General features: G+C 62.3%; 49 protein-coding genes and 3 pseudogenes (1 of these 52 running past the window's edge). 24 read left to right on the top strand and 28 right to left on the bottom strand.

What is annotated here, in order from left to right:
- From M3I54_RS30005 to M3I54_RS29955, 12 genes are all read right to left on the bottom strand, one after another.
- Positions 1–823, bottom strand: the 5' portion of a protein-coding gene (locus tag M3I54_RS30005) for a branched-chain amino acid ABC transporter substrate-binding protein (RefSeq protein WP_254342402.1). It extends 311 nt beyond the left edge of the window; only the first 823 of its 1,134 coding nucleotides appear in the window; it begins with the start codon at positions 821–823; its stop codon lies off the left edge, out of view.
- 315 nt (positions 824–1,138) lie between these two features.
- Positions 1,139–1,903 carry a FadR/GntR family transcriptional regulator gene (locus tag M3I54_RS30000; RefSeq protein ID WP_254342393.1) on the bottom strand — a complete coding sequence of 255 codons (765 nt, stop codon included), beginning with the start codon at positions 1,901–1,903 and terminating at the stop codon, positions 1,139–1,141.
- A gap of 17 nt (positions 1,904–1,920) precedes the next feature.
- A complete protein-coding gene (locus tag M3I54_RS29995; protein ID WP_254342391.1) occupies positions 1,921–3,432 on the bottom strand; it encodes an alpha-N-arabinofuranosidase in 1,512 nt (503 codons plus the stop codon).
- Positions 3,433–3,504: 72 nt separating this feature from the next.
- Positions 3,505–4,836: an extracellular solute-binding protein gene (locus tag M3I54_RS29990; RefSeq protein ID WP_254342389.1), complete on the bottom strand. Its 1,332-nt coding sequence runs from the start codon at positions 4,834–4,836 to the stop codon at positions 3,505–3,507.
- Between the two features lie 114 nt (positions 4,837–4,950).
- The gene (locus tag M3I54_RS29985) at positions 4,951–5,814 is read right to left on the bottom strand and encodes a carbohydrate ABC transporter permease (RefSeq protein ID WP_254342387.1); all 864 of its coding nucleotides are present in this window, start codon (positions 5,812–5,814) and stop codon (positions 4,951–4,953) included.
- A complete protein-coding gene (locus tag M3I54_RS29980; protein WP_254342385.1) occupies positions 5,811–6,737 on the bottom strand; it encodes a carbohydrate ABC transporter permease in 927 nt (308 codons plus the stop codon). The genes M3I54_RS29985 and M3I54_RS29980 overlap by 4 nt, the downstream gene beginning before the upstream one ends.
- On the bottom strand, positions 6,727–7,815 hold the full coding sequence (locus M3I54_RS29975) for a sn-glycerol-3-phosphate ABC transporter ATP-binding protein UgpC (RefSeq protein WP_254342383.1): 1,089 nt from the start codon (positions 7,813–7,815) through the stop codon (positions 6,727–6,729). Before M3I54_RS29975 ends, M3I54_RS29980 begins: the two co-directional genes overlap by 11 nt.
- Before the next feature lie 690 nt (positions 7,816–8,505).
- Positions 8,506–8,967, bottom strand: coding sequence for a YidH family protein (locus tag M3I54_RS29970; protein ID WP_254342381.1), 462 nt, complete (start codon positions 8,965–8,967; stop codon positions 8,506–8,508).
- A gap of 10 nt (positions 8,968–8,977) precedes the next feature.
- A complete protein-coding gene (locus tag M3I54_RS29965) occupies positions 8,978–9,841 on the bottom strand; it encodes a bile acid:sodium symporter family protein (protein WP_254342379.1) in 864 nt (287 codons plus the stop codon).
- A 98-nt stretch (positions 9,842–9,939) separates the two neighbouring features.
- Complete coding sequence (locus M3I54_RS45405) at positions 9,940–10,533, bottom strand: hypothetical protein (protein ID WP_375542234.1); 594 nt, start codon at positions 10,531–10,533, stop codon at positions 9,940–9,942.
- Positions 10,534–10,548: 15 nt separating this feature from the next.
- On the bottom strand, positions 10,549–11,451 hold the full coding sequence (locus M3I54_RS45400; protein WP_375542233.1) for a sulfatase-like hydrolase/transferase: 903 nt from the start codon (positions 11,449–11,451) through the stop codon (positions 10,549–10,551).
- Between the two features lie 97 nt (positions 11,452–11,548).
- On the bottom strand, positions 11,549–12,535 hold the full coding sequence (locus tag M3I54_RS29955; RefSeq protein WP_254342377.1) for a formylglycine-generating enzyme family protein: 987 nt from the start codon (positions 12,533–12,535) through the stop codon (positions 11,549–11,551).
- 886 nt (positions 12,536–13,421) lie between these two features.
- Between M3I54_RS29955 and M3I54_RS29950 the strand changes: the two genes are divergently transcribed.
- The 4 genes from M3I54_RS29950 to M3I54_RS29935 all read left to right on the top strand — a co-directional run bounded on the left by M3I54_RS29950 (position 13,422) and on the right by M3I54_RS29935 (position 16,640).
- Positions 13,422–14,006: a response regulator transcription factor gene (locus tag M3I54_RS29950; RefSeq protein ID WP_254342375.1), complete on the top strand. Its 585-nt coding sequence runs from the start codon at positions 13,422–13,424 to the stop codon at positions 14,004–14,006.
- A 326-nt stretch (positions 14,007–14,332) separates the two neighbouring features.
- Positions 14,333–14,746, top strand: a complete 414-nt coding sequence (locus M3I54_RS29945; protein WP_254342373.1) for a hypothetical protein — start codon at positions 14,333–14,335, stop codon at positions 14,744–14,746.
- The gene (locus M3I54_RS29940; RefSeq protein WP_254342371.1) at positions 14,746–15,972 is read left to right on the top strand and encodes an ATP-binding protein; all 1,227 of its coding nucleotides are present in this window, start codon (positions 14,746–14,748) and stop codon (positions 15,970–15,972) included. The genes M3I54_RS29945 and M3I54_RS29940 overlap by 1 nt, the downstream gene beginning before the upstream one ends.
- A gap of 284 nt (positions 15,973–16,256) precedes the next feature.
- Entirely contained in the window at positions 16,257–16,640 is a 384-nt protein-coding gene (locus tag M3I54_RS29935; protein ID WP_254342363.1) for a response regulator, read from the top strand.
- Positions 16,641–16,883: 243 nt separating this feature from the next.
- On the opposite strand, the gene M3I54_RS29930 is transcribed toward M3I54_RS29935, so the two are convergent.
- From M3I54_RS29930 to M3I54_RS29915, 4 genes are all read right to left on the bottom strand, one after another.
- Positions 16,884–18,263, bottom strand: a complete 1,380-nt coding sequence (locus M3I54_RS29930; RefSeq protein ID WP_254342361.1) for a glutamate decarboxylase — start codon at positions 18,261–18,263, stop codon at positions 16,884–16,886.
- A gap of 157 nt (positions 18,264–18,420) precedes the next feature.
- Positions 18,421–20,166 carry an aspartate-alanine antiporter gene (aspT, locus tag M3I54_RS29925; RefSeq protein WP_254342359.1) on the bottom strand — a complete coding sequence of 582 codons (1,746 nt, stop codon included), beginning with the start codon at positions 20,164–20,166 and terminating at the stop codon, positions 18,421–18,423.
- Positions 20,154–20,693 carry a hypothetical protein gene (locus M3I54_RS29920; protein WP_254342357.1) on the bottom strand — a complete coding sequence of 180 codons (540 nt, stop codon included), beginning with the start codon at positions 20,691–20,693 and terminating at the stop codon, positions 20,154–20,156. Before M3I54_RS29920 ends, aspT begins: the two co-directional genes overlap by 13 nt.
- A 107-nt stretch (positions 20,694–20,800) precedes the next feature.
- Positions 20,801–21,772, bottom strand: coding sequence for an AraC family transcriptional regulator (locus tag M3I54_RS29915; RefSeq protein WP_254342355.1), 972 nt, complete (start codon positions 21,770–21,772; stop codon positions 20,801–20,803).
- Positions 21,773–21,866: 94 nt separating this feature from the next.
- On the opposite strand from M3I54_RS29915, the gene M3I54_RS29910 reads away from it, so the two are divergent.
- Positions 21,867–22,700 (top strand): oxidoreductase, encoded by an 834-nt coding sequence (locus M3I54_RS29910; RefSeq protein ID WP_254342353.1) that lies wholly within the window; start codon positions 21,867–21,869, stop codon positions 22,698–22,700.
- A 66-nt stretch (positions 22,701–22,766) separates the two neighbouring features.
- Here the strand turns inward: M3I54_RS29910 and M3I54_RS29905 are convergent, their stop codons facing one another.
- A complete protein-coding gene (locus M3I54_RS29905) occupies positions 22,767–23,075 on the bottom strand; it encodes a DUF4148 domain-containing protein (RefSeq protein ID WP_254342351.1) in 309 nt (102 codons plus the stop codon).
- A gap of 244 nt (positions 23,076–23,319) precedes the next feature.
- Positions 23,320–23,607 (bottom strand): hypothetical protein, encoded by a 288-nt coding sequence (locus tag M3I54_RS29900; protein WP_254342349.1) that lies wholly within the window; start codon positions 23,605–23,607, stop codon positions 23,320–23,322.
- Here M3I54_RS29900 and M3I54_RS29895 point away from each other — a divergent pair.
- A complete protein-coding gene (locus M3I54_RS29895) occupies positions 23,587–24,150 on the top strand; it encodes a TetR/AcrR family transcriptional regulator (RefSeq protein ID WP_254342347.1) in 564 nt (187 codons plus the stop codon). The two genes, M3I54_RS29900 and M3I54_RS29895, sit on opposite strands and share 21 nt — an antisense overlap.
- Positions 24,151–24,254: 104 nt before the next feature.
- On the opposite strand, the gene M3I54_RS29890 is transcribed toward M3I54_RS29895, so the two are convergent.
- Positions 24,255–25,610 carry a metallophosphoesterase gene (locus tag M3I54_RS29890; protein WP_254342345.1) on the bottom strand — a complete coding sequence of 452 codons (1,356 nt, stop codon included), beginning with the start codon at positions 25,608–25,610 and terminating at the stop codon, positions 24,255–24,257.
- Positions 25,611–25,991: 381 nt separating this feature from the next.
- Here M3I54_RS29890 and M3I54_RS29885 point away from each other — a divergent pair, with 381 nt between their 5' ends.
- Positions 25,992–27,059, top strand: a complete 1,068-nt coding sequence (locus M3I54_RS29885; protein ID WP_254342343.1) for a purine nucleoside permease — start codon at positions 25,992–25,994, stop codon at positions 27,057–27,059.
- Between the two features lie 41 nt (positions 27,060–27,100).
- Here M3I54_RS29885 and M3I54_RS29880 read toward each other — a convergent pair whose 3' ends face one another.
- A complete protein-coding gene (locus M3I54_RS29880; protein ID WP_254342341.1) occupies positions 27,101–28,012 on the bottom strand; it encodes a LysR family transcriptional regulator in 912 nt (303 codons plus the stop codon).
- 106 nt (positions 28,013–28,118) lie between these two features.
- Here M3I54_RS29880 and M3I54_RS29875 point away from each other — a divergent pair, with 106 nt between their 5' ends.
- From M3I54_RS29875 to M3I54_RS29840, 8 genes and pseudogenes are all read left to right on the top strand, one after another.
- Positions 28,119–29,069, top strand: a complete 951-nt coding sequence (locus M3I54_RS29875; protein WP_254342338.1) for a ketopantoate reductase family protein — start codon at positions 28,119–28,121, stop codon at positions 29,067–29,069.
- A complete protein-coding gene (locus tag M3I54_RS29870; protein WP_254342336.1) occupies positions 29,066–29,458 on the top strand; it encodes a VOC family protein in 393 nt (130 codons plus the stop codon). Before M3I54_RS29875 ends, M3I54_RS29870 begins: the two co-directional genes overlap by 4 nt.
- A 2-nt stretch (positions 29,459–29,460) precedes the next feature.
- Positions 29,461–29,919 (top strand): MaoC family dehydratase, encoded by a 459-nt coding sequence (locus tag M3I54_RS29865; protein ID WP_254342334.1) that lies wholly within the window; start codon positions 29,461–29,463, stop codon positions 29,917–29,919.
- Entirely contained in the window at positions 29,919–31,130 is a 1,212-nt protein-coding gene (locus M3I54_RS29860) for a CaiB/BaiF CoA-transferase family protein (protein ID WP_254342332.1), read from the top strand. The genes M3I54_RS29865 and M3I54_RS29860 overlap by 1 nt, the downstream gene beginning before the upstream one ends.
- Before the next feature lie 6 nt (positions 31,131–31,136).
- Entirely contained in the window at positions 31,137–31,973 is an 837-nt protein-coding gene (gene aroE, locus M3I54_RS29855; RefSeq protein ID WP_254342330.1) for a shikimate dehydrogenase, read from the top strand.
- Positions 31,974–31,992: 19 nt separating this feature from the next.
- A pseudogene (locus tag M3I54_RS29850) lies at positions 31,993–32,163 on the top strand (type II 3-dehydroquinate dehydratase); the annotation flags it as partial.
- A gap of 122 nt (positions 32,164–32,285) precedes the next feature.
- Positions 32,286–32,891, top strand: coding sequence for a TetR/AcrR family transcriptional regulator (locus tag M3I54_RS29845; RefSeq protein WP_254342328.1), 606 nt, complete (start codon positions 32,286–32,288; stop codon positions 32,889–32,891).
- Positions 32,892–33,126: 235 nt separating this feature from the next.
- Positions 33,127–33,330: pseudogene (locus M3I54_RS29840) on the top strand (alcohol dehydrogenase catalytic domain-containing protein); the annotation flags it as partial.
- On the opposite strand, the gene M3I54_RS29835 reads toward M3I54_RS29840, so the two are convergent.
- Together M3I54_RS29835 and M3I54_RS29825 are read right to left on the bottom strand one after the other, a co-directional pair.
- Positions 33,256–33,849 carry a hypothetical protein gene (locus M3I54_RS29835; protein WP_254342326.1) on the bottom strand — a complete coding sequence of 198 codons (594 nt, stop codon included), beginning with the start codon at positions 33,847–33,849 and terminating at the stop codon, positions 33,256–33,258. The pseudogene M3I54_RS29840 and the gene M3I54_RS29835 overlap by 75 nt on opposite strands.
- Before the next feature lie 10 nt (positions 33,850–33,859).
- Positions 33,860–35,444 (bottom strand): annotated as a pseudogene (locus tag M3I54_RS29825) (alkyl/aryl-sulfatase).
- 811 nt (positions 35,445–36,255) lie between these two features.
- Between M3I54_RS29825 and M3I54_RS29820 the strand changes: the two are divergent.
- From M3I54_RS29820 to M3I54_RS29810, 3 genes are all read left to right on the top strand, one after another.
- Complete coding sequence (locus M3I54_RS29820) at positions 36,256–38,280, top strand: NADPH-dependent 2,4-dienoyl-CoA reductase (RefSeq protein WP_254342416.1); 2,025 nt, start codon at positions 36,256–36,258, stop codon at positions 38,278–38,280.
- Positions 38,281–38,319: 39 nt separating this feature from the next.
- A complete protein-coding gene (locus M3I54_RS29815) occupies positions 38,320–38,760 on the top strand; it encodes a nuclear transport factor 2 family protein (protein ID WP_254342324.1) in 441 nt (146 codons plus the stop codon).
- A 178-nt stretch (positions 38,761–38,938) separates the two neighbouring features.
- Entirely contained in the window at positions 38,939–40,081 is a 1,143-nt protein-coding gene (locus tag M3I54_RS29810; protein ID WP_254342322.1) for an enoyl-CoA hydratase-related protein, read from the top strand.
- 191 nt (positions 40,082–40,272) lie between these two features.
- Here the strand turns inward: M3I54_RS29810 and M3I54_RS29805 are convergent, their stop codons facing one another.
- Positions 40,273–41,259, bottom strand: a complete 987-nt coding sequence (locus M3I54_RS29805) for an aldo/keto reductase (protein WP_254342320.1) — start codon at positions 41,257–41,259, stop codon at positions 40,273–40,275.
- 115 nt (positions 41,260–41,374) lie between these two features.
- Between M3I54_RS29805 and M3I54_RS29800 the strand changes: the two genes are divergently transcribed.
- The 5 genes from M3I54_RS29800 to M3I54_RS29780 all read left to right on the top strand — a co-directional run bounded on the left by M3I54_RS29800 (position 41,375) and on the right by M3I54_RS29780 (position 45,454).
- Positions 41,375–41,617: a hypothetical protein gene (locus M3I54_RS29800; protein WP_254342318.1), complete on the top strand. Its 243-nt coding sequence runs from the start codon at positions 41,375–41,377 to the stop codon at positions 41,615–41,617.
- A gap of 217 nt (positions 41,618–41,834) precedes the next feature.
- Entirely contained in the window at positions 41,835–42,782 is a 948-nt protein-coding gene (locus M3I54_RS29795; protein WP_254342316.1) for a transporter substrate-binding domain-containing protein, read from the top strand.
- 112 nt (positions 42,783–42,894) lie between these two features.
- Positions 42,895–43,593 (top strand): YfiR family protein, encoded by a 699-nt coding sequence (locus M3I54_RS29790; protein WP_254342314.1) that lies wholly within the window; start codon positions 42,895–42,897, stop codon positions 43,591–43,593.
- Positions 43,590–44,858 carry a diguanylate cyclase domain-containing protein gene (locus tag M3I54_RS29785; RefSeq protein ID WP_254342312.1) on the top strand — a complete coding sequence of 423 codons (1,269 nt, stop codon included), beginning with the start codon at positions 43,590–43,592 and terminating at the stop codon, positions 44,856–44,858. The genes M3I54_RS29790 and M3I54_RS29785 overlap by 4 nt, the downstream gene beginning before the upstream one ends.
- An 83-nt stretch (positions 44,859–44,941) precedes the next feature.
- Complete coding sequence (locus M3I54_RS29780; RefSeq protein WP_254342303.1) at positions 44,942–45,454, top strand: OmpA family protein; 513 nt, start codon at positions 44,942–44,944, stop codon at positions 45,452–45,454.
- A 97-nt stretch (positions 45,455–45,551) separates the two neighbouring features.
- On the opposite strand, the gene M3I54_RS29775 is transcribed toward M3I54_RS29780, so the two are convergent.
- The gene (locus tag M3I54_RS29775; protein ID WP_254342301.1) at positions 45,552–45,743 is read right to left on the bottom strand and encodes a hypothetical protein; all 192 of its coding nucleotides are present in this window, start codon (positions 45,741–45,743) and stop codon (positions 45,552–45,554) included.
- A gap of 178 nt (positions 45,744–45,921) precedes the next feature.
- On the opposite strand from M3I54_RS29775, the gene M3I54_RS29770 reads away from it, so the two are divergent.
- On the top strand, positions 45,922–46,539 hold the full coding sequence (locus tag M3I54_RS29770) for a LysE family translocator (RefSeq protein ID WP_254342414.1): 618 nt from the start codon (positions 45,922–45,924) through the stop codon (positions 46,537–46,539).
- A gap of 168 nt (positions 46,540–46,707) precedes the next feature.
- Here the strand turns inward: M3I54_RS29770 and M3I54_RS29765 are convergent, their stop codons facing one another.
- The 4 genes from M3I54_RS29765 to M3I54_RS29750 form a co-directional block, all read right to left on the bottom strand.
- Entirely contained in the window at positions 46,708–47,895 is a 1,188-nt protein-coding gene (locus M3I54_RS29765; RefSeq protein ID WP_254342299.1) for a TIGR03118 family protein, read from the bottom strand.
- A 267-nt stretch (positions 47,896–48,162) separates the two neighbouring features.
- Complete coding sequence (locus M3I54_RS29760; protein ID WP_254342297.1) at positions 48,163–53,355, bottom strand: hypothetical protein; 5,193 nt, start codon at positions 53,353–53,355, stop codon at positions 48,163–48,165.
- Positions 53,356–53,367: 12 nt separating this feature from the next.
- Entirely contained in the window at positions 53,368–53,853 is a 486-nt protein-coding gene (locus M3I54_RS29755) for a hypothetical protein (protein WP_254342296.1), read from the bottom strand.
- Between the two features lie 52 nt (positions 53,854–53,905).
- Positions 53,906–57,496 (bottom strand): hypothetical protein, encoded by a 3,591-nt coding sequence (locus M3I54_RS29750; protein WP_254342294.1) that lies wholly within the window; start codon positions 57,494–57,496, stop codon positions 53,906–53,908.
- Between the last annotated feature and the right edge of the window lie 175 nt (positions 57,497–57,671).

Genomic DNA, 57,671 nt, shown 5'->3' with positions numbered 1-57,671 from the left:
CGCCCATGTACACGATCGCGCCTTCGGCTGCGCTGCCGCCGATCTTGAGGAAGGTGGGCGAGCGCGACATTTCGCCGGTCACGAACGCCGCCTTGATGCCAAGCTGGCGCATCTTGCGGATCATCGGCGACGATTGCGCGTCGCCGCCGCCGTAGAAAACGGCGTCCGGATTGAGGCCCTTCAGGTTGGTCAGGATTGCAGAGAAGTCCAGCGCCTTGTCGTTCGTGTAGTCGCGCTTGATCACCGTGCCGCCGGCGGCCTCGACAGCCTTCGCGAACTCGTCGGCAATGCCCTGACCGTATGCAGTGCGGTCGTCAATGATCGCAATGCGCTTGTAGTGCAGCGTCTTCACGACATACGAGCCGACGATGCGGCCAGCCTGCGCGTCGCTCGTCAACAGGCGAAACGTCGTCTTGTAGCCGCGCGCGGTATACACCGGCGAGGTCGCCATCGAAATTTGCGGCAGCCCGGCGCGGTTGTACAGATCCGAGGCGGGAATGCTGGTGCCCGAGTTGAAGTGGCCAATGATGCCGCTGACGCCGTCGTCGATCAGGCGTTGCGCCACCACGGTTCCCGTGTGCGGGTCAGCCTGATCGTCCTGCGAGTCGAGCTCGAACGAGACGGGCTTGCCGCCGATGGTGGGATGCGTGGCGTTGAAATCGTTGATGGCCAGTTGCACGCCTTTCTGCATGTCAGTGCCATAGTTCGACTGCGCGCCCGTCAGCGGCGCTGCAAAACCAATCTTGACGACATCGGCGTGCGCGGCGGCACATGAAAATGCCAAGGCGACTACAAGTGCGGAGTGCGTTACCTTCAATTTCACTTTTCACTTCCCCTCAGGTGCATGTTGGGCACGCCGGACGCTCCGTGCTTCAGCGCCGGCGAGTGCGATCTGGAGTTGTTGCGGAACACGCCTCTGAGTTTCGCGTTGCCGCGTAACGTGGCGGGATCGGCGGATGGAGTCTAGGTAGCGAAAATAGGCGCGTCTTGGTCGATTAGGGTGCGACTCGTGACGATTTCTGCATAGTGGCTGGAAGGGGAGGCCGACCAGGGTGCACACGGGTAGCGGCGGCGCGCAAGCCGTGCGAAGCAGAGGGTGGTGCAATCGGCACAGCGCGGGTGCGCGCGCCTGCGCTCATCAAGGCGCGATCGTATAACGCAGAATCCGGTCGCGCGACTGCTCGAGCAGGCGCGTCATCGCAGCCGCTGCGGCGTCGGCTTCGCGCGCCACGATGTGCCTGCGCACGGCATCGTGCAGTTCGAGATCTTCGCTAGGCTTCGCGGCCTGGCGCTGCATCATTTCCGACGACACGCGCAGCGCGGCCTTGATGGCGTTGCCGATCGTGATGAACATGCCGTTCTGCGAGGCCGTGATGATGGCGAGATGGAACTCGAGATTCGCGTCAGCCGCCGCGCGGATGTCTGAGGCGCCATGCTGGGCGGACTGACCGTAAGCGGTCGCCAGTTCCAGGTAGCGGCGCTCGATGATCTGGAATGTCTCTTCCTTGCCGTGGCGCGCGGCGAGAAAGCTCGCGCGCGGCTCGAAGCAGATGCGCATTTCGAATATGTCTTCGACGATCTTCGAGTCGAACTGCGCATTGAGGCGCCACGCGAGCACGTCGCGGTCGAGCAGGTTCCAGTCGGAGAAGGGCAGGACACGTGTGCCGATTTTGGGCGAAACGGCAATGAGCCGTTTGCCCGCCAACTGTTTGATGGCTTCGCGCAGCGTGGTGCGGCTCACGCCGTAGGCGCTACACAGTTCGCTTTCGACCGGCAGCGCGTCGCCAGGCGCAAACTCGCCCGAGACTACGCGCATGCCGATAATCTTGGCGATCTGCGTTGTTATATTGCCAACGATCGGTTCGCGCTCGAACATCACTTCCCCTTCATGGACGTCGTGCACAGCGTGTCCGTGCTGTGTTATCGGGCGGTCGTCACAATCACGTTCCACGAGCCCGGCTTGAGCTTCGCGCGCACGCGTTCCCCCTCGACCGACACGGCGTTGTTCACCGCCGGCGCCACCGTCGTTGGCGCTTCCACCGTGTTCACCGCTTTCATGTTGGCATGATACAACTCGAGCGCGTGATCGAGCGTACGTTCCTTGCCGAGCCCGCGCAGCTCGACATCGAGTTCCATTTCGTCGCTCAGGTGGCGGTTGAGCGCGAAGAGGGTCGTCGTGCCCGTGGTGCGATCGTCCACGACCGCAGCGCAAAGATAGGGGATCTCCGGGAAGGTTTCCGCTTCATAGGTGGGCGAATCGATTACTGGCTTGAGCACGCGGCCATGGCCGAATTTCGAGGCCTGCGCGAACGGATGGAAGATGGTCTGGCGCCACGCGCGGCCGCCAGGCTCCGTCATGATCGGCCCGATCACGTTGACGAGTTGCGCGAGACAGGCGGTTTTCACGCGGTCCGAATTGTTCATCATGGTGATGAGCGCGCCGCCCACCACGAGCGCGTCCTCGTGGTTGTAGACCTCTTCGATGAGCCGCGGCGCCTCGGGCCAGCCCGGCTTGCGCAGGTCGTTGATGGTACGCGCCTTGTACCAGACATTCCATTCGTCGAATGAAAGCATGATGCGTTTGGACGAATGCTTGCGCGCGGCCACGCTGTCCGCCACCGAGACGATCTCCTTGATGAACAGATCCATCACTTCGATGTTGCCGAAGAATTCCGCGGTCGAGTCGCGCCGGTTCTCGAAGTAAGTGTGTAGCGAAATGAAATCGACCTGCTCGAAGCAATGGTCGAGCACGCGGTCCTCCCACGCGCCATAGGTGGCCATTTCGTGCGTGGAGGAGCCGCACGCCGCGAGTTGAATGGTGGGGTCGACCGAGCGCATGAGCTTGGCCGTTTCGAGCGCGGCGCGCCCGTATTCTTCCGCGGTCTTGCGGCAGATCTGCCATGGGCCGTCCATTTCATTGCCGAGACACCAGAACTTGATGTCGTGGGGCTTTTCATAGCCATGCTCGCGGCGCAGGTCGGAGAGCGCCGTGCCGCCCGGATGATTGCAATATTCGACGAAGCGGCGCGCCTCGTTGGGGCCGCGCGTGCCGAGGTTCACGCCGTACATGGGTTCGATGTCGAGCGAGCGGCACCATTCGATGAATTCGTTCGTGCCGAACTGGTTGGTTTCGGTGGAGTACCAGGCAAGATCGAGGCGGCGCGGGCGCTTCTCGCGCGGGCCCACGCCGTCTTCCCAGTTGTAACCCGAAAGGAAATTGCCGCCTGGGTAACGCACGATCGTCGGGCCGAGTTCGCGCGTGAGCGCCATCACGTCCTTGCGGTAGCCGCGCTCGTCGGCGTCCGGGTGGCCAGGCTCGAAAATACCGGTGTACACGCAGCGGCCCATGTGCTCGACGAAGACGCCGAACAGGCGCCGGTCGAGCTCGGAAATGACGAAGTCGCGATCGACGATGAGGCGGGAAGCGATCATGGTGTTCCTCTATCCATCCTGTAGCTGTGTGAAGTGATGCGGCCGCGCCGGGCGGGCGCGGCTCCGGTGGCTTTATCGCGCGAGCAGGGCGTTGGTGCGTTGTTCGGCTTCCTTTTGCACGTCGGCCACCGGCTTGCCGGTCGAGAGCATGTTGCTGGTCTCCTCGCCCACGATCTGCTGGATCGCGAACTGGCGCGGCACTGTGTTGGGCAGCGCGTAACCGGTGGTTGAGATTTCCTTGATTTCCGAGCGATGCGGCAGCGCGTTGAACGTGGCGCTCGTGATGATCGACTGGCGTGCGGGCAGATGGCCGGTGCGCGCCCAGTCGCCGTCATGGTCGTAAAGGAACTTGAGGAATACGAGCGCGGCGTGGCGAGTCTTTTCGTCCTTCGCGCTGCCCTTGAGCATGACCCACGAGTGGCCGTCGGCCCACACCGCTTTCTTCTGATACAGATTCGGGAACGGCACCACGTCGTAGCCGTTGGCAAGCGGAGAGTCTGCCTTCTTCGCAAGATTCGTGAAGTCCTCGATCATCCACGTGCCGCACATGAGCACGCCCGCCTGGCCGTTTTCGAAGGCCTGGTTGGCCGCGCCGTAGTCGAGCCCCGGCGTGATCGCGCCCGCCTTCATGAGCTTGTCGTAGAGCGTGAGCGCATTGGTGGCGGCCGGCGTGTGCATGTCGATCTTCGTCGGGCCATTGGGGAACAGCGTGCCGTTCTGCTGATAGACCCAGGTGTCGAACGTGCGCGTTTGCGCAGCCGATTCATTGGCGATCGGCACAGCGAAGTAGGGTAGGCCCGTCTTGTCCTTGAATTGCTTCGCTTGCGCGAGCAGTTCGTCGGGCGTTTTCGGCAGGATGGGCTTGCCGCTCGCGTCGACAAGTCCCGCCTTCTTGAACAGGTTCACGTTGATGTGCCAGAGCCACGAATGCGTGTCGAACGGCAGCGCATAGGTCTTGTCGCCGAAGGTCACGGCGCGGTGGGCCTGGGTCGTGAAATCGCCCTTGTCCACGCCGACCGACTTGAAGCCGTCGTCGAGCGGTTCGACCAGATTGCGTTTCACGTAGTCGCCCAGCACGGCCTCGTGCATGACCGAGATGGTGGGCACGTCGCGGCTCAGAATGCGCGCGTCGAGTTGCGTATAGTAGGGCGCCCACTCGATGATCTGCGGCTTTACGACGATGTCTTCCTTGTTCGTCGCGTTGAACTCGTTCACGAGCGTGGTGATGATGCCGCACTCGCCCGAGGCCTGGCTCACGTCGTTGACCTTGCCGTATTCGGCGTCGCAGGCGCCGAAAAAGCGTGACAGCGTGATTTCCGTTTTGGCTTGGGCCGGAGCCGTCAAAGTCGCCGCGAGGCCGAGCGCAGCAAGCGTGAGTACGCCGCGTACCAACGATCTTCTCATGTCTCTCTCCTGTGCAAGACCCCGCTGGCACGCTGTTCACGTGCTCCCAGTGGATCGTTTTATTTGTACTGCGAATCAAAGGCGACCGGTCGATACGTGCTTTGGGGTCACCGCCTATCGAACCGCGGTGCCAGCTACGGCTGCCACGATGTACTTCTGGAAGAACAGATACAGCACGAAAATGGGCAAGCCGGCGAAAACGGCTTGTGCCATGAGGTAGCCAATGCCCTCGGATTGCGCGAAATTGCCTTGCGTGGAAGCGAGCCCGATCGTCAGCGTGTACATCTCGGGCTTCGATGCGGAGACGAGCGGCCAGAGATAGTCGTTCCACGCACTGAGAAACGTGAAGATGGCGAGCGTGGCCTGCGCCGGCAGCGACAGCGGCAGCACGACGCGCCAGAACACCTTGAAGCGCGAAGCATTGTCGAGCAAGGCGGCCTCTTCGATCTCGATGGGCACGGCCTTGAAGTACTGCGTCATGAGATACACGCCGAACGGCGAGGCGAGGCGCGGCAGGATCAGCGCGCCGTAGGTGTTGTGCCAGTCGAGCGTGGCGAAGATATGGTGCAGCGGAATGACGAGCGCCTGCTCGGGCACCGCGAGACCACAGAGGCAAAGCACATAGAGATAGCGCTTGCCGGGAAACTCGGTGCGCGCGAAGCCATAGCCCGCAAGCGAGGCGATCACGAGCGTGAGCAGCGTCTGACCGATCGAAACGATGAGGCTGTTGACGAGCCACCCGCCCACCGCCGAGGTGTTGAGGATGTTCGTGTAGTTCTGCAGCGTGAAGGGCGCCGAAAAGAGCACGTCGGTGTGCTGTTCGAGAAACGCATTCGGCTTGAACGAGAGGCACAGCACCCAGACGAGCGGGGTGATCCAAAGCAGCGCGAGCACGACCACGGCGCCCAGCATCAGGCGGTCGCCCATGCGGCCCGTTAGCGAGCCGCGCGAGCGTGTTTCAAAAGCGAGCGTGCTCATGCCTTCTCCTTCTTGCGCAGAAGCCAGGCCTGCGCAACCACGCCGATCAGCATCAGCGCGAACAGCACTTGCGCCGCTGCAGCGGAATAGCCGAACGACCATTGGCGGAAGCCGGTTTCGTAGATAAATTGCACGAGCGGGCGTGTGGAATTGTTCGGGCCGCCGTCCGTGAGCAACTGGGCCTGGCCGAACAACTGAAACTGCAGCACCGCTTCGATCACGGCCACGAGCGCAACAGTGCGCCAGATGGAAGGCAGCGTGATCTTCGTGAATGTGCGCCAGCGCGAGGCGCTGTCGAGCGCCGCGGCTTCGTAAAGCTCCTGCGGTATCTGCTGGAGCGCGGCCAGGAATAGCATCATTGGCAGGCCCATGATCCACCAGACCGTGACGACGGCGATGGCGGGCAGCGCGGTGGCCTCGTGCATCAGCGGAACGAATTCCGGAAAATTGAGCGCGTGGCTCATGTCGGCGAGCAGGCCGTTGCCGGGCATCATCACGAGTTTCCAGACCAGCGTGACGATTGTGACCGATAACACGGAAGAGCCGAAAAAGAGCGCGCGCAGCGCCGCGCCGAAGCGGCCGGGTCGGTTCAGCACCAGCGCGAGCGCGAGGCCGAGCAGCACGAAAACAGGAACCGTGAGGATGACGAAGTAGAACGTGTTGCGCAGGGCGCCGCGGAAAATCGGATCGAGGGTGAGATCGAGATAGTTGCGAATGCCGATGAACTCGCTCGTGCCGGCGAGCAGGTCCACGCGTTCAAGGCTGAGCCACCAGCCAAAGCACAACGGAACGATCAGCAACAGCACGTAGACGATGAGGAACGGCAGCACGAATAGCGCATTGGACCATGGCGCGCGCAGGTTGCGCCGCCGCCCCTCGCGCGTTTCCGGCAGCGGCATGGCGAGCGAGCGGTTAGAGGCCATGCCAGGCCTTGCCGGTTTCATCGAATACATGCAGGTGCGCCGCATCGAGACTCATGCGGATGGTGTCGCCAGTCTCGATTTCGAGCTCGCGTGCGCGCGGCAACTCGGCCACGAGCAATTGACCGTTGGGCATGCTCACATGCGCGAGCGAGCGATCGCCTAGCCGTTCGATGACTTCGGCGCGGCCGACCAGCGGCCCTTGCGGGTCGAGCAGCACGTGTTCGGCGCGCACGCCCAGCGTGAGCTTTCCCGCTGGCAAGCTCGCCGCGGCAATAGCGGTGGGCGCCTCTACGCCGTCGAACGGCAGAGCGACGACCAGCCGGCCGCCGTTGTCGCCAGTGGGCTCGACATCGAGAAAGTTCATGGCCGGCGTGCCGATGAAGCCCGCGACGAAGCGCGTGGCAGGCCGCCTGTAGATGTCGAGCGGCGCGCCGATCTGCTCGATACGCCCGCGGTTCATGACGACGATGCGCGTGGCGAGCGTCATGGCTTCCACCTGATCGTGCGTGACGAACACCATGGTGGAGTGCAGGCGCTGATGAATGCGCGCAAGCTCGAGGCGCGTGCGGGCGCGCAACGCGGCGTCGAGGTTGGAGAGCGGCTCGTCGAACAGAAATGCTTCGGGTTCCTTGACGACGGCGCGGCCGATTGCAACGCGCTGGCGCTGGCCGCCCGAAAGCTGAGCAGGGCGGCGCTGCAGCAGCGGGCTGAGTTCGAGCATGCGTGCGGCCTCGTTGATGCGCTGGTCCACTTCGCCCGCGCTCACGCCCGTATTGCGCAGGCCGAACGCCATGTTGTCGTACACGGTCATGTGCGGGTAGAGCGCGTAGTGCTGAAACACCATCGCCACGCCGCGCTTGCCAGGCGGTTGGTCGTTCACGCGCCGCTCGCCAATGCTGATCTGGCCGTCGCTCACGGTTTCGAGCCCGGCGATCATGCGCAGCAAGGTGGATTTCCCACAGCCCGAAGGGCCGAGGAAGACAAGAAACTCACCGGATTGAATGTCGAGGTCGAGGCCGGTGATCACCTCGGTTTCGCCATACCGCTTCGTTACGCCGCTCAGTCGGATGCCCGTCACGGTGCCTCCTGTGGAGTAGTCTCGTACCGCCGCTTTTAGTGCGTTGATATTATGAAAAGAGCGGCACCTTAACCCATTCGTGTAAACACTGATCATCCGGTATCCCAAATAATGGGTTTTATGCGAATTGCGTCGATGGGGAGTGCCGATTTCGCCGGGTGTTATGGAAAGGAATCCCAGGCAATTGCGTGTCGCATGCGCGTGGGCGGTGCAATCCGTTGCCAAGACAAAAAAATACCCGCACAAGGCGGGCAAGAGGTTTGAGGAGACGTGAAGAGAGGACGCGGGGGCACCCTCAATGCAAACTGTAGCGCTTATGCTGGTAACACACACCTATCAGAACGGGGAGGGCGGCGCAATGTCGGCGCGCGTAACAATGCAGTGCGGGAACACGGATCGCTTGGCAATTGATTTGGTATCCAGATTAAATGTCAGTCCGTCGTCACTAAGGGAAAACGGGTTGCCCCGAGTGCCAATAGGCGCAATATCGTGATGACCTCAGAGGCAGCGTCGGATGGATGGCTGGAAGGGCGCTTCGACTTCGCGCGGGCGGTTCGCGATTCGCTTTTCGTTGTTGACGTACCGCAGGCGCATTGCGCGTCTCTCGCGCAGATGCTCGCCAGGGCGGCTCAAGGGTCTATGTCTGAGCGTGACGAGGCGGGGCATGGGGCCGCCATGTCCCATCGAAGATCAGTCCAGCACCAGCGTACCGAGTGCAAATGCGCCGAGCGCGGCAACGGCAATCCCGACCCAGTAAGCGAGATTCCACTGCGGCAAGAGTCCCTCTCGCCGCAATGCGTTGACGCGGAGCTTATGCTGGACGACTGCGACCAGCAAGGCCACGGTCCCGATCACGACCATGGTCGTGCCGACCGCGCGTGGCGACCAGGTCGCACCGAAGTGCCCGACAATGGGCGCACCCTTCTGGCTCTCCACGTACTCGAAGAACTTCGCCAGCGTGAAGCCGAAGCCGATCATCGACAGCGCGGTTCGCAGCCACGCCATCAGCGTGCGTTCGGCGGCGAGAAACGTGCGCTCGATTGCGAGTGAGGTGCGCGCCCGCGTTTGTAGTGTGCCTTCGTCGGGCTTCAGGGGCGCCGACAAATCGGTGTCCGGTATGGAGGCAGTTTCGCGGTCGTGAGGGGTGGGCATGGCGTTTCCTTCAGGGCGAGCCGGACGAAGGGGCCGAGCGGCTGCGTTGCCATTTCACGTACGGAATGGCCAGAATCGTGCAGAGGATGAGATAGAGCGCGACCGTCGGCGCGAACTGCTCGCCGGGAAAGTTGACCGCGGAGATGGACAGCGCGATGGCGGGATGGCGCGACGCGGTGGACAGTGCAAGTACCGACGCGTGCTTTTGTTCGGGGCCGCCGAGCCAGTGGCCGACGGTCAGCCCCGCGATCACGAAGGCAACAATGGCGAGTACCGTCCAGTGGCCGGTGACTGACCAGATTGCATGCCAGGTGCCCGCCAGCAGGGCGAGTATGCCCGCGAACAGCAGCACCGTCGCCACGAGCCGCACTGGCGTGAGCAGGTGCTGCGCCGCGCCCGGGGCGAGCTTCGAGACCAGCATGCCCGCCGCGAGGGGGGCGATGATCATGGTCAGCACGATTTTCATGATCGCAACTGGCTCGACAGCTAGCGCCTCGGCAAAGAGCCATTTCAGGACCGCTACCGAGAGCGGCACCGTGACGATCGAAACCAGCGCGAGCACGACGAGCAAACCGAGGCCGTAGGGCGCGACGCCGCCTGCTTTCTTGTGTTTTCTCGGCAACAACGGCGGCACCGGGGAGATGGCGAGCGCGATCAGCACGACCGCGGTCGGCTGCGGCAACTGGAGGTAATACACGCACGCAACCACGATGAGCGGCATGATCACCAGCATGGCGATGAGCGAGCGCAGGAGTAGTCCGGGGCGGTGCGCGATGTAAAGGAGGTCGTCGCGCGTTGCCTGCAGACCGTAGGTGAAGACCGTGCCCGCAATGGCGCACTGGAGCGCGAGGAGAATCAGGGCCTTGGCGTCCATGGATATCCTGCCGATGAACCCCCGGGCGGCGCGCAGACGAACGCCACCCGGGGGCTGCACTAACGCACTAACGCATTAAAACACGTCCCGAAGGCACGCTAGCGATGGCCGCCGCCGGCGGCGTCCATCATCTTTTCGACCACCTGGTCCACGCCGAAGCTGGCCGCTTTCTGGCGTGGCGGGAATTCCTTGAACGTCTGCAGGAATTCTGCCACGCCGGCCTGCGCGGGCACGAGGATGAATACGTGATCGAGCAGCCAGTCGTAGTAGGTATTGGATGTGATGTCGGCCCGCTCGTAGGGGTCCGTGAGCAGGTTGAAGATCTTCGGCACGCGCAGGGTGACAAGCGGTTCGGCCCATATCTTCAGCGTGCCGGTCGTGCGCTGCTCCATGAAGACGACCTTCCAGTTGTCGAATCGCAGACACGCGAGGTCGCCATCGTCGGTGAAATAGAAGAAGCCCTTTCGCTGCGGCTTCTTTGCCTTGCCGGTGAAGTAGGGCAGCAGGCTGAAGCCGTCCAGATGCACCTTGAAGTCCTTGCCGTTGGCCTTGAAGCCCTTCTTTAGCTCCTCGTTGACGTCCGGATTGCCGGCTGCCTCCACGATGGTGGGCAGCCAGTCGAGATGGCTCACGATCTCGTTGCACACCGTGCCCGGCTCGATGACCCCCGGCCAGCGCACGAGGCAGGGCACGCGGTACGCGCCTTCTCAGTTGGAGTTCTTCTCGTTGCGAAACGGCGTCATGCCGGCGTCGGGCCACGAGTTCATGTGCGGACCGTTGTCGGTGCTGTACATGACCATCGTGCTGTCGGCAATGCCCAGTTCGTCGAGCAGCGCGAGCATCTCGCCGATATGCTTGTCGTGTTCGACCATGCAGTCGTGATATTCGGACTGCCAACGACCTGCCTGGCCGCGAATGTGGTCCTCGATATGCGTACGGAAATGCATGTGCGAGGTGTTGAACCAGAGGAAGAAAGGCTTGTCCTCCTTGTGCGCTTTCTGGATGAATTCCTTTGCAGCCGCTAGGAATTCGGTGTCCACGGTTTTCATCCGATCTTTGGTCAGCGGGCCCGTGGTGTCGATCTTCTGGCCGCCCTTGCCGTCGGACCAGCAGTGCAGCACGCCGCGCGGGCCATAGTTCTTGCGGAAGTTGGGAAACTCCTTGGGATCGGGATAGTCCGGCAGTTCCGGTTCTTCTTCTGCGTTGAGGTGATAGAGGTTGCCGAAGAACTCATCGAAGCCATGCATCGTTGGAAGATGCTCGTCGCGGTCGCCGAAATGGTTTTTGCCGAACTGGCCGGTGCTATAACCGAGATCCTTGAGCAGTTCGGGGATATTCGGATCCTCTGCACGCATGCCGAGCGGCGCGCCGGGCAGCCCGACCTTGGTCAGTCCCGTGCGCAGGCCGCACTGTCCCGTGATGAACGACGCGCGGCCTGCGGTGCAACTCTGTTCGCCGTAGTAGTCGGTGAACACCAACCCATCCTCGCCGATGCTGTCGATGTTGGGTGTGCGATAGCCCATTATCCCCTTCGTGAAGATGCTGAGATTGGACTGGCCGATGTCGTCGCCCCAGAGGATCAGGAAGTTAGGTTTCCTTTTGCCCGCCATGGAACACTCCTTTGCGTAGAGCTACCGTAGACGGTAGCGGATCTCCCCCGGACCCCGTCGCCGACAGGTATGCGAGAGGCCATTTCTCCTCTGGGATTCAACCGGAACCGTTGTCGCGCACGACGCAACGAAAGCCCACGTGGCACGTGGACGTATCGACGGGCTGCGCCATTCTGGCGGCGGCCCGGTAACGCCTGCAGTAGTTCGGTGCGCAAAGGTACGAGCCGCCCTTCATCACCTTGCGCGGTATCGTGAGCTGTGGCGTACGCGGATCGACGCTCGACTCGACGGTTCCGCCGCGCGGGTTGTCCAGCGTGCAGCACGCCTTGACGATCTTCCCGTGGTCCTGGTACCAGTCGCTCGTCCACTCCCACACGTTGCCGGCCATGTCGTAAAGGCCGTAGCCGTTAGGCGGATATGAACCGACCGGCGCGGTCCACTCGTAACCGTCTTCCACCAGGTTCTGCCATGGAAACTCGCCTTGCCACGTATTGGCCATTTGCCTGCCTTGCGGCGTGAACTCGTCGCCCCACACGAACTCCGCGCCGTCCAGACCGCCGCGCGCGGCGAATTCCCATTCGGCTTCGGTCGGCAGATCCTTGCCCGCCCAGCGCGCATACGCTGCCGCGTCTTCGTAAGCAACGTGTACCACGGGGTGGTCGCCAAGCCCTTCGAGCGAGCTCTCCGGGCCGCGCGGATGCCGCCAGTCCGCGCCCCGGGTGTAGGCCCACCAGTTGTAGTGATTGCGCAGGTCGACGCGGCGCGAGGGTTTGGCAAACATCACGGAAGACGGCTCCAGCATCTCGGGTAGCGCGCCCGGATAGTCGTCGGGGTTCGCCGGCCGCTCGGCGCAGGTGACGTATCCGGTGGCGTCCACGAATACCTTGAACTGGTCGTTCGTCACCGTATGGCGATCCATCCAGAAGCCGCGAACGCGCACCTTGTGCGCCGGCGCTTCTTCCGGGTAGTGATGATTCGAGCCCATCAGGAACGTGCCGCCCGCAATGCGGACCATACCCGGCGATTCAGCTGGCGAGGCAGTGTCACAGGTGGCGTGGGTCGCTTCAGGTGCGGGATGGGCCATGATGAGTCGGAACGTTGGACTGTGTCGGCAGTAAGTTCGCAAAGTGCTGAAACGGCGGGACAGTGCGGCTCGGACGCTCTGCGTGCTCGTGCGATCGCCGCGCGCCGCGCGCCACGCAAGCAACGTACCGGCGCTCAGTATCGGAGCGGCCCCGCGCTTTTGCTATCGGTAAAAAGGGCAACCGGACTGCCCCTCAGGGCAATTCAGGGTCGACACATGTGCATCGCATCATGGGCAGCCGGAGCCGAACTCTGCCCGATTGTGCAACGTCAGTTGCCCCCGTTTCCCTATGGTACCGCGCCATTGCATGCGTGAAACTCGCGGGTGGAACTTCCGTGTTTCGCATTCCGACATTCCCGGACCACTGCATGGTCGGAGTCTTTTGAGGTGTTCAGGCGTGAGGACCACGATGTCTGTGAAGTCGGGGCGCGATTCCATTTGACGTCGCTCGGTGTCGGGATCGAGATCGACACGGGTGCGGTGACAAAGCTGTTTTCGCGACTGCGGATCGTGGGTCGCTACGCGTTTGGCAAGGACATAACAGGCGCTTCGCTTGGGATCGCGCTCAGCTTCTGATGCTGACGGCCGCGCACCGCTAAATGGCCAATTCAATCGCCTCGACCGAAATGCCCGGTAAGCCACGGATTGTTGCCTTGCGCCAATACGCGCAATGCGTTGTTTATCGGAGGTTCCCATCCTGTGCGCGCGGCCAGAAAACCGATCGCCCGGTAAATTGATATAACGCATTGCATGCGCTACGGCGTGCTGCATGTCGGAGCAGCGGGAAACCACCAAATCGTGTTATTCGAATGCGGATCCATTTATCAGCAATGGAGTGATATTGTGAATAGCCAATCCGCCAGGTTGATTCATATAGTCGACGACGATGAATCTATGCGTTCGGCACCTGAAAAGACTGCTCACCAGCGCAGGTTATGCGGTCCGTGATTACGCTTCGGCCGGTGAATTTCTCGTGAGCGAACGCGACGAATGGGTCGGCTGCCTGCTGGTCGATCTGCAACTGGGCGGCCCGAGCGGCCTCGAACTGCAGCAGGCGTTGCGGCGCGAGTCGCGCGCGTTGCCTGTCGTGTTCATGAGTGCATACAGCGACGTCCCCAAGACCGTACAGGCGATGAAGGCTGGGGCGGTGGATTTCCTCGTCAAGCCGTTCGAGCGCCAGGCGTTGTTCGACGCGCTGGAGGCCGCGCTCAATTCGGGTATGGATGAAGCCCCGACGCGTCGCTCGCTAGCGCACGAAGTGAGACTCGGCGAGCGCGAGCGAACGGTATTGAGAGGCATCGTCGCGGGCCGGCGCAACATGCAGATTGCTGCGGAACTGGGGCTCTCCGAGCGCACCATCAAGAGCTGCCGCGCCGATCTCATGCATAAATTTGGTGCCGATTCGCTGGCCGAGTTACTACGGCGCGCGGACGGGTTGCCGCTAGCGGCGCAGGGCGGCATGCGGCCGTGAGCGCAGCGTGCCGAAGGCCTGAAAATCACTGTCCATTATCCGGATCGCATGTTTATGGCCTGGCAGGTTATGTGGTCGATCAATACTATTTAGGCGCCGGCACGTTTGCGTAAATCGAGTTGAACCGGCGAAGCATGTCATTGTTACTGGGGGCGACGGAAAAGTTTCTCGCCCTTTAAGGCAAACCGTGAGGCGAGCGAATCGCTGCTTGCGCGGTTTGCCAGATTCCCGAAATTGCGCTTTCGCGTATAACCCGTATTAGAGGCGAAGGGCGGGCAGGATCCAGCCGATAAATATGGGCTCAGCCTGGAAAGGAGAAAAGCGCTTTGCCACTTAGCGTGCCTGGACGCGTGTCGATGGATGTTTGCGGACATCGATTCAATGATGTGCTCGCCGTGCGTTGCATTATTTCAGCGGCGGTAATGAAGCGAGCCAGCGTTGCCGGGAAGCACTTGCACAGGCTGTGCCGGGCAATCCTTGCCGGCCTGCTCCTTGCCTCGGTGCCAGCGCTTGCAGCGGAGCCCGCACGTGTGGTGATCCTCGTCGGCGCCGACCCGATACAGCCGGCTGCACTGGTGCAGATCAAGGCCCTCAGAAACATGCTGGAAACGTCCGCGCCGCACGGTGCGGAGGTCTACCTCGACGCAATCGACGGATTTCGCTTCGGCACGGACGACCTCTCGCCCGAATTCCTTGCCCTGCTGAAAAAAAGTACGCGGCTCAGCGCATCGATCTGGTAGTGGGGCTGGGCAACCCATGCCGCCGACTTCGCGTTGCAACACCACCGATCTACGCGTGGTATTCGACCTATTTCGAGGGCGGGGTGACCGCAGGAGCCATGTATGACTTCGAAGAGAACGGGCGATTGACCGCCCAGGCAGCGCTGTCGATCCTGAACGACCAAGGCCGGATCGAAGCGCCGACGTTCGCCCCATTGCCCGCACGGTGCACGGCAAACGCGACGCAACTGGAGCGCTATGGTCTTTCGTCCGCCGCCCTGCCCACCGATTGCGGGGTGATCGATTACCCTAAATCGATTTTTCGCGTATACCGCGGCGTCGTGCTGACTGCGCTTGCCGTGCTGCTGGCACAGACCCTCACGATCGTCGCGTTGCTTGCGCAACGCCGTAGCCGCCGGCTCGCGGAAGCCGAAGTCGCAGTACGGCGCAGCGAGCTTGCGCGCGCAGCGCGATTCGCCACGGTGGGCGAGTTGAGCGCTTCGATTGCGCATGAGGTGGGGCAACCACTGGGGGCGATTCTGAGTAATGCGGACGCTGCGGAACTGCTCGTCAAGGCCTCGCACCCCGATGCCGGCGAACTCGGAGAAATCCTCTCCGACGTGGAGCGCGATGCATTGAGGGCCAGCGAGGTGGTGCAGCGTTTGCGTAGCCTGCTTCAGAAGCAGAGTGTTGCCTTCGGTTCGCTTCCCTTCGACGCCACGCTGCAATGCGCATTGAAGCTGATCGCGCCAGAGGCGAAACGGCGCAATATCAGCGTGGAGGAGAACTTCGACGCCGGCAATGCCGAGATCGTGGGTGACGCGGTGCAGATTCAGCAAGTCTTACTCAACCTCGCGATCAATGCGATGGACGCCATGCAGGATACCGGGCAATCCAGCCGTATCCTCACGCTCGGCACGAAGCGGCTTGCCAACGGCATGGAACTCACCGTCGCCGACCGCGGCTGTAGCTTCGGATCTGCTTCGGCGCCGCGCCTGTTCGAGCCGTTCTATACGACCAAGCCGCACGGCATGGGGCTGGGTCTTTCTATCGTCCGCTCGATCGTCGAGGCGCCCCACGGGTGTGTCGGCGCGGCGGCGCGCGACGGTGGCGGAACGGTGTTCACGGTCTGGCTGCCCTGCGCGAGTGAGTTGACCGATGCGGATGCGGCCGGCGCGCCACACGTACAACCGCGGGCTCCAACGGCCAGTCATCCTGGAAACACAGCCCCGAGAACCTGCTCTTGAGCTTGTCCTGGGCGCTTGCCTCCAACATTCGCAAACCGCCCTAGACCAGCGACATGGCGAGGCAAACGGCCAGCAGGGTAAAGCCGTCCGCCCGGAATTGCCCCAAAGGGAAACGGGACTGCCCAAAGTCCCTATGGCTGCGGCACATGTTCTGGACAACGATGCGCTAGTGGCCTGCAATTGCGAGCGTTGCGTCCACGCGCGTTTCCAGGAGAAGCAGCGGGGTTGCCCCAAATCCCTATGGCGCCTGGCGAAGGCCTGTACAACACTCGGTCTATGAATGTATGGGTGAACACATGGACGGGGAGCCGCACCTGATTGTGATTCTCGAGGACGACAGCGGCTTGCGCAGAGCGATTGAGCGCCTGTTCCGCTTGTCGGGGTTTAGTACGCTTTCATTTCGGAGTGCGGAGGATAGTGGAATTTCCGATTGCGCGTCGTCTGCGTGCTGCCTGATTGTCGACGTTCAGCTTCCAGGTGCATCGGGCCCGGCATTCTATGGAACGCTGCGGCAGCCACGACCGCCTGCCGTATTCATCACGGCTTATGACGGCCCCGCAACGCGCAATGCACTCAAAAGCACCGGGCAGCACGCGTTGCTGATCAAGCCGTTCCTCGGCGCTGCGCTGCTCGGCGCAGTCGACAATGCGATGCAACAAGGATACTGAGGCGCTGCGCGCATCAAGCCATTTGTCCGATTGTCACGTCGAACGCGCGCGGCGGCTTCCTGGAGCGCGTGCCGCATCAGATGCGAAAATCCGCGGCCATGTCTTCGTCGCTGTGTGCTCCCAGTTCGCCGGAGCGGCATGCACCGATGAACGCTTTCCTCACATCGTCCGTTTTCCGTTGCCGTGTCGTGCCACGCCGGTTGTCTATTTGTCCGCCCCGCGGGCTCGCAGAGCGGAAGGTCCTCAGCATTTCGACAAAGTCGTCTTTTCTGGCGCGTGGGCGTGAAGCTTCGGCGGCGTCGCGTTTCCACCGTGTTCCTCCAGGTATTTACACGCGGAGAGGATGTCTTGCCCCAAAAGCTGAGCCACGTGGTGATTGACGTGCGGGCGGACCACGACTCGCAGGCTCCTCACCTCTTCGGCGTTTGGCGGCATCGTGTATGCGGACAGTACCCAGCCCTTTTCGCGAACCTTGTTCGAGACGTCAAACTCGTTGTACCGCGTGACTTCTTTGTTGAGTGTGACCGCTACGACGGGAATGCGCTGCGCCTCGTTCATGATCGTAAAAAAGCCGCTGTCCACGAGTGTTTTGCGCAGCGCAGTTGCATTGTCCAGCGTATGTTGCATGATTCGTCTGTAGCCCTCGAAGCCATGCCGAAGGAACATGTAGTACTGCACAGCTATCTGGAAACCGTTGCGACTGAAGTTCAGTGTCGCCGTCGGCATTTCCCCGCCCAGATAATTCACGTAGAACACAAGATCCTCGTTAAAGACCTTACGCTCGCGGAAGATGACCCAACCGAGCCCAGGTGGAACGAGGCCGTACTTGTGCCCCGAGGCGTTGATCGATTGCACGCGCGGCAGCCGGAAATCCCATTTGTAGTCGGGGTACAGGAACGGATTGACAAAGCCGCCTGACGCGCCATCGATATGCATTGGAATCGAGATGCCCGTTTTCTTCTCGTAGTCATCGAGCCAGTCATGAATGGCCTCTATGTCATCGTCCTCGCCGGTGAAGGTCTGTCCGGCGATGGCCACCACTGCAATGGTGTTCTCATCCACGTACTTTTCGAGCTCGTCGGCGGTCAGCCGATAGTTGCCCGGCTTCAATGGCACGATACGCGGTTCGACGTCAAAATAGCGCAGAAATTTCTTCCACACGATCTGAACGTTACCGCCCGTCACCATGTTGGGGCGGCTTGCATCCTTGCCTTCCTTTTCCCGTTTCTGGCGCCAGTTCCACTTGTGAGCGAGACCGGCCAGCATGCAGGCCTCGGACGAACCCACCGTTGCGGTGCCGTACGGTTCCACTCCGTGAGGGCCGTTCCACAACTGGTGCAGCCACCTCACCATCCGCGTTTCCATCGCGAATAGCTGCGGATACATGTCGTGGTCGATATAGTTTTTGAAGATATTGCGCTTTGCTGCCTCTGCCGCTTCCGGTTCCGCCCATGTGGTGACGAATGACGACATATTCAGCATGGGGTTGGCATCGGTCCACTCAGCGCTGATGACAACCGCAGCTGCTGCGCGTGCCGACATGCCGTCCTTCGGGAACTCCCCCTCCGGGATCGCGTAGTTGAACTCGTCGTACGGTGTGACCTTCTCAATTGGCGTAGCCATGTGAACTCCTTAAACGTGCAAAGACGTCACCGGTTTGATCGGTCTGGTGTTGCAGCTCTTATGTTGCTTCGCGGCCTTCCTTGTTGTCAGGCGCGGCCAGGTTTGGCCCGTTCTGCGTGAGCTTCCCAGGCGACAGCGCGCGGGAAACGCGCGCCTGCTAGGCCAGAATCATGACGATGACCATGCCCCAGATGGTCAGCAGTGTGTTGCCTACTGCATAGGTCACCGTATAGCCCAGGCCGGGGATCTGACTTTTTGCAGCGTCGCAGACCATGCCTAGTGCTGCGGTCGTGGTTCTCGCGCCGGCACATACGCCGAGCAGAATGGCCGGATGAAACCGGAACACGTACTTGGCGATCAGCATCCCGAGAATCAACGGAAGGCTCGTGGCGAAGATGCCCCACAGAAAGAGGCTCACTCCCAGTTCCCGCAGCCCCGAGACGAACCCCGGCCCGGCCGTAATCCCAACGACGGCAATGAACACATTCAGCCCGACCGAGTTCATGAACCATACGGTGGGCTCGGGAATGCGGCCGAAGGTGGGGTGAATCGCGCGCAGCCAGCCGAATACAATGCCCGCAATCAGCGCACCGCCGGCGGTGGAGAGCGTGATCGGGACGCCGGCTGCCTTGATGACGACCGCACCCACCAGGGCACCTACGGTTATCGCGAGGCTCACGAAGGCGACATCCGTGACGGCCGTGGGCCGGTCGATGACGCCGAGGGCTTTCGCAGCGGCTGTCGTATCCTGCGTACGGCCTACGATCGTCACCGTGTCGCCGCGCAGCAGTTTGGTGTTCGGCAGAACTGGAATCGGCGTTTCGGTCGGGCCGCGCTTGATCTTCCTTAGGAAAACGCCACGCGCTGCGGGCAACTTCGAAAGCTCCAGTAACGTCTTGCCGTCCACCGCCTTGCTGGTCACATAAACGTCGACTCCCTCGGCAGGCACGGCCAGCAGTTCTGGGTCGTCAATCTCCTGCGCTTTCGTCGCGCGAACCGAGACGACCTGGCTGTCGCTGCTGCTGGCACCGGCTTCCTTCGCTCCGAGCAGCGACACAAGCTGGTCGCGGGGGCCGGCGACCGCAATCACGTCATCGGGCTGGAGGGCGTAGTCCAGGGTGGCCTCCTGGATGGTGCTGCCGCGCCGGATGCGCTCGATAAATAACCGTGTGCCTTCTGGCTCGAGCGCTTCCAGTTGGCTTACTGTCTTGCCAACGGCCAGACTGTCCGCGACGATGCGATATGCGCGCAACTCGTACCGGTGCCACGCCTGGCCTGCGCCGCCTAGCTCTGTTGTGCCACCGAGGCTCGCTTCGTATTCCTTGCACGCTGCGACGAGGTCGATGCGCAGCAACCTGGGCCCCAACGTGGCAAGCAGCACTGCAGAACCGACTGTGCCAAAGATGTAGGAGACGGCATACGCAGTTGGCATCGCGTCCAGCAAGGCTTTCGACTGGTCGGCCGGCAACCCCAGCCGGTTGATTGCGTCCGTGGCGAGACCCATTGAAGCCGAAATGGTTTGCGAACCAGCGAAGAGCCCAGCCGCAGTTCCGACGCTGTAGCCTGCCAGTTTTGCCGCGATGATCGGCGCGGCGAGACACAGCACACATTGCACAACCGAGAAAAGTGCTTGCGGCAGGCCATCCTTGGCGATCCCGCGCACGAACTGCGGGCCGACGCCATAGCCAACCGCGAAGAGGAACATCAAAAAGAATACCGACTTGACGTTCGGTGAGATGGTGATGTGGAGTTGCCCGATCGCGATGGCAGCTAGCAGCGTTGCTGTCACGGCGCCGAGGCTGAAACCTTTGTAGCTTTTGCCGCCAACCCAGTAGCCGATTCCAAGTGACAGGAATACGGCGATCTCGGGATAGTGCCGCAATGTGTCTGCTAACCATGACATGATCGATCCTCGTCTTTGATTGCTTCAGAATTCAGAAAACTGAGGAAATCGCCCAGGAACCCATTCACCGGAACAACGATGATGTTTTTGTGACGAAGCAACGAACTAAAAGGAATCCTATGTAGGTCCGCTTGCTGTAAGTGTTCCAATCGCACGATTCGAAGTGAGCGACGGTCCACACGCCGCCCGTCGTTGCGTCGTTGCCGGATTGATAGGTCAAACCATGGCTCAACAATATTGCCAGTTTGTTTGGCCGCGCAATGAGACTTTGGTCCCATAGGGTGGTGACGCTGCGTGGCGATATACGTCCGTGATTTGGGCGAGGTGAACGGCTTCGAACACGGAAACAATGCACGAATCTCCAACAGCGACCATCGCGTGCAGGCGTTTTCAACCAACTCGTCCACGAACGCTACACTGTTTATGCGCTCCGGTATCGCCGCAAGCATTCGCATCCGAGGCTTGTTTTGTGCGCAGCCCAGCGCGCCAACCCACGCGAGATTGCATCCCAGCGCGGCGAAGAACATCTTGTACCCCTCGGCTTCGCAATTTCCTGCTGGCAGAAAGCCGATCCGGTGGTGCTACGCGCCATGGACGCATTCTCTCGCCACGGGTAACCCGAAGTGCGCCAGACTCAGTGCGACGAAACGTAGGTCGCATCTGCAAACGGTGCCGGAATCGCAAAGCTTGCGCGCATCCGCTTCGTTTCCGCCGCAGGCGTCAGGCCAAAGAGTCTTTTGAACTCCCTGCTGAACTGGGACGCACTTGTGTAGCCCACTGCGAGGCTCGCCGCCTCCGCGGTCAGGTCCTGGCGGACCATCAACAGGCGAGCCTGATGCAAACGCGTCGACTTCACGTACTGCATCGGCGACACTTGTGTGATCGCCTTGAAGTGGCTATGGAAGCTCGGAACGCTCATCCCCGCTTCCTGCGCCAACTGCGTCACGTCCAGCGGCTGCGCGTAGCCGGCATGGATAAGGCGTAGCGATCTACCTATCCGGCCGAACTGACCTCGCATCGCCAACGCCTCGCGCATCGAGCTTCCTTGTGCTCCGGTGAGCACTCGGAAATAGAGTTCGCGCAGCAGGCACGGGCCCAATACGGCGGCTTCGAGGGGCCGATGCATCGCCTCGAGGAAGCGCAACACCGAGACCTGCATCGCGTCATCCATCGGCGTCGACATCATGCTCTGAGGCGCTTGCACGTGCTCCGTTACGCCTTCGCGATCAATCTGTACCGCCAGTTCGGCGGCCAATGTGAAATCGAGGTGCAGGTAGAGCGCAAGCAACGGACGCTCCTCGGTTGCGTCGGTTTCCATGCTGAACGGAACAGGCACGGACACGGCCAGATAGTGATGTTCATCGTACAGGTAGAGATGGTCGCCGAAATAACCTCGCTTGCGCCCCTGACAAACGATCACGATGCCGGGATCGTAGAGAACCGGCATGAGTGACAGCGGCCGGTTTGAACGCAGGATACGGACGCTCGGCAGCGCTGTGAGGTTGTAGCCCTCCTCGGGCGCCAACGCGCGAAGCAACGCAATGACGCGATTGCGGCTTCGCGATGAGAGGTCAGGGTTGTGGGTGGAGGCCCGCTTCGTGCTCATAGTTTTAGACAAGAAAAATAGCGGAATTTGGCTTGGTTCGACCCGCTCTTCAGACTAGTATGCATTCACCAGAGAACATTCGGGAGAAGCTTCAGTGGATTCCAGCAAAATTCTGCTTATCACTGGCGTGAGCAGCGGCTTTGGCCGCGCGCTCGCGCAAGAGGCGCTGGCGGCAGGTCACAAAGTCGTCGGTACCGTGCGAAGTGCGCAGGCAAGGCGCGAGTTCGAGTCTCTGTCCGCAAATGCCGTATTCGGACGAGTGCTTGACGTGACCGACTTCGATGCGATCGACGGTATCGTCGCGGAAATTGAGGCGACCGTCGGGCCGGTTGATGTGTTGGTCAACAATGCCGGCTACGGGCACGAAGGCGTCATGGAAGAATCGCCTCTATCCGAAATGCGCAGACAGTTCGATGTCAACGTGTTTGGCGCTGTCGCCATGATGAAGGCGGTTCTGCCTTTCATGCGTGCGCGCAGAAGCGGCCACATTCTGAATATCACGTCGATGGGCGGTCATATCACCATGCCAGGCATCAGCTATTACTGCGGAAGCAAGTTCGCCCTGGAGGGCATCTCTGAGGCGCTTGCTAAAGAGGTCAAGCCCTTGGGTATCGCCGTGACAGCCGTCGCGCCTGGCTCCTTCCGCACCGATTGGGCCGGCCGCTCGATGAGACGAACGTCCCGTTCGATCCCGGATTACGACGCGATCTTCGACCCCATCCGCAAAGCGCGCGAGGAGAAAAGCGGCAAACAACTGGGCGATCCCCAAAAGGCCGCGCGCGCAATGCTTGCCGCAATCGCCGCGGACGACCCTCCCACGCATCTTTTGCTCGGTAGCGATGCACTCGGGCTCGTGAGGGACAAACTGTCGACGCTGGAAGACGAAATCCGTGCCTGGGAGAGCGTGACGGTCTCGACTGACGGCTGAGGATCGCGGGCGCAGCGACGTGTCTTGTTCAATCGTTTCAAGAAGCCGTAGTGGCTTCGAGGCTTCTCACCCGGATCGAAACTGCTGGCACTCCGTGTCGAACCAATGGTCGACCAGGCGCTGCGCCGCCTGTAGATCGTCGGGGTAGTATGGGTCGTTCCATGGTGATGGGTCGTAGCCCGCCTTCCTCAGCGCCGCAACCTCGCTTTGGTGTTGCGCCATCGTCGGAGGCGCGTTGCTCCTGAGCGCGGTCAGGTCACGGCACTCCGTTGGGCTCAGATGTGGCCCGCTTTGCGGCACGCCGCCGGCGGCACATCCCGTCAGCAGGAGCGCCAACGCAGTCAGCGTCGGGCGGTTTTTCGGGTGGCTTTCCATAGCGCATCTCCACGCATCGGAGTGACGCAACGCATGCGGTGCGATGCCGCCCGTCGCGCGTGACTTCCGCGTGTATTTTGCCTTAGGCCCGTCACCGGAAGAGGCGTTGTCGTAAAGAACAGCTAGTTGGAAAGCCGCATGAATGGACGCTCCGTTCGGCGTTGCCGGTTGACCGCTCGCGCGCGGTGCACGTGCGCGGACATCTCGCGCAAGCGCACCTGACGAACACGCGCGAGCGCCCGGTTCACTCGATCGCCGCTTCCTGTATCGCCTCGACGAGGTCTACGTTGCTGTGGGCACGGCCCGCAATTCCCCAGGAGCCGTCCGCCGCATAGACGATGTTGGTCCAGATGTGATCCCGCGTAAGGCGCCCGCCGGCCGCCTGTTTGAGGATCGCGGTCGCCTTTTCGGTGAAAGCCTGTTTGGCCTCGGGCGTCGCAAGCGCGATCTGCGGCAGCGTGAGTTCGACGAACGCCGCGGCGGCGAGCGATCGCTCCGAATGTGAGATCCGATGCGTTACTCTGCCGAGCACAAGATCGAAACCCGCAAACGCATCGTCGATGCAGCGAGCCGCCTGTTCCGGCGCGATGGCTATGGCGGCTCCGGTATCGACGGCCTGACGAGGGAGGCGGGCGTCACCAACGGCGCGTTCTACGGGCACTTCAAATCGAAGGGCGAGGCGTTCCGCACGGTGGTCCTGGCTGGCCTGGAACAGTTGCGGCTCGCCGTCGCCGACCTGAAGACGAGCCACGGCAAACGCTGGCTCAAGACGTTCATTGGGCTCTATCTGGGCCCAAAGCGCACTTGCGACATCGGCGAAAGTTGCGCGCTGCCGAGCTTTTCTCCCGAGATGGTGCGCGCCGACGCCGAGACTCGCGAAGCCTATGAGACGGAGTTGCGCCGCCTGATCGAGTCTCGGCGGGGCTGCCCGACGAAGCCGGCGCGGCGCGCGACGACAAGGCGATCGCGCTGCTTGCGATGTTGTCGGGCGGGGTCACGCTGGCGCGGGCGGTACCGGATCCGGCGCTGTCGAAGCGGATCGCCGACGCCGTCGAGCGCTCGGCGCTCGCGTTGACGTCGGCGCCGCGCAAGCACGGCTGAGGGCACGCGCAAGAGGGGACACTTGCCCCGAGGCGGTTGCGCATCCCGGCTCTCCCATGCTGAGTGCTGACTTCCCGATCAGCGCCTGGGTTTCTCGCTTTGCGCAAACTCCCGGATGCGCGTGGCCAGCGCGGGTATGCCAGCATTGCGGGCCAGGTAATGCGAAAGCTGGCGTGTGGCCAGATCGACGGTCACCTGATCGTCGGGCGCCTTGGTATACGGTCCGTCGACGGCAGCGTGATATTCGATCCGCAACTGGGTGTCGTTCGCGACGATGCGCAAATAGCCGTAATTCTGGTCGTCGTAGTTCTCGATGACAACGGCATCGGTACTCGTCGATGCGGCCTGAATCAGTTGCGGTGCACGAAGCGGCGGTTGTCCGTTGGTGGTCAGTCGCTGTACGTTGTGTCCGCCGTTGCCGCACACAATATACGGAATGTGGGTGCCGTCTGGACGTGTGCGTGTAAAGCGCTGATAGTTGTGCGCGTGTCCCGCAAGATCGGCATGCGGCCATACGCCCACCGCTTCGCAGATCGCATCGATCTGCCGCTGCATCTCGATACTCCAGCCGTGACGTCCGCGCGCGACATACGGCGGATGATGATGCGCGAACAGTAAAGCGCCCGTGTAGCCTTCCTTTTTCACCCGCGTCAACGCGGCCTTGAGAAACTTCAGCTGGCTGTTGCCGATATCGCTGTTCGAAATCACTCCAGGATCTTCAAGCGTATTGCTATACAACGCGATGATGCGCACGAACGGGGCCTCGAATGTAAAGAAGACTCCCGGTTGAATTTGCGCAGTGCGTGAAAGATTGCCCGCATCGGGCGAGACCTGAAAGCAGTCGGCGCAGAAGTTTCGCAGATACGCCTGCAGACTCTTTTCATGCTGCAAAGGCGAGATCATCCCGTCATGATTGCCGGCGACTGCGAGGATCGGTGCGTGATAGTCGCGATAAGGCTCGTAGAACTGATCGTAGTAGTACTGCGCTTCGCCGAAGCTGTAGACGATGTCGCCCAGCAGAAAATTGAATTGCGGTACTTCGGCACGATCGGTTTCGTCGAAGTCGCTGACCATCTTGTCGGAGACTTCGTTCTGCGTTTTCGGGCCTCGGGTACTGCCGCAATCGCCCGTGGAGTGAAAAACGATCTGTCCGTTCGCGTTGATCTGGTCGAGGATGGTCTGATCGTTGTTATTCACGTCCGCGAGTGTCAGGCGGGGCTCGACGCCGCCGCGCGGCGCAGGAAACGGAAGGGCCTTGAGTTTGTGCTCGCGGTTGAGTTCGTCGATCATCCTGTAGGCCGCCACATCGGATGCGTGCCTGACGATGAAGGTTTGCGGATCTGGCGTAGGCTGCGGCTGCGAGAAAACGGGTGCGGCGAGAACGCGGCCACCGCCGCTGCTGGCTGACGTTCGAACCGAGCGCTTCTTTGGCATGTTCTATTTCCTCCGATCGCGGTTAAAAAGCGGGGCCGTGTCCGATGGGGCTTGCTACATGCAGCGCAGTCGCGGTGCATGATGAGCGTCGACGGTTGCGTGGCCCCTTGCCGAATGCTCCTGGTGAGACGGTGGCTTGAGGGAGAGGTTCAGTCGCAGTCGTTGCAGGTCGTAACAGGCGACTTGATCCCATTCACCCACGCCTGGATCAGCCAGCGCTTCGTTCGGCTTTATTTTCTCCGTTTATACTCACTGTCGCCTGATTGGCTCACGCCCAGGTCCCACGCTGCACGCCGAGAAAAAACCACGATATCAGTCGACAACACGGCACGCGATTCACGTTTCGCAACTGCGGTTCTTACATAACGGGTGGGACCTATTATGCTAAATCGTGCTTTTGGCGCAGTGATTTCATCGTTGCTCGTGGCCGGCGCTGCCGCTGCACCCGCCCTCGCGCATGCTGACGACAGCTTCGCGCAGGACGACGGCGCGTCGCATGGCCGTGCGGTCAAAGTGATGATCATTTCGATGTTCGGTCCGGAAGGCCAGGTGTGGCTGGATCATCTCGGACCGTGGCAGGACATCACCGTCGCGGGTCTGTCCCCTGATTACCCGGCCGTGCACTGCAACCGGCAGGATGTCTGTGTGATGACGACAGGCATGGGGCACGCGAATGCGGCCGCGTCGATCATGGCGTTGACGTTCTCGCCGCGTTTCGATTTGCGTCATACATACTTCATGGTGGCGGGCATCGCCGGGATCGATCCGCTGCAGGGCACCGTCGGTTCGGCTGCCTGGGCGAACTGGCTCGTCGACTTCGGCATTCAGTGGGAGATCGACGGACGCGAAATTCCGCCGGGCTGGAACACCGGCTATCTTGGCATCAACACGACGGGCCCGACGCAGAAGCCGCCGCTCGACTATCGCACCGAGGTGTTCCAGCTCAATCCGGCGCTCTCGAACGCGGCATTCGCGCTGTCTCGCAACGTGACGCTCACCGACGACGCACAGGCGCAGGCCGCCCGCGCCAAGTACAGCTATGCACCCGCAAACCGTCCACCGACCGTGATCCAGTGCGACACCCTGGCGGGCGATACCTGGTGGTCGGGCACCGACCTCGGCGAGCGAGCGCGGCAATGGACGAAGATCCTGACCGACGGGAAGGGCACCTATTGCACGACGCAGCAGGAAGACAATGCCACCTTCGAGGCGCTGACGCGCGCGGCGAACGTGCATCGCGTCGACCTGAACCGTGTGGCGGTGCTGCGCGCCGGTTCGGACTTCGACCGGCCGTACGCGGGCCAATCGAGCGCGGACAATCTGCTCAATTACTCGTCGCAAGGCGGCTTCTCGATCGCGATCGACAATCTGTTCCTCGCGGGCAATCCGCTCGTGCAGGACATCGTCACGCATTGGGGTGAGTGGCGCAACGGCGTACCGCAGCGGTAGCGCATTTGCGGAGCGGTGACGCGTAACGCGGCGCCCTGGCGTCATTTTCTCGGTGGGACGCCGAACAACTGAACGACCACGCCACGCAACCAGCGATTCCCGGCCTCATGGTGGTATTTCGCATGCCAGTGTTGTCGGACGGAAAACCCGTCCACGGGAATCGGGCACGAATGGACGGCCAGATCGTTGGCTTGCGCGAGCGTTTCGCCGATGTGGCGCGGCAGTGTAGCGACCAGATCGGTGGTCTGGACGATCGTCCCCAGCCCGAGGAAACCGGGCAACTGCAGCACCACGTCGCGCTCGACGCGCTCGCGCGCCAGCGCCTGTTCGAGAAGCTGCGCGCCCGTGCCCGACTCGATAACGACATGCCCCTCCGAGCGGTACTGCTTCAGGCCAAGCCTCGCGCGAACTCGCGGGTGATGCCGGTTGGTCAGGCACACCCAGTCCTGTTGGTAGAGCTGCTGCTGGTAGATGCCGCCGCTTAGCCAGGGCACATAGCCGATGGCAAGATCGGCCTCCCCCGACTCCAGCGCACGTTCCGTGTGGCCGTCGATTCTCGCCGCTTCTAGCCGGATGCCGGGCGCCTGCGCGCGCACATGCGCGAGTAGTCTCGGCAGCAGCGTAATGTGGCTCGCGTCCGTCATGCAGATGCGAAAGCGCCGCTGCGCGGTCGCGGGATCGAACGCGATCTCCCACGCGACGAAGCGCCTGAGCGATTCGAGAATCTCGCGGCAAGGCCCGATCAACGCATCGGCCTGCGGCGTCGGCGCCATGCCGCCAGGGGTGCGGATGAAAAGCGGATCCTGCAAATACTCGCGCAGCCGCCCGAGCCAGATGCTGATGGTGGGCTGGCTTTGCCCCAATTGCTCGGCAACGCGCGTGACGCTGCGCGTGTCATAGAGCAGGTCGAATAGCTGCAGCAGTTTCAGGTCGGGTAAATCGGACGGCATCATGGCGTGACGGGCATTATTGTCTGTCGCAATGACGTCATTGTAGTCATTGCATTGCCGATATGAGCGGCGACTCCTATCGTGTGGCTACACGTCAAGGAGAAGCCCTGTGAAGATTGCGATTCTCGGTGCCGGCGCACTAGGCTGCGCCATCGGCGCCACCCTCACGGAAGGCGGCCACGAAACCTGGCTGCTGGACCGTTCGCCCGTCCATGTCGAAACGATGCGCCGCGACGGCCTGCTGGTCGACGACGCCAATGGCTCGCGGCGCGTCGCGGTGCGCGCGGCAACGCAGGCGAGCGAAGTCGGCGTGGCCGACGTGGTCGTCGTGCTAGTCAAGTCCTTTCATACCGACGCCGCCATGCGCGGCGCACTCGCGCTGGTCGGGCCGCACACGCTCGTGCTTTCGCTGCAGAACGGCCTCGGGCACGAAGACGTGCTCGCCGATATCGTGGGCCGCGAGCGTGTGCTGGCGGGCAAGACGTATGTCGGCGGCGTGTTGCGCGCTCCAGGGCATATCCAGTCGGGTGTCACCGGCAAGGCGACCTATATCGGCGAACTGGATGGCCGGCTCACGCCCCGTGTGCAGGCGATCGCCGAGGCCTTCGACGCTGGCGGGCTGCTGACCACGGTCAGCGACAACATCATGGGCACGATGTGGGACAAGCTGCTCGTCAACGTCGCTACGGGCGCGATTACGGGCATTACGCGTCTCACTTACGGCCAGCTCTATGACGAGCCGTTGTTGAAGGCTACGGCGCTCGCGGCCGTATCCGAGGCAATCGCGGCGGCACAGGCGGCCGGCGTCATGCTCTCGATGACGGACCCCGAACAGGCCTGGACACTCGCGGCCGAAGGTCTTTCTCCCGCGTTCAAGACGTCGATGCTGCAAAGCCTCGAAAAAGGCTCGGTCACGGAGATCGATTTCATCAACGGTTCGGTCGTGCGCTGGGGCCAACGGCTCGGCGTGCCGACGCCCGTCAACGCGACGCTGGTGGCGTGTATCAAGGGCATCGAACGCGCGATGGCCGATGAAGCGCGCGAGGAGGCAACGGCATGAGCGGCTCGAAGGCTTATCTGGAGCATGTCGCGATCTGGGTGAAGGACATCCGCTGGCATATCCGTTTCTTCGAAGACGTGCTAGGCATGACCATGCGCGAAGTCGACGGCACCGTCGACGCGCCGCGCCAGTACTGGACGCTAGGCGGTTTGCAATTCATTCATGCGCCGCAACGCGAAGGCCCCGAAGGGCGCCTCGCGCATCTGGGCGTCATGTGCGAAGACCTCGAAGCCGCTTTAGCTGCGGCCCACGCCTATGGCGTCAGCGAAATGCCGCAAGGGCGCAACTGGCTGCGTCTGCCCGACGGTCTTGCCGTCGAACTGATTCAGGCCAAACCCGCGTTCTGTGTCGCGCAGGCGCTGAACATCAACCCGCGCGCGGAGGCGTGAGCATGACGATCATCGAGAAGTACTGGGACGACGCCCGCGAAGGCGACGCGTGCGTGAGCCCGAGCTACACCGTGACGAAGGAGCGCATCCTCGCCTACGCCGACCTCACGGGCGACCATACGCCCGTCCACGTGGACGAGGCATACGCCAACGCGAGCCACTTCGGCTGCCTCGTTGCGCATGGCCTGTTTGGGCTGTCGATCGCCGACGGCCTCAAGACCCAGAGCGACTATCGCTTCGTGCCCGGCATGTCGCTCGGCTGGACGTGGGATTTTCTGCTGCCTATCAAGGTGGGCGACGTGCTGCACGTGAGAATTCGCGTCGGCGCAATGCGACCGAGCAATAGCCGTCCGGGCTGGGGCATCGTCGTGCTGCCCTCCGAACTGATCAATCAGGATAACCAGGTGGTTCAACGTGGCGAGCATCGTCTGATGGTGCCGCGCCGGCCGGGAGCGTACTGATGCAGGCCCGTCCTCTCGAAGGCATTCGCGTTGTCGACTATAGCCACTTCCTTGCCGGTCCGTACGTGGGCCGCTGCCTTGCGGCGCTCGGCGCCGAAGTCATCAAGGTCGAGCGGCCTGGCAGCGGCGACGCCGGGCGCCAGCACGCGACCGTGCTCGACGACCAGCAAAGCGGCTATTTCCTGCAACTGAACATGGGCAAGCGCGGCGTCAGCGTCGACATGAAAGCCCCGCGCGGCAAGGAATTCATGCGCCGCCTGTGCGACTCGGCGGATGTGTTCGTCGAGAACTACCGTCCCGGCGCGCTGGACAAGCTCGGACTGGGCTATGCCGAGTTATCCGCGCGCAATCCGGGCCTCGTCTACTGTTCGATTTCGGCATACGGCCACACGGGCCCCGACGCGCATCGCGCCGGCTTCGGCCTGATTGCGGAGGCGAAGAGCGGCATCATGCAGATGGTGGGCACGCCGGGCGAGCCGCCGCCGCTGCTGCGCATTTCGCTCGGCGACATGTACACGGGCATTCACGCGGTGGCGGCGATCAACGCGGCGCTGCTCGGTCGCGTGAAGAGCGGCCGCGGTCAGCACATCGACATGGCGCTGTACGACACGCTCGTGTCGATGCACGAATACGCGGTGCAGTGCTACACGCTGCGAGGCGTGCTGCCGGAGCAGACGGGCCACGATATGCCGACCTCGACACTCTATGGCGTGTTTCGCGCCGCCGACGGCGACCTCGTGATCGCGGCGCAAGTGGACGACGCATGGAAGCGCCTGGCCGCGCTGATCGAAACGCACGGCGGGCCCGCCGGATTCGGCCGCGATACGCGCTTTCACGATAGCGTAGGCCGCAATACGCACCGGCAGGCGATTCTGTCCGTCGTTGAGCCGTGGGTAGCCGCGCGGCCCGTCGCGCAGGTGCTCGAACTTCTGGATGGCATCGACGTGCCTTGCGCAAAGGTGCAGCGCATCGACGAAGTGCTCGACGATCCGCAGATCCGGGCGCGCGGCATGGTGGTCGAGCAGCACCATCCGCGCTACGGAACGCTGCGTTTGCCCAACCTGCCTTTCCGCTTTTCCCATTGCGACACGACCATTCGCGACGTCGCGCCGGATCTCGGGCAGCACAACACGGAGGTCGCGCAATCGCTCGGCTTTTCCGCCGCCGAGATCGACGCGATGCAAAGCGAAGGCGTTCTCTACTCGAAGTGAGACACCATGAATGACCAGTATGCGGTGATCGGCCACCCGATCGGACACACGAAGTCTCCGTTGATTCACGGCATGTTTGCCGAAGCGACGCAACAGGCGATGTCCTACGTCGCAATCGAAGGTCCGCTCGATCCTGACGATGGCTTCGCGAAGGTCGTGCGCCAGTTCGTTGCGGGAGGCGGCAAGGGCATGAACGTCACCGCGCCCTTCAAGCTCAAGGCCTTCGCGCTCGCCGACGAGCGCAGCGAGCGCGCGACACTGGCAGGTGCCGCCAATGCGCTCAAGTTCGAGGGCGGCCAGATCATTGCCGAGAATTTCGACGGTATTGGCTTGTTGCGCGATATCGAAGTCAATCTCGGCGTTCCGCTCGCCGGCAAACGCGTATTGATGCTCGGCGCAGGCGGCGCAGCGCGCGGCGCGCTGCTGCCGTTTCTCGCCGCGGGTCCCGCGGAACTGGTCATCGCCAATCGCGACGTGTCCAAAGGGGAAGCGCTGGCGGCCCGGGTCGGCGCGCACGGCGCGACGTTGCGTGCCTGTGGCTACGGCGATCTCGCGGCGCGAGGCCGCTTCGACCTTGTGGTCAACGCGACCTCGGCAAGCCTGACAGGTGAACTGCCGCCCGTCCCCCCGAGCGCATTCAGCCCGGATGGCACAGCCTACGAACTGGCGTATGGCAAGCGACTCACGCCGTTCCTGCGGCTCGCGCGCAACGCCGGCGTACATGGAGTTGCTGACGGCGTGGGCATGCTGGTCGAGCAGGCGGCGGAAGCCTTTGCATGGTGGCGCGGTTTGCGTCCGGAGACGGCCGCGGTCATCGACCGTCTCACCGTGCCGCTCGACTGAGCGCGCAAAGGAGAAACCAATGAAGAACGTCTTGATGCTTCATGGCATCAATCACAACATGTTTGGCAAACGCGACCTTGCGCAATACGGAAGGGTCACGCTCGCCGATATCGATGCCAGGCTGCAGGCTTTGGGCGAGGAGCTGGGTGTGCAGGTCGAATCGTTCCAGACGAACAGTGAAGCGGCGATGTGAAACACCGATCCCGAGCTCTGTGTCTTGAAGAGAGTTGCGAACGCTGGCGCTGCCTGGTGGAAGCCTTGAAACCAATCGAGATTGCTTCGAGCAGCAAATTGTGCCGATGTGGTATATGCATGATCATCATGCAGAAGCCATCATCCAATCGAAAACCGGCCAGCCGCAAGGAAATCACGCACGAGCGCATCGTCGAGGTTGCCGCCCGCGCGATTCGGCGCAGTGGCTACGACGGGACGGGAGTGGCCGACATCATGAAGGAGGCTGGCCTGACACATGGCGGCTTCTACGCTCACTTTCCATCGCGGGAAGTGCTGCTTGCCGAAGCGGCCGACCGCGCCGGTGCTGAGGCCGTGGCGTTGTCGGAGCAAATCGCCGCTTCCGTGCCGCAGGAGCAGGCATTGCCGTCGATGGTGCGCGCCTATCTGTCGAAGGAGCACCGTGACGCCGTAGAGACGGGCTGCCCGGTCTCTGCCCTTGGCTCGGAGATGCCGCGCCAGGCGCCGGTCGTGCGCCGCGCGGCCACCCGCCGCATCAAGGAAATGATCGATGTCGTCGCTCGGCAATTGCCCGATTGGGGGCAGCCGGGCGCACATGAGCAGGCACTTCTGACCGTTGCCACCATGGTCGGCACCATGGTGCTGGCGCGCGCCGTCGACGACCCCAAACTATCGGACAGTCTTCTCGAAGCCGCACTGAATACATTCGCACCCGCTGATGAGTAATCCGCTTGCCCGGCGGCCGCTTTCGTTGGATCAAAAAATATGACGATCATCATATTATGGCGCTCGCCTAACCATGCAAACACACACTTCTCACTACCGGAAAGACATGATGAAAAGCGAAATAGCCCTCGTTACGGGCGCTTCATCCTGGCGAGTACGATCTTCGATACGAGCTTCTTCGGGACTATCTGGTAGTACTTCGCGCAACGAGAAACTGGCAAGGAACAACGACATGATGAAGGCATTCGTCGTAGATCGATATGGGCGCAAGAATGGCATACGAGCCGGCGATATGCCGGTTCCGGAACTGCGTGAGGACGACGTATTGATCCAGATTCACGCTGCTGGCGTGAACCCGCTCGATTCAAAGATCAGGGACGGGGAGTTCAAGCTGATTTTGCCCTACCGCTTGCCGCTGATTCTGGGCAACGACCTGGCTGACCGTGGCTACTGAATCGGCAGTGGAGAGCATCCGCTTGAGGAGCGCCACTGCTGCATCGGGTGCATCGATCAGAATGAGCGATGCGTCGAAGGCACGCGACATGTCGAAGCGACCGGACAGCCAGGCGCGCAACGCTGCTTCCGACGTAATGACGACGTTGCTGCGCCTCGCTTCGTCTGTCGTGGTGACGTCGGGCATCTCCGGCACGATGTCCGGATCGAAGCCCTCGGTCGTCGCGTGGAAGAAGCCCCACGTGTCGTTCTCGATCAGCAGGACGTAGAAGTCCGGCAGCGCGAGAAGATCATCCACCGCGTGTCCGGATTCGATACGGGCCTGCGGCAGGTTGAGCGCGTCGACCGCGGACATGCGCTTGCGGGCCGCGGAGAGCGCACCCTCCGCGGTGTCGATCGGCTCGATCAGCCCGGCTTCGATCGCATGCCGGGACGCCACCGCAACGCTGAGAGCGAACGGGTGGCCGATACCGAATTCAAGCTTGAAATTGCAGATTGCGCACATCGCGCTCACCTCATGGCGTGACGATGTTGAACCAGAAATCGAAGGTGTCGAGCCAGGATACAAACTCGCCGAGCTTCTGGCTGTCGCCCTCGATTTTCACGCTGCCCGCCATCACGAGTTTTTGCATGTTGGTATTGCCCAGCATGATGTCGTTCAGGTCGGCACGTCATGGTCAGCGTAGCGTCTGCCACGTTTGACGTTTTGTTCGGGGAGTAATGCAGCGCGCAGTTTTCGACTCCTAGAGCGTAATTCTGTTTGGTGTCGGTCAGTACGAGGTCAAAGGTCACTGCCTTCCCGGTCGCGCGCTCCGCGTTGAGACGGATGCCGAGGTAGTCGAGAAACATGTCTAGCGGCATCGCACGAATCGTGTCGGGGCTTTGTGTGTTGGGCGCGGGCAGTTCTCTGACGCCATCGCGCAGTTCCATCGCACCGGTCAGGTAGAAGTTGCGCCACGGTCCAGATTCCGCCTGATAACCCAGTTGCTCGTAGGTATCGGCGAGCAGATGCTTCGCCGCCGTATTGTTCGGGTCGGCGAATACGATGTGGTTGACGACTTCCGCGACCCAGCGGTACTCACCCTTGTCGTAGGATGCGCGTGCCTTTTGCAGCACAGCGGCGGCGCCACCCATGTATTCCACATATTGCTTGCCCGCTTCAGTAGGGGTGAGCCGGTGCAGGTTCGCAGGGTTGCCGTCGAAGAATCCGAGCCGCAGGTTGTACTGCGCGACGGCGTCATGGTAGACAGTTCCGTAGTAGCTTCGGCAATACCAGTGCTTCGCTATGCTGTCCGGCAGTCGCATGACTTCGCCGATTTCCAGCGGCGTATAGCCCGAGTTGGAAAGCCGCATGGTCTGATCGTGCAGATAGCGGTACATGTCACGTTGCGCGCGCAGGAACGAGACAATGCGTTCGTTGCCCCATGTGGGCCAGAAGTGCGAGGCGAAAAGTACGTCCACGTTTTCGCCGAACATGTCGATGGCCGACTGGAGATACTTGGACCAGCGCAGGCCGTCACGCATCTTCGCGCCGCGCAGTGTGTAGAGATTGTGCAGCGTGTGCGTCGCATCTTCGGACGAGCAGAACGCCTTGTAACCGGGCAGGTAGAACATAAATTCGGAGGGCGCTTCCGACTCCGGCGCCATCAGCACCTCGATTTCCACGCCATCGAGGGTCAGCTTCTGCCCTGTCTTTTCGACATACATGGTCGGCTCGAACAATGTGCAGGGTCCGACCGATGTGCCTTTGCCAAGGCCGGCGTCCACGTTGCCTGTCGCGTTGCGGGGAAGGAGCGAGCCATACATGTAGCTCGCGCGCCGACTCATGGCGTTGCCGGCGATGACGTTCTCGCTGACAGCGGCCTCGGTGAAGCCGGCAGGCGCGACAATCTTGACCTTACCCGATAGCACGTCTTCTTCGTTCACGATCCCGCGGACACCGCCATAGTGATCCACGTGACTGTGCGTGTAGATTACGTGCGTGATGGGTCTGTCGCCGAGATGCGGGATGACAAGGTTCTTCCAGACATAGGATGAGGTGGCGCTCGTGAGCAGCGGGTCGACAACGATCCAGCCCGAGTCTCCGCGAATGATGCTCATCACTGAGAGATCGTAGCCGCGCACCTGCCAGATGCCGTCGACGACCACGAAAAGACCATGATTCATGTTCAGCTTGGCGTTGCGCCAGAGGCTTGGATTGACCGTCGGAGGCGCGTTGTTTTCAGGGCCGCCGGTGAGGAATGCGAATTGTGCGAGATCCCAGGCGGGAGTGCCGTCGGGCCCAGGTATGACGCCGGAACCCGGAAGCGTGGCGACCAGGCCTCGTTTGGCATCCTCAAAGTCCTGGGCGTCCGAAAAGGACAGGAAGTCCGCATACTGCTTGTTCACGGCCAGCGTTGCGGCTGTTGCCGGCTTGGCTACTTCATCGGGTTGAGACATCGCGATCTCCGGATGTTGGGCGATAGGACGTTTTCAATGGCCGGCGGGAGTTCGATTGCTGCGGGAAAATCTTTTCGCACAATATCGACGGCCAAACTATGGGTAGCTCGGGCAATGCCTTTGCACTGACGGCATATTTGAAAACATACGGTGCTCCTCGAAACCACAGCGCGGTCACCGCTGCATGCGACCTTACATACCCGAAACGCATTAAGTCTTCGTAGAAGGCAGTAGGGGTTGCTGGATCTGCTCGGTCAACTTTTGCTCGTGCAGGATATAAGGAAATTTCGCACGCTGTTCCACAGGTGCGCCTGGGTCGCCTCACCGGCGAGTGCGCGGGAGTAACGTCAGATCAAAGACATGATGGACAGGCCGGTTGTAGAGGAGGTTTTCGAATTTGTCGCATCCGCTTGATTCTCTATGCAACTGGTTGCATCATCGAACTCGCCGCCATACAACCAGTTGCATGAACATGACAAATCGCTATCCCCACTTTCTGCGCCCACTCGATCTGGGCTTCACGACCTTGAAGAACCGCGTGCTTATGGGCTCCATGCACGTCGGTCTGGAGGAAGTGCCGAATGGCTTCGAACGTATGGCCGCGTTCTATGCGGAGCGCGCACGTGGCGAAGTCGGGTTGATCGTGACCGGCGGCATAGCGCCGAACGAACGCGCACGCCCCATGGCTGGCGGGGCGATGTTGACCACGGAGGAGGAAGCCGGGCAGCACCGTGCGATTACGCGCGCCGTCCACGCGGAAGGTGGCAAGATCGCCATGCAGATCCTGCATTTCGGCCGCTATTCGTATCAGCCGATGCTGGTCGCGCCCAGTGCGCTGCAAGCGCCGATCAATCCGTTCACGCCCCACGAACTGAGTGACGACGAGGTTGAAGAGACCATCGACGATTTCGTCCGCTGCGCAGCCCTTGCGCAACATGCCGGATACGACGGCGTGGAAATCATGGGCTCCGAGGGGTATCTCATCAACGAGTTCATTGCGATGCGTACCAATCATCGTACTGACCGATGGGGCGGTAGTTACGAGAACCGGATACGGTTCGCGGTGGAGATCCTGCGCCGCGTGCGGGAGCGCGTCGGCCGCGATTTCATCATCATCTACCGGCTCTCGATGCTCGATCTGGTTGAGGGCGGCTCGACACTCGAGGAAGTCATCCAGCTCGCACAGGCTGTCGAGCAGGCGGGCGCCACCATCATCAATACGGGCATTGGCTGGCACGAGGCGCGGATTCCCACCATCGCCACCAAGGTGCCGCGCGGCGCCTGGGCCTGGGTCACGCAGCAACTGATGGGTAAGGTCTCGGTGCCGCTCGTCGCCACCAATCGCATCAACACGCCCGAGCTCGCCGAACAGTTGTTGGCTAACGGTGTGTGCGACATGGTCTCGATGGCCCGGCCGTTCCTTGCCGATGCCGAATTCGTGCGCAAGGCCCGCGAGGGCCGCGCCGACGAGATCAATACCTGCATCGGCTGCAATCAGGCTTGTCTCGACCATACTTTCGCAGGCAAGGTCACGTCCTGCATCGTTAATCCGCGTGCCTGTCACGAGACGGAAATCGTCATCCGGCCTGCCGCGCAGCCAAAACGCGTGGCGATCGTGGGCGCGGGGCCGGCCGGTCTCGCCTGCGCGGTGACGGCGGCCAGCCGCGGGCATGCCGTTACGCTCTTCGAGGCCAGCACCGAGATCGGCGGCCAGTTCAATATCGCCAAAAAGGTACCGGGCAAGGAGGAGTTCAATGAAACGCTGCGCTACTTCCGCCGCCAGATCGAATTGACGGGCGTCGAGCTTCGCCTCGGCACGCGCGCGAGCGCCGCAGGGTTGATGCAGGAGGGCTTCGATGAGGTGGTCGTGGCGACCGGTGTTCTGCCGCGCGAACTGCGCATCGACGGCGCGGACCATGCCAAGGTGCTCGGCTATCTGGATGTCCTGCGCGACGGCAAGCCGGTGGGATCTGACGTCGCCATTGTGGGTGCTGGCGGAATCGGCTTCGACGTGGCCGAGTACCTCGTGCATGAGGGCGCGTCCGCGAGCCTCGATCCGCAAAAATTCTTCGCCGAATGGGGCGTGGACACGTCCTATGCCGAGCGCGGCGGATTGCGTCGGGCATCGGTTGGTCCGGCGGCTCGCAGCGTGCATCTGCTGCAACGCAGGCGCTCGAAGGTTGGCGAAAGCCTCGGCAAGACGACGGGGTGGATTCACCGAACGGCCTTGAAGGCACGCGGTGTCGGCATGTCCTCTTCGGTGGAATACCAGCGCGTCGACGACGATGGGCTGCACGTGAGCATCGATGGTGTGCCGCAAACCCTCGACGTCGACAACGTCGTGGTTTGCGCCGGACAGGAGCCGCTGCGCGAACTGGCCGATCAGTTGCTGGCCGCCGGCCGCATGGTCCACGTGATCGGCGGTGCCGCCGAGGCTGCCGAACTCGACGCCAAGCGGGCCATCCACGACGGCACCACGCTTGCAGCCTCGCTATGAGCGCGCTGCGTTTTCCCTCGACTTGAAAACGGAATCGCTATGACCGACGCCATACTCAACCTGCCTCCCGCTGTTGCGCGGTCCCTCGCGATCTGGCATGAGCTCGTAGACAGCAAGGATCTCGGCCGGCTGGAGTCCATTGTGCATCCAGAGGCCGTTTTTCGCTCGCCGATGGCGTTCAAGCCCTACGGTCCCGCGCCCGCATTGCTGATGGCGCTGCGTACGGTGATCACCATTTTCGAGGGCTTTACCTATCATCGGCAGTTCGGCAGCGCCGACGGCCTGAACGTCGTGCTCGAGTTCAGCGCGACCGTGCAGGACAAGCAGCTCAAAGGCATCGACATGATCCGCTTCGACGAGGCGGGTCGCATCGTCGAATTCGAAGTGATGATCCGGCCATTCAATGCATTGCAGGTACTGGGTGCGGAGATGGGCGCGCGTCTGGCTCATTTTCTACCCGCGTATAAAACCGGGCCGTAACCGCCTGGATCGGATTGAGGGTCGCGGCTGAAGGTCTGGAGGCATCGCGCTCTGCTCTTGTTGCTTGCACCTGTGCTGCTGGCCCGGGGAAAAGCAACGATTTGGTGTGCAAAGCGATACCGCATCAACCGCTTGACACGGGCAGCCCCGTCAGAATCGTCCTTTCGTAAAGCTCCCCATGAACGATAAATACTTTCGCCTCAGTATCGAAGCAGGCATCGCGCATCTTCTATTGAACCGTCCCGATCGCCTCAATGTGATGGACCCTGCGTTTTATGCGGGCCTGCGCGAAATTGTCCAGGCGCTTGATACGAGTGGCGAGGTCCGCGTGCTCGTCATCAGTTCGACGGGCAAGCACTTTTCGGCCGGCATGGATTTCGAGGTGTTCGCTACCATATCGAACGACTTCGACACCCGCAGTCCGCGCAAGCGCCTCGGTTTCCAGCGCGCCCTGGCAGGTCTGATGGACTGCTTTGACGTGCTTGACAAGGCACGTTTCCCCGTCATCTGCGCCGTGCAGGGCGGGTGCATCGGAGGCGGGCTCGACCTTGCCGTTGCTTGCGACATTCGCGTATGCACGGTAGACGCATTCTTCTGCCTGCAGGAAACGCAGATCGGCATGGTGGCCGATCTGGGCGTGCTGCAACGCCTGCCCAAGCTGATTCCGGCGGGCGTGGCGCGCCAGATGGCGTACACCAGCGAGCGTTTGAGTGCCGAACGGGCTCTCGCCGTGGGGCTGGTCAATGCCGTGCTGCCCGACGCTGATGCGCTCCAACGCCATGCGATGGAGGTGGCCCGCAGCATTGCATCGAAATCTCCGTTGGCAGTGGCGGGGAGCAAGACGGCGATGAACTTCGCCCGCGACCACGGAACCGCGGAGTCGTTGCAACACATGGCGCTGCTTCAGAGCGCCATATTCGATACCGCGGACCTGTCCGAAGCCATCGCAGGCTGGCAGGCCAGGCGTGAACCACGTTTCGAAGCCTTGCCGCCGTTGCCTGCCATTCAGAGCCAGGGTGAGCGCCCGCAAAATCCGCTGCAGGCCAGTTCAGCGTCTGCTGATTTGCAGACGACTTCCCGCATGGACGGGATTCAAGAAAAAACTCTGATGTCCTACTCAATCGAATCCCCTGTGGGCGACCTCCTGGAAAGCGCTGCGGCCAAAGCCATCGTCGAAAAGCACGTGCCAGGCATCTCCTCGCATCCGCAGATCGGCATGGCGCGCGGCATGTCGCTGACGACGGTGGCGAAGTTCGCCGATGGCCTGATCTCGCAGGACGCGCTTGAGAAGATTGACGCGGACCTCAAAGCGCTGGACTGAGCGGCCTTGCCGGGTCGCGCGTATGCGGCAGGGAGTGCCGTGAATGGATGACCGGGGCGGCCTTTCGGGAGATTGGAGTCGAGCCGCTGGTCGGGCAAAACTCGATGATTATTGGAGTCCGTTAGCGGGTCCACGCGGCTTGATTCGCGCGGACCCGATGAAGTCTTGTTTATACGTTCACGTGACGGCCGCTAGCGGTCGAGATGAGACAGCATGGGCGCCAGGTAACGCGTGCCCGCGGTCTGGTGCCCAGCAAGGAAATCCCGGATGCGATCCAGATCCGCGGGCGTCAGACGCACTGAAGCTGCGTTCACGTTTTCTTCGATGTATTTGCGCCGTTTGGTTCCGGGGATCGGGACCAGATCATCGGCTTGCTCTAGCAGCCAGGCGAGCGCAAGCTGGCCCGGTGTCACGGACTTCTCGTCTGCAAGTGTCTTGACGAAATCTGCGAGCTTGACGTTCGTATCGAAGTTGCCGCCCTGGATGCGCGGATCATTGGCTGCTCGCCAGTCGGCGGCGGGAAGCTCCTCCGCCCGCGTGGCGTTGCCGGTCAAGAAGCCCCGGCCAAGCGGGCTGTAGGGAACAAAGCCGATACCCAGTTCGCGCAGGGCCGGCAACACCTTGTCTTCGACGCCGCGCTCAAACAGCGAATACTCGCTTTGCACGGCCGAGACGGGTTGCACGGCATGGGCGCGCCGGATGGTATCGACGCTGGCTTCCGACAAGCCGAAATAGCGAACCTTGCCTGCAGCGATCGCGTCCTTGACCGCGCCCGCTACGTCCTCGATCGGCACGGCGGGATCCACGCGATGCTGGTAGAGCAGATCGATGTGATCGGTCTGCAATCGGGCCAGCGACGCGTCGATCACCTGCCTGATATGGTCGGGGCGGCTGTCGAGGCCGAGTACCCCGTTATCGAACTTGAAGCCGAATTTCGTCGCGATCGTCACTGCGTGACGACGCCCTTTTAGCGCGCGTCCGAGCAGTTCTTCGTTGGCGAAAGGACCGTAGATCTCTGCTGTATCGAGGAATGTGCAACCCAGTTCGATCGCCCGATGGATCGTGGCGATCGACTCTGCGTCATCGGGTGTGCCGTACGCGTAGGACATCCCCATGCACCCCAGCCCGATCTCCGAAACGACGAGTCCTTCACGTCCAAGCTTGCGCATATTCAGCATATTGCCCTCCTGTGATGGCTAGCTGCCTACAATGGCACGGGCGTCGAATACGTGTTAGCACAATACTCTTGATTCCTTGCACGATTCTTCGATGTAAGTGCGCGCAACGTGGCGCGTGACCGTTGATGCTAATTCGGTCTGGCAGCGAATTGTTCGCGCAGGCGCGTGTCAGGCCGTGGTATCGGGGTTATTGGCCGATTACGACCTCTCGCCTGCGACGAGCGTTTATGCGGAAGCCGATTACTCCTTGTATCGCGGCGGCATGGTTGGCGCGCAATTGCAGGGTTTCGTGGGCCTGAGCGCGGCGGCGACCACGACGCAGCTCGGCATGATGGTGGGCTTGCGCCAAATGTTCTGAGCGCAGGACGCGGCGCGGGCCGCGTCCGTTTTATTGTCGAGTGTTACGCAGGCTGAAAGCGGAATCGCCAGGTAGTTTGGGCAACTCGATTGCCCTTTGGGGAAATGCACGCGCGCCGTCTTTTGTTTTGCGGCGTCAGCCGTTAAATTACGCATGAGAATGCCAGAGCCATTGCGGGGCATCACAAACTGACAAGCCCGATTCCTGGAGTGTTCGAATGCGCAAGCCAATTCCATCGCGGGTTTTGTGCAGTATCGTACTGATCGCTTCGATCACGACGGGGGGGCGCGCCAGGGCCGACGAACCCGTCGCATTGCCGGCTAGCGCAGCTACGACAACCGTCCCCTCTGGCGCGACCACCGATTCCAGACCGACTGGTCCCTTGCGCGTCGCCATCGCAACTGTTGCGCCTTTCGTGCTGCCGCAAACAGCCGTGCCGGAGGGCTTCAGTATCGATATCTGGAACGAAGTGGCGCGTCGCATTCATCTCGACTTCGCGTGGCGCCAGGTCGCAACGCAGGCCGAATTGCTGCCCGCTGTGGAGCGTGGCAATGCGGATGTCGCGATTGCGGCGATCACGATGACGTCCGAGCGCGAACGAACATTGGATTTTTCGTTTCCCTATTTCGATTCCGGCTTGCAGATCATGGTGCGCACGCAAAACGAGAACTCTTTTCTGAGTTCGGTGCGGTCCATCCCCTGGCTCGCGATCGGCGAGTTCGCCGGCGTTGCAGCGGCCATCGTTTTTCTTCTTGCCAACCTTGTGTGGCTCATGGGGCGAAAAGAAGATCGAAGCTTTCAGAAGCCCTATTGGCATGCCATTGGGGAAGGCATTTGGGTGACCATGCTGATCATTGCAACGGGGGAGTACGGCGAGCGCGATGCGCCGGGTGTGTGGAAACGCGTGCTCGTGCCGACGATGTGGCTGATCGGTGTCGTGCTGGTCGCCCAGTTGACTGCGACCGTCACGTCTTCGCAGACCGTGGCGCGGCTCCAGTCCCGCAAACAAGTAGTCTTGTTTGCGGCAGCGTCAGTGTTAAGGGGATTAGGCTGGCCGAGGCCCTGGCCCGCACCGACGGTTTTGACGCGCCAATGTTCAGATCAATCTGCTGCAAAGCGGCAATCGTCGATGGCCACAACGAAACAGGAGTTTCCGACTGGTTGATTGTGCGACTTTGCGCCTAAGATGAATTTCGATGCGCACAAGCTGGTGTAGTCCCGGAAATGGCGGGAGCCAGATGGCAGCGCGCGGATCGACGTCAACAAGTGTTTTTATCATGGATGCGAGCGTGCGCGCGGCGGGCGCCTGTCGTGCGACTGCAATGACGCCAAGGTGCGCGACGGAGATCGCCGCGCTGGCGACGTCTGGCCGGCCTGGCTGGTCGGCCTCGCTTCGCCATGTCTTGCTCGCAGTGGCTTGCGCTCTGGGCGCGGCACCGGCCGCGCCTGCCGACACACCCGCCAATACGGTCGATCCAGCCAACACGGCGCACGCCGTTACCGGCGCGAGCCGTAACGATCCCGCCATTTCGCCACGCGACTCCGCCGTGCGCCAGGTCGTGCTGGGCATCATCAGCTTTACGCGCTGGCCGACGCCGCCCGCGCGCCTGCGCCTGTGCGTGACGGGCCGGGCCGACTACGCGCAGGGCCTCGTCGACACGCTGCAGGCCGGCTCGACGCCGCTCGAGGTACAGCACGTCCAGTTTGATGATTCCACCCTCGGCACAACCTGCCAGGTCGTCTATCTAGGCGACCTGAGCGACGCCGAGCGACAGCAGGTCAGCGCCGCCTTGGCTGGCCATCCGGTCCTGACGATTGCGGAACACGATGTGTCCTGCACCGCGGGCAGCATGTTCTGCCTCAATGTCGCTGGCGAACGCGTCACGTTCGACATCAATCTCGATGCCGTGGCGCGCAGCGGCGTACGAGTCCACCCGAATGTGCTCAACCTCGCGCGGCGGCCGGTGACGCCATGACACAGCCCGCGCCTCCCGTTTCCCCTCCGCCCACGCCGCGCCTGACGCTGCAAAGCGTATTGCGCCGCGCGCACCTGCGTCTGGCGTTCGTCGCTGTCACAATGGCCGCGGTGTCGTTGATCATGGTCGCCGTGATCGCGTTGCGGGCTTATGCCGGCAACAACTTGAACCTGCTGGCCCGCTCGCTCGGGTATACGGTCGAGGCGGCGCTGGTGTTCGGCGACCGAGTCGCAGCGACCCAGGCGATCGAGTTGATCGCCAAAGAAGAGGACGTGGCGGAGATCGTCGTCACGGATAGCAGGGGTCGGCCGTTCGCGGCATGGCGCTCGCCTGCCGCCAATGCGATCGCCCGTCTCGAGCGGGCCGTCGCCGACATTGCGCTGCCCGGGCCCGTGACCGTACGGGTGCTGCATGACGGCATCGTCGTCGGTTACGTCGAAGTGCGTGGCCAGGGGCAGCAGTTCTTCGGCTTCCTGCTCGGCGGTGTCGGCGGTATCCTGACCTGCCTCGCCGTTAGCGTGCTTGGCGCCTATGTCAGCTCGAAGCGCGTGGTGCGCAACATCGTCGCTCCGCTGCGCGCGCTGGCCGGCGTCGCCCACGCAGTGCGGCGCGAACGCGCGTTCGAGCAACGTGTCGAGCCCGCTGCGATTGCCGAACTGAACCAGCTCGGCGACGACTTCAACGCTTTGCTCGATGAATTCGAAGACTGGCAAAACAACCTGCGCGACGAAAACGCGTCGCTCGAACACAAGGCAACCCACGATGCGCTCACCGGCCTGCCCAACCGTTTGCAGTTCGAGGCTCGCCTCAAGCGCGCCCTGGGCGAGGCCATCGTGACGGAGCAGCGGGTCGCCGTCCTCTATCTCGACTGTGACCGTTTCAAGGAGATCAACGACTGCTTCGGCCACGACGCCGGCGACGCGGTGCTGACCGGCATCGCGGCGCGGCTGCGCACGCAGTTGCGCGAGGTCGATCTGGTGGCGCGCCTGGGCGGCGACGAATTCGCCGTGATGCTGGCGCCGATGCGCGAACTGGCCAGCGCCGCCCGTATCGCCGAGGACATACTTTCCGGCATGACGCTGTCGATTACGTTGTCCGATGGCCGCACGGTCGCCACCATGATGAGCATCGGGATTGCGCTGTATCCCGATCACGCGAGCGACGCGAACGGCTTGCTGCGCGCTGCAGATGCGGCGATGTACCGGGCCAAGCGCGCGCGGCCGGGCTCGTGGCAGTTCGCCGAAGGTGTCGCCGGACCGGCTTGACGTGATGGCATGGCACAGCGGCTGGCCCCGTCGCAGGAATTCGAAATAGCGCGCGCGTGGCCGGCGTGCTCGAGGGGAATGCGATGAAGAAGCACTCGTTTCCTGCAAGTATCTGGCGAACAGGCGTGGGGAGCGCGCTGCTCCTGTGTATGCTGCTTGGGGCCTGCAAGACGCCGCCGCTTTACCGCGGTCTGACGCAGACGCAGGTTCAGGCACTTACGTCGGCGGGGTTCCAGGAGACCGAGCAGGGTTTCGAGTTCGGCTTGTCCGGACCCATCCTGTTCGACTTCGACCGCTACAATCTCAAGCCCGACGCACGCCGGATTGTCGAGCGCGTTGGCCACACGCTTAGGGGGGCGGGGCTTAACAGCGTGCGCGTCTATGGCTACAGCGACGGGGAGGGCTCGAACGCCTATGACCTCGAGTTGTCCAGACGCCGTGCCGAGGTCGTGGCGCTCGAACTCGTCGACACCGGCTTTCCTGCCGAACACATCGAGATCATTGGGAAGGGCAAGCGCGACCCGGTGGGCGACAATCGCACGGAAACCGGCCGCGCACAAAATCGCCGGGTCGCAATTGTCGTCTCGTCGCGCTGAGCCGGCGCGGCGTTCCGTTTATGACGGTTTCAACCGGCATGCCTCCGGTAATCATGGTCGCGGTAATCCATTCGACAGGCGAAACGGCGCGTGCCTGTCAAACAATGAACTTTTGAACAGAGCGAAGCGAACCGGCAGACGCTGTGCCACGCGCTGCATCGCCTCGCCGAAGAAAGTCTCTCCCCGCATCGAAAACGTTTCGCCATCCTTGATATCGCTGCGATGCTGGCTGCTGTTGGCCGATGAGCTTCCCTTTGTTCCACGCCTCAAGGGCTTGTTCGGTCTTCATGACAGACTCCCACAAGAAGATGGGAGTTCGATTTTGTTACCCCTCTCGGGCGTCCGCTTACGATCGATTTCCCGAAGACTTACAACCGGCCAACAGCGGTCAGTCGTGAATTGCTTCAGAATAGTGGCCGATGAAGCAACGCCACGTTTTGCACAACCACAATTCACTGAGGCTACAAATGGTTGATTGGTCTGCTATTGCGACAGTCTTTTCTGTGTATGCGGCAGGTGTCGTCATACCCGGGCCGAACTTCGTCGCAGTCACTCACAAGGCGGTAGCCGGCAGACGCTCCGATGCGCTCGCGCTTGCCGCCGGAATCGTGACGGTGAATCTGTTCTGGGCGACTTGCGCCATCCTTGGTATCGGAATGGTGTTCGCTATTTTCCCGTGGCTCGCTGTCGGCGTTAGGCTTGCTGGCGCGGCCTATCTGATCTGGTTCGGGCTGCGGCTCGTTGTGTCGGCACGGGCAACCTCCTCAGGAGCACGTCACCCAACGAAGGCGCCTTTGTTTCGTGCCGCGTTCCTGGAAGGTATCGCGACAAATATCGCGAACCCGAAGTCCATCGCCTTTTATGCGGCGGTGTTTTCCTCAGCGGTGCCCACCCACGTTTCCATGCCGACGTTCTTCGCGATCCTTGCTACTGTCGGTGCATCAGCGACGTGCTGGTACGGAGCAGTCGCGCTCGTTCTATCGCACGCGGCGATTGCGACGGCGTATCGTCGCGCGAAGGCATGGATCGACCTCACATGTGGAGGGCTCATGATCGCGCTGGGAATCCGGCAGGCATTTCGTTAACAAAGCGCCCGGCGGAGCCTGTCTGAACGGCCGCTTTGCGTGTGGGCGACCGTCCCTTGTGGGTCGAGTCCGGCCGATCGCGTCGGGTGTTAGCCGTGTCTCACCGGGAACTGCCGGTCGCGTCTCGCGAGTTCCGCGACCGGCTGAGGTGGGGAGCCATGCTGCGGGCTATTGCCCGTTCTGAGCGGACGTTCGTGTTTTGGAGCCATTTGCTGGAGCAATGATTCCGAAGAGTCCATTTGACTCCTTGTTAGGACCTGCCGAGAAGTACAGCGTGTCCGGGCTTGAATTGCGCCCGCCTCCGAGAGTCAGAGTCCACAGGCCGTCAATCGCCAGTGGATTGCCGAACTCATTCTCCAGCTGATCGACGAACGTGCCGTCATTGTCGAAGACATTGATTCGGCCATTGCCGAAGTTGCCGATGAGGATTTTGCCGCTGAAGCGGCCGAACGCAAACGATGCGCGCGTAATGCCCCACGGCGAGTCGAGCGGTCCTTGGCTCGCAAAGCGGCGCAGCAGGTGGCCGTCGGTATCGAATACATCGACGAATCCATGACCGCGGCCTGCAACGTCGTCATGCTTCTGACCGTCCTGCTGCGCATAGGTGACGAAAAGGTCACCATCGATGTTCGCAATACCAAACGGGGCGTAGCCGGCTGGGATGTTCGGGTCGGCGAAGCCTCCGTCCGTCATCGCGGGCGTAAACAAACCATTCGTGCCGTTCGGCCCGAACACGTCGATCCGGCCCAATCGGAAGTTTGTCGCGAACAGGAATGCGCCTCGCGCGTTCACACCGAAGACGAGACCCTTGTAGACGGCCCCGTTGGCAGCGGTGGGATTGGACGAGTTATCGGCCGCCATCACGGCGTTGTTCGCCGGATTCAACCCACCGGCCCAAGCGGAAATCGTCCCGTCTTCGGTCGCGAAGATGAATACGGCCGGGATCTGGGTACCTGGCACGAGAAATGCCGACGAAGGATTCCATACGATGCCGGTCGGCGCCGCAGGCGCGGGATTCGGTGGCCTGCTGGCAAAGACGGGATGACAGTCGCTGGCCGGTATGACGTTGCCTGGAAGCGGGATGGAAACCTGCAGTGCTACCTTGGTGCCCGCGCCGTCATAAAGCGTGGAGCAGCCCGTGGCGTTGTCGTTGATCCAGAATGGACTGCCTGCCGGACTAAAGGCAATACCCCAGGCGTTCTGCAGTACCCCGTCGACCTTCGGAGCAGAGCCTGCCAGGTTGGACACAAGTGGTGTGACGACGTAAGCTTCATCGGCAGCAGCATGTCCGATTGTGAAACCGGCGGCGAATACGATTACGGCCGCCGCTTTGAGACCCCACGAGATCTGAGACATAACTTCCCTCCACGTCTGACTGGCGAGAAATCGCCGCAGGCTAAACGGCCGCTGTACTTCAAATATTCCCGCTCGACGCAAAAAAAATTCCGCTAGCCACCCGGTCGCATGACGCGATAGGGGGCAAGCACGGCTTTCTACCCACGCACAAGACATGCCTCGTGATGACGGCGCACTGAAATTCGGCTATCGGCGCGGTCTACGATGAAGTGTGGAGGATCGGGTCGTTGCATGGCTCGGCGACGTCATGAATGTCTTGGGCGTAGGTCACTGGATGGGCGCGGCGATCTGGAGGGTTCCAAGTGAAACTGCGTCGCTGACTGCGTTGCCGGCGCGCGTGATACACGGCGCCTCCGCACCGATGTTGCCCTGGAACGCGATACTGAAATTCGAGGTCTCCTGCGGAGTTTCACCGAGTACGATCAGGCCGCGGGTGCCGTCACCGTTCCACAATACGACGTTGTACGTCGTGGGCGCCGGGGGTGGCGTGGGCCCGAACAGTCCGCCGTCACCGGGTCCCGCGACAGGGGATATCGTTGCCCTCGCCATCCGGTCGACGGCGGCGACTGCTGAGATAGCGCTGCTTTTCAGTGCAACAAATGGCTCGGGCCCAATGCCAATGTTGATCCATCGCCAGATCCGCCGCCACGGGAGTGGAACGGGGCTTTCCAGCAACAGCGCGACGAGCCGGCTGCCAGTATTGCGGAACAGGCTCAGCTCGGTGTCGGGGACATCCGGTGACTGCGCGGTGCCCGCAAGGTCTTTTCGGCCGAGCGCCGAGATTAGCGCGTCAAAGGTTGCGTTCGTCGAAGCCGAGAAATTGTCCCAGGCGGCATTGGTGTCACTGCGGGCTGTTGCCAGCGCCTTCGCGCCATACGGCGCCTCGCTTGCGTCCGCGCTCAACGCATCGCCCAACGGATCGAACGATGCAACGATCGACGCCAGGCTCGCGCGCGAATCCAGATAGCTACCCTGATCGGTGATACGTTTGCCGTCCTTGTTCGACGGGTCCGCAAGCCAGGTCAAGGGATCAGTTCCTGGCGTGTAGTAGCGCAGTGGCGGCACACCCGCTGTGCCTTTGATCTGGTTCGCGACATTGGCGATCTGGTCCGCGAACGTCGCGTAGCGCGACGTGGTGAACTCGATATGCACGAGGGGAGTGCGTGCGTCGTCGTCTGCCTGCCAGGCGCGTAGCGCGTTCAGAAGCGAAGTCGGATCGGCCGCGCCGAACACGGCGTCGAGTGAAGCGGCGGGCGCGGTCCCCGGCTGGGCGTCGGCAGCGTATAAGGGGCCGGCCACGACATCGAGTGCATAGCGCGTCAGGGGTTCGATGGACCTGAACCATAGCGCAGCCGCAGTCTGGGCGTCGTTTTGCTGATCGAGCAGGCCGATGATGCCGGCCGCCTGCGAAGGTTCGAGCTGCGCAACTAGTGAATTGCCGAAACGGGTGCCGAGCTGCGCCACGAGTTGCGCGGTGTCAATGGACGACGCGACCTCGCTCGAGCGAATGTATGCCGGGATCCTGGGTAACGCCGACGCGAGCCCGGCACGTTCCCTTAGCGCGGCAAGCACACTGGGGCCGATCTGCGTTGACGCCAGAGTGAACCCGCCCTGGGTAGCGGGTGCCGATGGCGCGAGCATCGCTGGCGGCTGCACGGTCAGCGGCTGTGCGACGAGTGCGCTCATCTGTGGAATCGAATCGAGATGGGTATCGACGTTCTGCATCAGCGTGCGAAGCTGATTCCGGTCTGCACAGCGAAAATGCAGGGAATCTGCAGCGGAGGTGGCCAGCGCCGTGTACAGCTCATTGACGTAGGTCTCGACAAATTCGACATTGAAGTCGTATCCGTAATACGCGGCGAGCTCACCATTGGGTGGCCAGGACCATTGCACGTAGGAGTTCAGCGTCGACAGCGCGCCACCGAGCGGAAACGCCGCGTCGGGTTGCTGGCTGCTCCTGGTATTGTTGGGCGGCACCCGCGCATCGATGCAGTTGCGGCTCAATTGCGGGTAGGGAGGCGGTACGCTCGGCGAGGGTTGCACGACGGGCAGCGTCGTGTCGATGGAGGTCCCGCCCGGGCCCGCGGCGATCTGCAAATAGGCGGTCTCCACGATCGGGTCCGTGCTCACCGGCTGCATGACCGTGCCTCCATCCTTCACCCTGCCAGCGCTGATACGGGTCACTGTCTGAATGGCATACAACGCTGGCGCGTCGTGCAGGATGGCCTGCTTGACGTCCGGGAACCGGTAGACGACGCTGTAAAGCAATAGCGTGCCGGCATCGAGGTTGGTCGTGAGTTCCTGAATCGGCGGCGGGTTGTCCGCTACGCTCTGCTTCCATTGCGAGGTGGCCGGGTCTTCGGTTTCCGAAGCGAACGCAAAGGGTGAGTTCGAGCCATCTGCGTACCACACTGGCGCCGCGCTCGCATTGGTGAAAAGGAGCGCCTGGATCGAAACGATCATGACCGGCACCGGAAAGCGCAGATGCAAGACAGCCGTTCCACTGCTCTGGCTGCGCGTCGCCATGAGCCCTGGCAGCATCCCAGGCTGGTTCACGCTACCGATCGTTGCGGGGCCGAGCGCGGCGTCAAGCACGAATTCGATACCCTGATCGACGAAATCCGATCCTTGCGTCGTGCCCACGGATGCGTTTCCCCAGGCGGCGACTTTTACCTCGCCTTGCGATATCTGGTACGGCACGACCTTGAGCCGGGTTTGAACTTTCGGACTCGATCCTTCGGCGGCCGCCGCGAGCCAGACACCGTCGAGTCGCGTGTCGCCGGCAGGCGACGAGCCTTGCGGCAAGGAACAGACCGGTTGCCACGCACCGGCCTGGTACTGGTAGAGGGCGACCTGTGCGAGCGAGTAATCATGCTGCCATTGAACCGCTGGCTGAAAGAAGCTCAGATCCGACATGTCATCCTTGCCGATGAGTGGCGACGTTTGCGGAAGGTCTACCTTGACGATTTCGTCGGGGGCCGCGACCCGGTTTCGAAAACCGGCGTCGTCATTCACGGGATGGGCGAACGACAGTGTGAAGTGGGTGTCCTGCGGGACGACGGGGGCAAACACATCGGGTCCGCCGCCCGTCGGATCGAGCGGCGGCAACATCGCGAGGAGGCTGTCCGGATTCGACACATCATGTCCGTCGACGCGTGCATGCCATGCCGCCGAATCTGGCCCGTCCAGGGCGAGGATGCCCGGCGCCGCCGGGTCGTCGTAGCGCAGCGATGGTTCTGGCAGCGGTCCGCCCAGCCGATGCGCAAGCAGTACATATTGATCCGACGCCGGTTGGCCCGACGAATTGGTGTGGTCGTTCACATTGGCGTTGATCTGGTTCAGCGCAAGCGGTGACGGCGGCACGGAGCCGTCGTCGCCTCCCCATGTCAGCGACACGGTCGCGCCGATGCTGCCCAGGGGCCATGGCAGGTCCAGCTCGACGCTCAGATCGCCATGTACCCAGAACGGATGCGGGGCGGTGGCTTCGAGGAGGGCTTCGGCGCTGATGCCGAGGCCTATGCCAAACGCATCCAGATGGACGTCGCCACGCAGCTCGACACCGGCTGCGATCTGCAGGGGCGACCACTGGATCGCAGCGATCGTCGCGAGATACGCCTCCAGACTGACTGAAAGCGGCCCGAAGGACCATGATCCGCGATAGCCCGTCCACGTGCCGGTGACAAGCCCGGCGTCGCTGACCACGAGATACGCGTCAGTCTCGAACAGGCTGAGTACTCGCGCCTTGAACCGCTTCTCGTGCGGAGGTTTGCCGAGCGCGAGAAACCATGTCGGACTCTCCGACTTGCCGACATGCACCTGCGCGGTTCCATCGATGTCGAGGATGTCCGGAATCGAATAGTGCGCGTCGATGGTCAGATCGAAGGTGCCGGCGTTCCCGTCATAAACCGCGAGCGCTTCGAAGTTTGCATCCTGATTGGCGCCACCGATTCGCTTTGACAGAATGTTGGCCTTGCCAACGATCGCGATGATCGGCCCCGGCAACATCAACACGAACGAAACCGCCGCCGACGCCGTGAAGCCATCGTCAGCAGTACCGATGGTCGCACCGGCGCCCAGCGCGATCGCGCCATCGCGCGGACTCAGCCATTTCTCGACCGCTGTCGCATCGTAGTCCGGCGTTGCGTTGACGTCGACGCCCGTGTCGTCCGTGGGGTATTTGTACCATTCCCACCAGGTGTGATCGGGTTCGGGATGCGGCTCGAGATTGCTTGCGAAGAGTCCGTTGAAGCCGTAAATCGACACGTCGGCGAAAACCGGGATGCCAACTGGCAGTTCGACATCGAGCGCAAGAAAGAACACCGATACGCCGCCAAAGTGGCCAACGATGAAGCGACCCTGTATGGATAGATCACCCGGTATGGCTTGAATGTCAACGTCCACCGTGCCGGCAAACACATCCACCTTCTGGGGAAACGTTGGCTGTCCTGCCGAATTGTTCAGGAGCGTGGGCAGAAGCCCGGCTTGCTTCAGATCGTCAGGACTATTCGCGTCGACGTGAATATGGTCGATCTCGCCGCTGATATGCAGAACGTCCGGCATGAGGAAATCGACGGCGACACCGTCGAACGACAACGCGCCGGTGTCGATGTTGATGCGCAGTCCGCGCACCGACCCGCCCAGTGACAACCCTTCGACAAGGTGAATATCGCCATTGAACCCGATCCATCGCCCGCTGCTATCGTGCCCGAATCCGAGACGTTCGAGCCCGACGTGAAAGCCATAGAAGTCGAGCGCCGTCTGGCTCGGCAAGTCGATCCAGCCGCCATCGATCGAAATGTCGCCGTGGCTGTCGATGCCAAGACCCTTGAGCTCGAATCCCGGCCATTGCAAATCGGCGGTGGTCAGCTGAAGGCGACCGGAAATCAGGATGCGCCACGCGTTGCCGGGCAGTTGATCGAACTCGAGGGAGGCGACCTGCAACTCGACCACCAGCGCGCCCCCGCCGATCGAGTACTCGAGTTGCACCAGACCGTCGGCCGTTGTCGGCGCATCGGTTGCTGCAGCTAGCGTGATCGAGAGCGTGCCGTTGGGCCGGGTCGTCAGTTCGACGTCAACCGATTTTGGCTGGCCGGCGTCGTCGGTGAAGAATGGAATCTGAAAGCGCCCGGCTACGAGTGTGCTCTGCAGCCCGCCGTTGGCTAGGACGACGTCAAAGGCCGTCAGCGCGACCGTAAAGCCATCGAGCAGTGTCGCCTGCAATGGCTTGTCCGCGCTCAACCCTTGAATGGACAGATGGGCGCCAGGCGCGTTGCCGCTGACCGAAACGTTGTCGAGGTTGATCGACTGTCCATTGCCAATGTCGACATCGAGAGACAGCCCAGCCGCATCGGCCGAAATCGTCACCACGCCGGGACCGAGGGCCGTGTCGACGGCATTCTGGATCGCCGACACGCCCAGATACTCGAGCAGCGGAACATCCAGGGCAGAAAGGTCGCTCATGGTGGGGTCGCTTTACTTGGGTGCCAGTTGCGAGCCGATCAGGTCGAGCTGCTGTGCGAGCTGATACAGATCGATTGCCCCCTGGTTGGTATCCGCGAGCAGTTGCTGGATCTGGCCGAACAGCGTGCCGGCCGAATTGAGGACCACGACTGGCCCGGTTGGCGAGAGTGTCTGTGCGAGCTGTAGAGCTTGCTGTAACTGCTGCATGGGATCGGCCGCGCCAGCGCCCAGCGTCGGCAACTGGTCTGCGATGGCGCGGATCACCGCCGTCACTTCGCTCAGCGCGGATGAAATGGACTTGCCAAGGCTCGCCATGTCGCCTGACGCGGCGTAGAGAACCTGCATCAACGTGGCGATTGCGGGCAGCACGGTGCCCGGCGTTGCCGTCCCGCTTTTCCAGGATGATGCGGCGTTGGGGTCCGCACCAGAACTGGTCTGCGGCGTGGCGATGGTGTTTTCCAGACTCTGGACTACCGGCTGGATCGGATCTGCTGCCATGGCAAACTCCCCGCTCGTTACCTGCAAAGCAAAATGAACCGTTCACTCGCGCCTACGCCGGCCCGGTCAGTAGCCTCGTGACGAAAATCTTCGATGACGCCGAGCGCTGGCCATATACGTCGACCGCAACCATTGCGTACGCGTTATCGCCCTTGGGGTCCGGTGCCGTGTAGCCCGAAAGCGCGTGCGCGTCGAGGGGTTTGCCGTCCGCCCCCACGCCATCGACAAAAGCGCTCCGGCGCACCAGCAGCGCTCCCAGCACGCGCGGCGCGCTATCGAACGTTGCCACCACGACGACCGCAACCCGCCGGCCGAGCCCGATACGCAAACCGGTGATCCGCGCCTGGTTCGCCGTCGTGACCAGTTGCGCAATGCCGCCTTGTTCGGGCGGCGTCCAATAGTTGAATGCCTGTGGCTGATCGAGCGGCGCGCGCGTGGCTTCGTAGTCGGTCGCGCGATAGACCGCGTTGACCTGCGTCGGGATGAAGCCGGCAGGCAGCGGCACTTCGCCCATGTCGCTGTCGTCATAGTCGCGCGCGCAGATCTGCGGATGCGGCACGAGCGCCATGATGCGCGGATCGACCAGGCCGGCGCCGAACGAAACCGGCGCGGCCGCCGTCGGAGCGATGACCAGCGCGGAGAGTCCGGTTGTCTGAGGCGCGCTCGGGTCGCTGCCAAACCAGCGCAGGTCGGCAAGCTGCTGCGTGGTCCCGGCGCGATAAACCAGATACGCGGCTACGTCCGGGTTTTCGTCGAGCGCCCACGCGACGATGGCCGTCGAGACGGCCGGCTGCACCTTGTAGAGCACCGGCGCGCGTGGTGGCGTGCTGGGTTGGGTGTAGTAAGGACCGATTGACCCGGTGCGCGCGCTTACCGTGCCGGCGTTGTTGAATGCGGCGAGCGTGTAGAGCGTTCGCCCGAAGCCCTTGCCATCGACGCTCGTCGAAATGGGGGTATCGAGGGGCGACGGGTCGCCGTTCACGCGTGCGAAGCCGGTCGCGTTATCGGGCAGGTCCGCAAGCGCACGGAGTTCGTCGTCGAGCAGTCCACCGTAGAAGTGCTCACCGAACGCGCGGCGCGCGGACGCATCGGAGAGCACGTTGGCTAACGTCCACGATGACGGGGCACGGTTCGAGTTACCCTGGTTGTAGGCGTCGAGCCATGCGCCCAGTGCACCGATCCACGCCTGGAGGTCTTTGCGGGGCGTTCCGCTATCGAGGACGGTGGGATTGGCGTCTGCTGCGTTGCCCAGGGCGAGACGGCGTTTCATGTCCGCCAGAACCAGCGACTGGACCGGGGCACGGTAGAGCGAAAAGCTATCGGTGCCGGTTGTGGCGGTGGTGTCGAACGGTAGCGTCCGGCTTGCCTGTCCGGTGAAATCCGCACGATCGAAGTATTCGTGATGGACGCTGTGCACAGGCGTCGGAGGCGTTGGCGGCACGAGCCGCTGCGGGCCGCTGAACGACACCGCCGCCGAAGCCGGTTGCCCGCGCGGCGCGTTGAGGCCATTGGGATCGACGATCATTTCGTTGGGCGCGAACGGCGTCTGGGTCGAGCCCGTCACCGAGAAGCGGCCACGCGCCGATGTCTGCGCAAGCGGAACGTCCAGGGGGACGGCCACGTTGATCTGCATTGCGCAACCGCTGATCAGATAAGCCGTTTGTCCGATGCTTTGCTGCGGGGTGGCGCCCATACGCGAAAAGGTACCCGAGTTGATGACCGCGACGACCGGCGCGCCTCCCGATGGCCCGCGCGCTTCCGGGCGTACGACATGGCGCTCGCGTGCGCCGTCCGGGAAGGTGAGGACCAGTAACGCGGTGGGATCGCCTGGGTTTGGCGCCGGCAGCGGCGGGTCCGTTTCGATTTCGATCTGCGCGCCAGTGCTATCGGATGGCGTGGCCGATACGACCGTCATCGCCGAGATGACCGGTGAGGGCACCGCGAAGTCGTATTCGACGAGCGTGCCGGTTGGGTTGCCGGTTGCCAGGTCGACTGACTCGACCGTGAGGCGCGCGCTGCGAATATCGGGGTACATCGCCAATGTGCCGCCTGACCAGTTGATTGCCGCGGTCAGCGTGCCTCCTGTCCATTTCAGGGGAGCCTGCGGCGGCGGCGGGTTCGCCGCGCCTGCGGCCAACGCCCGGTTGTCGAATCCGCGCAGCGAAAGCGCCGAAGGCGACGCGGCGATGTGTTCAACGCCGAGTGGAGCCGTCCATTGGCTGAAATTCCCAAGTACACCGAACAGATTAAACCCGGCCACGGCATGGCGCCAGCCGCCTGCCGGGTCCGGCAGCGAAGCATCCGCGCACCGGTATCGCCGCTTCGAGGTGAGGGGAGAATCCGCGGGCGTTGCCGCGGCCGCGGCGAGCACGCGTTTGCTGAGTCGCTGCACCTCGCTACCGCCGGTATCGTTGCGTTCGACGACAAAGCCGATGGGGCGGGTGGGTGGCGGGATCGCGGCCGGGTCGGTGACCGGGTCGCCGGTGTAGAGCGCTGCAGACGGATCGGGTGCAGGCCATTCGATGTCGATCAGGCTGCGCGGTACGAGTTGGAGCGAACTCGCGTCGACATCGGCATCGCGGTGACGATACGTCGATACCGGATCGCCGGGGGCCACGAGGGGCGCGATCTGATGCGGAGCGTGCAGCATCGCATACCGCGTCCCGATCGGATCGGCCGCGAGGCGGTGGAGCGTTATTTCTCCGACCGTTACCACGATCACCGGTTGGGAGGGAATGGACACGCCGGAAACAACGATCTGATCGATCTGCGATGTGTTCGGATTCGCAGAAATCAACGTGACCAGGGTGAGTGAAGTGGATGCGAACGTGGCACTGGCAACCGTCGTGCCGCCCGACATCGCCTCCACGATGCCCACGCCGGATACCTGGAGATCGATGCGCGCATAGGCATCACCGATCGTGATGGATACCGTTGGCGCATGTGCAACGCCGCTGCCTGTCGACAACGCGATGAGCAGCGCGGCGGGTTGTTGAGACGGCGCCAGTCCACCGAGCGCGATGCCTACTGGGGACGCGGCGACTGCGGGGGCACCCGGATCGAGTTGTGGAACGCCGTCTTTGGTCCAGCGCCACAATGAGGTCGCCGGCAATGTGGAGCCTGCGGTAATCGTTGCACCGTCCTGGACGGCTGTGCCGAGCGCTAGAGCGGCGGCGCTCGCCAGACCAGGAATCAAGACGCGCGCGGCTTCTGGCGTGTCGCCCCAGAACCCCGCGATGCAGTAATCGTAGTCGACCCCCGCCGTTGCTTCGCTGTCGACGAAATAGACGCCCAATACGCGTGCGCAGTAAGGATCGAATGCAAGCAGAAGCAGTTGCTGAATCAGCGTTAGACCAAGCGCCGGCGCGTTCCCCGCAGCAGCGGCGTCGTTGAGCGGCACGCGCGCGAGCGCTGCGCCCGGAAATCCTTCGACGAGGCGAATCAGTTCTCCATGAAGGTCCGTGAGTTTTGTTTGCTGACCTGCTGCATCGAGTGTTGCGGATATCAACAAACCGCCGAGCCGGCGCGCCGATTCGCTCAAATCGCTCGAGGCGAGAGCATCGTCAGATGCGGTGGCCGGATCTGGCGCGCCTGCGTACCGCGGCGGCCAGTTCGAGTCGGTGACGGGCAAAGTGAACGGCATTCCCCATCGCTGCCATCCCCCATCGTCAGGCGACCCCCATGCCGGTGGCCCTCCTTGAGGGCTCGTCGGCGCTTCGCAGCTCTCGTCGTGGAGAGCCGTTTCGCAAGGCGGCCCGGCAAGCGGCTCCGACGTCTCACAGGGGGCCGTTGGATAAGGCGCGAACGGAGGATAGGGT

The sequence above is a fragment of the Paraburkholderia sp. CNPSo 3274 genome (genome assembly GCF_024206475.1).
GTDB lineage: Bacteria > Pseudomonadota > Gammaproteobacteria > Burkholderiales > Burkholderiaceae > Paraburkholderia.
This window is presented reverse-complemented; position numbering and strand designations above follow the sequence as displayed.

Coding starts and splice junctions, on each gene's coding strand:
- M3I54_RS29995 (WP_254342391.1), bottom strand. CDS start 3,432: ATGATCGCTTCCCGCCTCATCGTCGATCGCGACTTCGTCATTTCCGAG.
- M3I54_RS29990 (WP_254342389.1), bottom strand. CDS start 4,836: ATGAGAAGATCGTTGGTACGCGGCGTACTCACGCTTGCTGCGCTCGGC.
- M3I54_RS29985 (WP_254342387.1), bottom strand. CDS start 5,814: ATGAGCACGCTCGCTTTTGAAACACGCTCGCGCGGCTCGCTAACGGGC.
- M3I54_RS29980 (WP_254342385.1), bottom strand. CDS start 6,737: ATGGCCTCTAACCGCTCGCTCGCCATGCCGCTGCCGGAAACGCGCGAG.
- M3I54_RS29970 (WP_254342381.1), bottom strand. CDS start 8,967: ATGCCCACCCCTCACGACCGCGAAACTGCCTCCATACCGGACACCGAT.
- M3I54_RS29965 (WP_254342379.1), bottom strand. CDS start 9,841: ATGGACGCCAAGGCCCTGATTCTCCTCGCGCTCCAGTGCGCCATTGCG.
- M3I54_RS45400 (WP_375542233.1), bottom strand. CDS start 11,451: ATGGCGGGCAAAAGGAAACCTAACTTCCTGATCCTCTGGGGCGACGAC.
- M3I54_RS29955 (WP_254342377.1), bottom strand. CDS start 12,535: ATGGCCCATCCCGCACCTGAAGCGACCCACGCCACCTGTGACACTGCC.
- M3I54_RS29950 (WP_254342375.1), top strand. CDS start 13,422: ATGAATCTATGCGTTCGGCACCTGAAAAGACTGCTCACCAGCGCAGGT.
- M3I54_RS29935 (WP_254342363.1), top strand. CDS start 16,257: ATGGGTGAACACATGGACGGGGAGCCGCACCTGATTGTGATTCTCGAG.
- M3I54_RS29930 (WP_254342361.1), bottom strand. CDS start 18,263: ATGGCTACGCCAATTGAGAAGGTCACACCGTACGACGAGTTCAACTAC.
- aspT (WP_254342359.1), bottom strand. CDS start 20,166: ATGTCATGGTTAGCAGACACATTGCGGCACTATCCCGAGATCGCCGTA.
- M3I54_RS29920 (WP_254342357.1), bottom strand. CDS start 20,693: ATGTTCTTCGCCGCGCTGGGATGCAATCTCGCGTGGGTTGGCGCGCTG.
- M3I54_RS29915 (WP_254342355.1), bottom strand. CDS start 21,772: ATGAGCACGAAGCGGGCCTCCACCCACAACCCTGACCTCTCATCGCGA.
- M3I54_RS29905 (WP_254342351.1), bottom strand. CDS start 23,075: ATGGAAAGCCACCCGAAAAACCGCCCGACGCTGACTGCGTTGGCGCTC.
- M3I54_RS29895 (WP_254342347.1), top strand. CDS start 23,587: ATGCGTTACTCTGCCGAGCACAAGATCGAAACCCGCAAACGCATCGTC.
- M3I54_RS29890 (WP_254342345.1), bottom strand. CDS start 25,610: ATGCCAAAGAAGCGCTCGGTTCGAACGTCAGCCAGCAGCGGCGGTGGC.
- M3I54_RS29885 (WP_254342343.1), top strand. CDS start 25,992: ATGCTAAATCGTGCTTTTGGCGCAGTGATTTCATCGTTGCTCGTGGCC.
- M3I54_RS29880 (WP_254342341.1), bottom strand. CDS start 28,012: ATGATGCCGTCCGATTTACCCGACCTGAAACTGCTGCAGCTATTCGAC.
- M3I54_RS29870 (WP_254342336.1), top strand. CDS start 29,066: ATGAGCGGCTCGAAGGCTTATCTGGAGCATGTCGCGATCTGGGTGAAG.
- M3I54_RS29865 (WP_254342334.1), top strand. CDS start 29,461: ATGACGATCATCGAGAAGTACTGGGACGACGCCCGCGAAGGCGACGCG.
- M3I54_RS29860 (WP_254342332.1), top strand. CDS start 29,919: ATGCAGGCCCGTCCTCTCGAAGGCATTCGCGTTGTCGACTATAGCCAC.
- aroE (WP_254342330.1), top strand. CDS start 31,137: ATGAATGACCAGTATGCGGTGATCGGCCACCCGATCGGACACACGAAG.
- M3I54_RS29845 (WP_254342328.1), top strand. CDS start 32,286: ATGATCATCATGCAGAAGCCATCATCCAATCGAAAACCGGCCAGCCGC.
- M3I54_RS29835 (WP_254342326.1), bottom strand. CDS start 33,849: ATGTGCGCAATCTGCAATTTCAAGCTTGAATTCGGTATCGGCCACCCG.
- M3I54_RS29820 (WP_254342416.1), top strand. CDS start 36,256: ATGACAAATCGCTATCCCCACTTTCTGCGCCCACTCGATCTGGGCTTC.
- M3I54_RS29815 (WP_254342324.1), top strand. CDS start 38,320: ATGACCGACGCCATACTCAACCTGCCTCCCGCTGTTGCGCGGTCCCTC.
- M3I54_RS29810 (WP_254342322.1), top strand. CDS start 38,939: ATGAACGATAAATACTTTCGCCTCAGTATCGAAGCAGGCATCGCGCAT.
- M3I54_RS29805 (WP_254342320.1), bottom strand. CDS start 41,259: ATGCTGAATATGCGCAAGCTTGGACGTGAAGGACTCGTCGTTTCGGAG.
- M3I54_RS29795 (WP_254342316.1), top strand. CDS start 41,835: ATGCGCAAGCCAATTCCATCGCGGGTTTTGTGCAGTATCGTACTGATC.
- M3I54_RS29790 (WP_254342314.1), top strand. CDS start 42,895: ATGGATGCGAGCGTGCGCGCGGCGGGCGCCTGTCGTGCGACTGCAATG.
- M3I54_RS29785 (WP_254342312.1), top strand. CDS start 43,590: ATGACACAGCCCGCGCCTCCCGTTTCCCCTCCGCCCACGCCGCGCCTG.
- M3I54_RS29780 (WP_254342303.1), top strand. CDS start 44,942: ATGAAGAAGCACTCGTTTCCTGCAAGTATCTGGCGAACAGGCGTGGGG.
- M3I54_RS29775 (WP_254342301.1), bottom strand. CDS start 45,743: ATGAAGACCGAACAAGCCCTTGAGGCGTGGAACAAAGGGAAGCTCATC.
- M3I54_RS29770 (WP_254342414.1), top strand. CDS start 45,922: ATGGTTGATTGGTCTGCTATTGCGACAGTCTTTTCTGTGTATGCGGCA.
- M3I54_RS29765 (WP_254342299.1), bottom strand. CDS start 47,895: ATGTCTCAGATCTCGTGGGGTCTCAAAGCGGCGGCCGTAATCGTATTC.
- M3I54_RS29760 (WP_254342297.1), bottom strand. CDS start 53,355: ATGAGCGACCTTTCTGCCCTGGATGTTCCGCTGCTCGAGTATCTGGGC.
- M3I54_RS29755 (WP_254342296.1), bottom strand. CDS start 53,853: ATGGCAGCAGATCCGATCCAGCCGGTAGTCCAGAGTCTGGAAAACACC.
- M3I54_RS29750 (WP_254342294.1), bottom strand. CDS start 57,496: ATGCCGTTCACTTTGCCCGTCACCGACTCGAACTGGCCGCCGCGGTAC.